General features: G+C 39.0%; 41 protein-coding genes and 2 pseudogenes. 29 read left to right on the plus strand and 14 right to left on the minus strand.

The features are described from left to right. A partial coding sequence (locus tag VB797_RS26495) for a restriction endonuclease (RefSeq protein WP_323240754.1) occupies window positions 1-1,056 on the minus strand: 1,056 nt, incomplete at its 3' end. A gap of 75 nt (window positions 1,057-1,131) precedes the next feature. On the opposite strand from VB797_RS26495, the gene VB797_RS26500 reads away from it, so the two are divergent. Together VB797_RS26500 and VB797_RS26505 are read left to right on the plus strand one after the other, a co-directional pair. Continuing rightward, window positions 1,132-1,734 carry a CDP-alcohol phosphatidyltransferase family protein gene (locus VB797_RS26500; protein WP_323240755.1) on the plus strand — a complete coding sequence of 201 codons (603 nt, stop codon included), beginning with the start codon at window positions 1,132-1,134 and terminating at the stop codon, window positions 1,732-1,734. A gap of 4 nt (window positions 1,735-1,738) precedes the next feature. Then, window positions 1,739-2,395, plus strand: coding sequence for a TVP38/TMEM64 family protein (locus VB797_RS26505; protein ID WP_323240756.1), 657 nt, complete (start codon window positions 1,739-1,741; stop codon window positions 2,393-2,395). A 122-nt stretch (window positions 2,396-2,517) separates the two neighbouring features. Here VB797_RS26505 and VB797_RS26510 read toward each other — a convergent pair whose 3' ends face one another. Next, window positions 2,518-3,417 carry a DUF1186 domain-containing protein gene (locus VB797_RS26510; RefSeq protein WP_323240757.1) on the minus strand — a complete coding sequence of 300 codons (900 nt, stop codon included), beginning with the start codon at window positions 3,415-3,417 and terminating at the stop codon, window positions 2,518-2,520. Between the two features lie 69 nt (window positions 3,418-3,486). Between VB797_RS26510 and VB797_RS26515 the strand changes: the two genes are divergently transcribed. Beyond that, window positions 3,487-3,816 (plus strand): hypothetical protein, encoded by a 330-nt coding sequence (locus VB797_RS26515; RefSeq protein WP_323240758.1) that lies wholly within the window; start codon window positions 3,487-3,489, stop codon window positions 3,814-3,816. Window positions 3,817-3,836: 20 nt separating this feature from the next. On the opposite strand, the pseudogene VB797_RS26520 reads toward VB797_RS26515, so the two are convergent. From VB797_RS26520 to VB797_RS26525, 3 genes and pseudogenes are all read right to left on the minus strand, one after another. Further along, window positions 3,837-4,044 (minus strand): annotated as a pseudogene (locus VB797_RS26520) (zinc ribbon domain-containing protein); the annotation flags it as partial. Window positions 4,045-4,060: 16 nt separating this feature from the next. Further along, on the minus strand, window positions 4,061-5,026 hold the full coding sequence (locus VB797_RS35070) for a hypothetical protein (protein WP_416350937.1): 966 nt from the start codon (window positions 5,024-5,026) through the stop codon (window positions 4,061-4,063). Window positions 5,027-5,109: 83 nt separating this feature from the next. Next, a pseudogene (locus tag VB797_RS26525) lies at window positions 5,110-5,312 on the minus strand (glycine radical domain-containing protein); the annotation flags it as partial. A 245-nt stretch (window positions 5,313-5,557) separates the two neighbouring features. Between VB797_RS26525 and VB797_RS26530 the strand changes: the two are divergent. The 8 genes from VB797_RS26530 (at window position 5,558) to VB797_RS26565 (ending at window position 14,196) form a co-directional block, all read left to right on the plus strand. Next, window positions 5,558-7,126, plus strand: coding sequence for a pyruvate kinase (locus VB797_RS26530; RefSeq protein WP_323240759.1), 1,569 nt, complete (start codon window positions 5,558-5,560; stop codon window positions 7,124-7,126). A gap of 148 nt (window positions 7,127-7,274) precedes the next feature. Next, entirely contained in the window at window positions 7,275-7,937 is a 663-nt protein-coding gene (locus tag VB797_RS26535; protein ID WP_323240760.1) for a hypothetical protein, read from the plus strand. Between the two features lie 22 nt (window positions 7,938-7,959). Continuing rightward, on the plus strand, window positions 7,960-8,586 hold the full coding sequence (locus VB797_RS26540; protein WP_323240761.1) for a CP12 domain-containing protein: 627 nt from the start codon (window positions 7,960-7,962) through the stop codon (window positions 8,584-8,586). A gap of 128 nt (window positions 8,587-8,714) precedes the next feature. After that, window positions 8,715-11,198 carry a M20/M25/M40 family metallo-hydrolase gene (locus tag VB797_RS26545; RefSeq protein WP_323240762.1) on the plus strand — a complete coding sequence of 828 codons (2,484 nt, stop codon included), beginning with the start codon at window positions 8,715-8,717 and terminating at the stop codon, window positions 11,196-11,198. A 173-nt stretch (window positions 11,199-11,371) separates the two neighbouring features. Then, window positions 11,372-12,253, plus strand: coding sequence for a polymer-forming cytoskeletal protein (locus tag VB797_RS26550; protein ID WP_323240763.1), 882 nt, complete (start codon window positions 11,372-11,374; stop codon window positions 12,251-12,253). Between the two features lie 108 nt (window positions 12,254-12,361). Continuing rightward, window positions 12,362-12,553, plus strand: coding sequence for a hypothetical protein (locus VB797_RS26555; protein ID WP_323240764.1), 192 nt, complete (start codon window positions 12,362-12,364; stop codon window positions 12,551-12,553). A 63-nt stretch (window positions 12,554-12,616) separates the two neighbouring features. Next, window positions 12,617-13,447, plus strand: coding sequence for a DUF6920 family protein (locus tag VB797_RS26560; RefSeq protein ID WP_323240765.1), 831 nt, complete (start codon window positions 12,617-12,619; stop codon window positions 13,445-13,447). A gap of 440 nt (window positions 13,448-13,887) precedes the next feature. Next, the gene (locus tag VB797_RS26565) at window positions 13,888-14,196 is read left to right on the plus strand and encodes a hypothetical protein (protein ID WP_323240766.1); all 309 of its coding nucleotides are present in this window, start codon (window positions 13,888-13,890) and stop codon (window positions 14,194-14,196) included. Between the two features lie 55 nt (window positions 14,197-14,251). On the opposite strand, the gene VB797_RS26570 is transcribed toward VB797_RS26565, so the two are convergent. Genes VB797_RS26570 through VB797_RS26580 form a run of 3 tightly spaced genes read right to left on the minus strand, consistent with a single transcriptional unit; the run spans window position 14,252 to window position 16,649 of the window. After that, the gene (locus VB797_RS26570; protein ID WP_323240793.1) at window positions 14,252-14,761 is read right to left on the minus strand and encodes a CPBP family intramembrane glutamic endopeptidase; all 510 of its coding nucleotides are present in this window, start codon (window positions 14,759-14,761) and stop codon (window positions 14,252-14,254) included. A 6-nt stretch (window positions 14,762-14,767) separates the two neighbouring features. Continuing rightward, complete coding sequence (locus VB797_RS26575; protein ID WP_323240767.1) at window positions 14,768-16,318, minus strand: NAD(P)/FAD-dependent oxidoreductase; 1,551 nt, start codon at window positions 16,316-16,318, stop codon at window positions 14,768-14,770. A 40-nt stretch (window positions 16,319-16,358) separates the two neighbouring features. After that, window positions 16,359-16,649 carry a hypothetical protein gene (locus VB797_RS26580; RefSeq protein ID WP_323240768.1) on the minus strand — a complete coding sequence of 97 codons (291 nt, stop codon included), beginning with the start codon at window positions 16,647-16,649 and terminating at the stop codon, window positions 16,359-16,361. A 534-nt stretch (window positions 16,650-17,183) separates the two neighbouring features. Between VB797_RS26580 and VB797_RS26585 the strand changes: the two genes are divergently transcribed. Then, window positions 17,184-19,925, plus strand: coding sequence for a cation-transporting P-type ATPase (locus tag VB797_RS26585; protein ID WP_323240769.1), 2,742 nt, complete (start codon window positions 17,184-17,186; stop codon window positions 19,923-19,925). A gap of 317 nt (window positions 19,926-20,242) precedes the next feature. Here VB797_RS26585 and metK read toward each other — a convergent pair whose 3' ends face one another. Genes metK through VB797_RS26600 form a run of 3 tightly spaced genes read right to left on the minus strand, consistent with a single transcriptional unit; the run spans window position 20,243 to window position 25,062 of the window. After that, window positions 20,243-21,427, minus strand: a complete 1,185-nt coding sequence (gene metK / locus VB797_RS26590; RefSeq protein ID WP_323240770.1) for a methionine adenosyltransferase — start codon at window positions 21,425-21,427, stop codon at window positions 20,243-20,245. A 22-nt stretch (window positions 21,428-21,449) separates the two neighbouring features. Continuing rightward, on the minus strand, window positions 21,450-24,404 hold the full coding sequence (locus VB797_RS26595) for an HAD-IC family P-type ATPase (RefSeq protein WP_323240771.1): 2,955 nt from the start codon (window positions 24,402-24,404) through the stop codon (window positions 21,450-21,452). 34 nt (window positions 24,405-24,438) lie between these two features. Next, complete coding sequence (locus VB797_RS26600; RefSeq protein WP_323240772.1) at window positions 24,439-25,062, minus strand: DUF5132 domain-containing protein; 624 nt, start codon at window positions 25,060-25,062, stop codon at window positions 24,439-24,441. Between the two features lie 419 nt (window positions 25,063-25,481). On the opposite strand from VB797_RS26600, the gene psbU reads away from it, so the two are divergent. The 4 genes from psbU to VB797_RS26620 all read left to right on the plus strand — a co-directional run bounded on the left by psbU (window position 25,482) and on the right by VB797_RS26620 (window position 28,841). After that, a complete protein-coding gene (gene psbU, locus VB797_RS26605; RefSeq protein ID WP_323240773.1) occupies window positions 25,482-25,880 on the plus strand; it encodes a photosystem II complex extrinsic protein PsbU in 399 nt (132 codons plus the stop codon). Window positions 25,881-26,174: 294 nt separating this feature from the next. Further along, entirely contained in the window at window positions 26,175-27,437 is a 1,263-nt protein-coding gene (locus tag VB797_RS26610; RefSeq protein WP_323240774.1) for an MgtC/SapB family protein, read from the plus strand. A gap of 340 nt (window positions 27,438-27,777) precedes the next feature. Continuing rightward, window positions 27,778-28,299 (plus strand): host attachment protein, encoded by a 522-nt coding sequence (locus VB797_RS26615; RefSeq protein ID WP_323240775.1) that lies wholly within the window; start codon window positions 27,778-27,780, stop codon window positions 28,297-28,299. A 143-nt stretch (window positions 28,300-28,442) separates the two neighbouring features. Continuing rightward, window positions 28,443-28,841, plus strand: coding sequence for an ATP-binding cassette domain-containing protein (locus tag VB797_RS26620; protein WP_323240776.1), 399 nt, complete (start codon window positions 28,443-28,445; stop codon window positions 28,839-28,841). Window positions 28,842-29,109: 268 nt separating this feature from the next. Here VB797_RS26620 and VB797_RS26625 read toward each other — a convergent pair whose 3' ends face one another. Then, entirely contained in the window at window positions 29,110-29,715 is a 606-nt protein-coding gene (locus tag VB797_RS26625; RefSeq protein WP_323240777.1) for a DUF4360 domain-containing protein, read from the minus strand. A gap of 539 nt (window positions 29,716-30,254) precedes the next feature. On the opposite strand from VB797_RS26625, the gene VB797_RS26630 reads away from it, so the two are divergent. The 5 genes from VB797_RS26630 (at window position 30,255) to VB797_RS26650 (ending at window position 34,556) form a co-directional block, all read left to right on the plus strand. Further along, complete coding sequence (locus VB797_RS26630) at window positions 30,255-30,398, plus strand: hypothetical protein (protein WP_323240778.1); 144 nt, start codon at window positions 30,255-30,257, stop codon at window positions 30,396-30,398. After that, complete coding sequence (locus tag VB797_RS26635) at window positions 30,399-31,526, plus strand: 4Fe-4S dicluster domain-containing protein (RefSeq protein ID WP_323240779.1); 1,128 nt, start codon at window positions 30,399-30,401, stop codon at window positions 31,524-31,526. A 214-nt stretch (window positions 31,527-31,740) separates the two neighbouring features. Continuing rightward, a complete protein-coding gene (locus VB797_RS26640; protein WP_323240780.1) occupies window positions 31,741-32,220 on the plus strand; it encodes a cyclic nucleotide-binding domain-containing protein in 480 nt (159 codons plus the stop codon). Then, complete coding sequence (locus tag VB797_RS26645; RefSeq protein ID WP_323240781.1) at window positions 32,217-33,101, plus strand: FAD/NAD(P)-binding protein; 885 nt, start codon at window positions 32,217-32,219, stop codon at window positions 33,099-33,101. Before VB797_RS26640 ends, VB797_RS26645 begins: the two co-directional genes overlap by 4 nt. A gap of 312 nt (window positions 33,102-33,413) precedes the next feature. After that, the gene (locus tag VB797_RS26650) at window positions 33,414-34,556 is read left to right on the plus strand and encodes a GNAT family N-acetyltransferase (RefSeq protein ID WP_323240782.1); all 1,143 of its coding nucleotides are present in this window, start codon (window positions 33,414-33,416) and stop codon (window positions 34,554-34,556) included. Between the two features lie 181 nt (window positions 34,557-34,737). Here VB797_RS26650 and VB797_RS26655 read toward each other — a convergent pair whose 3' ends face one another. After that, entirely contained in the window at window positions 34,738-35,739 is a 1,002-nt protein-coding gene (locus VB797_RS26655) for an L-lactate dehydrogenase (protein WP_323240783.1), read from the minus strand. A 469-nt stretch (window positions 35,740-36,208) separates the two neighbouring features. Here VB797_RS26655 and VB797_RS26660 point away from each other — a divergent pair, with 469 nt between their 5' ends. The 7 genes from VB797_RS26660 (at window position 36,209) to VB797_RS26690 (ending at window position 44,057) form a co-directional block, all read left to right on the plus strand. Further along, on the plus strand, window positions 36,209-36,991 hold the full coding sequence (locus VB797_RS26660) for a hypothetical protein (RefSeq protein ID WP_323240784.1): 783 nt from the start codon (window positions 36,209-36,211) through the stop codon (window positions 36,989-36,991). Beyond that, entirely contained in the window at window positions 36,972-37,835 is an 864-nt protein-coding gene (locus VB797_RS26665) for a 2-oxo acid dehydrogenase subunit E2 (RefSeq protein ID WP_323240785.1), read from the plus strand. Before VB797_RS26660 ends, VB797_RS26665 begins: the two co-directional genes overlap by 20 nt. A gap of 74 nt (window positions 37,836-37,909) precedes the next feature. Next, the gene (locus VB797_RS26670) at window positions 37,910-39,202 is read left to right on the plus strand and encodes a Ni/Fe hydrogenase subunit alpha (RefSeq protein ID WP_323240786.1); all 1,293 of its coding nucleotides are present in this window, start codon (window positions 37,910-37,912) and stop codon (window positions 39,200-39,202) included. Beyond that, a complete protein-coding gene (locus tag VB797_RS26675; protein ID WP_323240787.1) occupies window positions 39,183-39,662 on the plus strand; it encodes a hydrogenase maturation protease in 480 nt (159 codons plus the stop codon). Before VB797_RS26670 ends, VB797_RS26675 begins: the two co-directional genes overlap by 20 nt. Window positions 39,663-40,547: 885 nt before the next feature. Next, entirely contained in the window at window positions 40,548-41,114 is a 567-nt protein-coding gene (locus VB797_RS26680) for a hypothetical protein (protein WP_323240788.1), read from the plus strand. Window positions 41,115-41,260: 146 nt separating this feature from the next. After that, window positions 41,261-42,805 (plus strand): NAD(P)/FAD-dependent oxidoreductase, encoded by a 1,545-nt coding sequence (locus tag VB797_RS26685; RefSeq protein ID WP_323240789.1) that lies wholly within the window; start codon window positions 41,261-41,263, stop codon window positions 42,803-42,805. Between the two features lie 37 nt (window positions 42,806-42,842). Then, window positions 42,843-44,057 carry an FAD-dependent oxidoreductase gene (locus VB797_RS26690; RefSeq protein WP_323240790.1) on the plus strand — a complete coding sequence of 405 codons (1,215 nt, stop codon included), beginning with the start codon at window positions 42,843-42,845 and terminating at the stop codon, window positions 44,055-44,057. 955 nt (window positions 44,058-45,012) lie between these two features. Here VB797_RS26690 and VB797_RS26695 read toward each other — a convergent pair. After that, the gene (locus VB797_RS26695) at window positions 45,013-48,252 is read right to left on the minus strand and encodes a PAS domain S-box protein (protein ID WP_323240791.1); all 3,240 of its coding nucleotides are present in this window, start codon (window positions 48,250-48,252) and stop codon (window positions 45,013-45,015) included. 498 nt (window positions 48,253-48,750) lie between these two features. Between VB797_RS26695 and VB797_RS26700 the strand changes: the two genes are divergently transcribed. Beyond that, on the plus strand, window positions 48,751-49,210 hold a 460-nt coding region (locus VB797_RS26700; protein ID WP_323240792.1), incomplete at its 3' end, for a hypothetical protein.

Genomic DNA, 49,210 nt, shown 5'->3' on the forward strand with positions numbered 1-49,210 from the left:
GGGACGTTTGCTAACTGGGTCTAATTCTTCTTTAGTACAAGCCAAAGGTACGTAATTTTTATCAATACCTTTTCGTTTAACTTCTGCTTCTAACCAATCGAGATAACTGCTAAAATCCGCATCAATTGCTACAAGTTCATCAAAGGTAAAACACTCCAGGTGGTCATTCTCTTGCTTCTCAATTTCATCTCGTGCAATCTTACTAATGCGTCTATCAGTTACCAACCAACCTTCATCTGTTTTCTGCTCCGACACCTTGGAATCTAATGCTTGCACATCTTTAAGCCCAACTTCCCCAGTCATTCCACGTACTAAAACGCGGTCATATCGATTACGTCTGACCGGAATATTAAGAATCCACTCAAAATAATTGTCTTGCCAAACTTCATATTTTTCAAACCGATAACCCAAAGTTTCAAACCAACCGCGCATTTCTTGAGCTAGTGCAATTGAAGTCGGAATCGGAGATTTGGCGAGAATATTCCCCCCCTCTCCCCCTCTCCCACTCCCCTTGTCCTCTTCACCTGCTGCTAACCGTGCCATTTCGGTTCTAATTCCTTCCAGCGTCGGTAATCTATCTAATTGTTCTTGGATAACAACGACACTTTGATGTAAAGAAGTTATTTGATTAGAAGTTAAAACCGATTCAGGAGTGCGAGTACGCTTGGTAACTTCAATAAATATTGTCGCGAATGCTGCTACCTCTCGCATTACATCTAATTGCAGTGCTTTGATTTCGTCCCCCAAAGCATAAGCATCAAGAAAAGCTTCTACTTCACTAAGTAGAATCGAAGAATTATAATGGTCAAAGGCTTTGCGAAAAGCTTTTTTAATATCCTCTTGTCGAAAAAATTCTAATAAACATTTTGGTTTACCAACACCGTATTCAACTAAAGTATAGGCGTAAACACCACTAAAATCTTCTGGGGGATGCTCTGGTGTTAAATTATATTGCTTTAATATTTTGATTACAGTTTCATTACGCTCTAACTTGTCTTTAATTGGACTAGCAATGCTAGTTAATATACTAAATAATAAATCTAGATTGTTGAGCATTATAGAGGTAAATATTTTTTATGTAATACTTTACAACACTCTTGTAGTTATTTGTAAGTAAAATCCCATACATAGATGATAAAACTATCATATCTTCCGAGTCTTTTAATCGGAATGCGCTTTACCATTGCTCCTTTACTGGTTTTTGATGCTTTAGACCATAAAACCAGTTATTGGTTCATAATCGGTTACATTATTGCCGTACTTTCAGATATTTTTGATGGTATTATTGCCCGTCGTTTAAAAGTTAGTACTACGCAACTTCGTCAAGCAGATAGCTGGGCTGATATTTGTTTATACTTGGGTGTGGCTATTAGCACTTGGTTAGTGTATCCCCAAATAATCATTGATTTTCGATTACCTTTATTATCTGCAATTACGATCCAATTAATATTGTTCGCGGTTAGTTTAATTAAGTTCCAAAAATTCCCCAGTTTCCATACCTACACTGCTAAAGCATGGGGATTAGCATTACTTGCAGCGACAGTGGGGTTATTTGGTTTTGGTTACGCGAATACCCTTTGGGTTGCGATCGCGCTTTGTTGGCTCAATAGTTTAGAAGAAATCGCCATGACGCTATTGTTACCAACTTGGCAATGTGATGTTTTAAGTATCTTTCATGCATTGGAGTTACGTAAAACATTGAGACTAGAAGCAACTAGTCAGGACGGAGTTTAACTGCGTGAGATTAAAAAAACAATTCCGCAAAAATTTCCAAATTTTACTACTGCTGGGTGTAATATTTCTCTTTTTCGCAACTCCCTTGCGGAATTTACTCAATCAAGAGATTCTCTCATCATGGTTGCAAAGATTAGGTATTTGGGCTGTTCCCTTATTTATCTTCACTTATGTATTGGTTACTGTTTTAGGTTTGCCGATAACAATTCATACATTAACTGGAGGTGTAGTTTTTGGTTTGGGATGGGGAATTGTTTGGTCTACATTGGCCGCAACATTAGGAGCAGTAGGAGCCTTCTGTTTGACTCGGTACCTATTTCTAGATTGGGCTATGGCAAAATTTGGTCAACATAAACTGTTGAGAAAATGGCATCAAGCACTCGATCGCAATCCCTTTTTCTTAGTTCTATCTCTACGCTTTGCCCCGATCGCTCCATTTAATATGATTAACTTTTTATTGGCACTAACCCCAATCGATCTAAAGATTTACACCTTGGCAACCTTAATTGGAGTAATTCCAGGGACAATTGCTTATACCTGGTTGGGTACTTCTGGAAAAACTGCTTTACAAGGAAGCGATGCATCCTCGTTTATACTCGCGTCAGTTTTTTTAGTGTTGTTATCGGTATCACCATTGTTATTTAAGCGTTTGTGGAAGTAGTACCGGAAATTCCATTCATTTTTGGAGTAACCGATCGGTCAATCTTTGAATATTTGTAAGCTTTTGATCGCAATACTTTTGAATTGCAGCGTTGCACAAAAGGGTTTAGTAAAACAAATAAATTATTTTTTCTTAATTCTATTTTTTCGACGAGATTCTTTCTGCATTTTCTTCTTCTTTTTCGCTTTACTTTTGGTTTTTTTCGATGAGGTAGAAAATCCCTCTGGCTCCATGAGAATACTTGGCTTATTTATCTCAAAACAAGCCCAATATTTCATTTCAGATATCGCATCTTCAATCAAAGAATAATGCGGATTATCGCGAAGTTCATTCAAATTTGCTTCTGAACCATTTTGAAGATAATCATCAAAATCATCCCGTGCAAAAAAGAACGGCTCGATTAAATCTTCATCAAAAGTTCGCTCAATGTATTCCTGAAGTTCTTCAGGAGCAAGTATAGAGCCGTTAATCGCTAATTCAGTCAAAATATAATCTGGTTCTTCTTCAACTTGAGTTGTAGAAGATTTATTTGCAAAGAGAAGTGAAAAAAGTTCTTTAAAATATTGAACTACTTGCTCTCTAGAAACAATTCCTTGAACTACTAAAATAATTAAAGATTGGAGAGCAGCCCCTTTGATATATTCATTGACTTCTTGATTTTCTATCAGTTGCTTGATGGGGTCAATATTTCCATGACTTACGGAAGCGAGTATTCTACTTAAATCCTCAGTAACTAGATCTCCTGTTACATTCATCGGCATATCCCCAGGAACTGAGAAAAATTCGATGATAAAAGGATAAGCTAATGGTTCCTTAAATTGTGCTAACAAAAATAAAGCATAAAGATGTAAAAGATAATCAGGCTTATTAAATAAATCCTCCAGATTATCTTTAGATTCCGATAAACTAGTTAGTAGAAAAGGAGTAATTGCTTCTTTTTCTTCGATAGCTCTTTCTAAAGCTTGAAGAGGAAACTTCCCGGTATTAAGTTCTAATTCTGATAAAATCTCTTCCAATTGCATACTCAAAAATTTTCTTTGATAAAAAATAAAAATACTAAACAAATTTTAATCATAGATTTGATTCCATTTATGCTAAGTTTCGTTAATTTTGGGACTACCATATCCCTTGTGGAAAAATCGGGCTTTGTAGTTTTACCGAAAGGCTCTCGAATAGTAGCTACTCTTAACAACGTTAACGAAGCAGGGTTTGTTGAACTTCAAGCCACACAAGTTTTAACTCACTCCCAAGAATACAATATTCCGTCAAATGCGATACGCGGAGCGTCGCCCTTTCGGGCTATCGCAATTCGTGGTGATGGAGGAAAACCTTTAATTGCATCTCGTTTGAACAGTAATAAGGGAGAAATTGCACGAAGAGATGCACAAATATTTGCTGTATTGACATCCTCCCCGGCGTAAACGCACGTGGATTCCAAGAATCACTTCTTAGACTTCCTATGCACACGAGTTGACTTGCTTGAAGGAGTTACCTCACCCAAGTATTGGTCAGTCTCTCCAGAGGCGTTAGTTCCGACGTGACCCGCCGTACTTAGACCTTTTTCGGTGGATGTTCCGCGCAGCATTCCAATCACGGTCTTGTGTATGCCCGCAGTGAGGACAAGAATGAGTTCTAGTACTAAGAGATTTGTAATTTGTTAAGCTATTATCCTAGAATTTCCCCCGACATCTCAACCTCTTCCTTCATCACGTGCCAACCCGTATGAGAACCCATCTTACCTGCTTTCACAAACAGCCAACAGCCGCGTTGATAAGAATTTTTACCCGTTTCACATCTAGGTTTTACCCCAATTAATTCCTCTACTTCTTCAGTAGTTAGTATCCAACCATTAGCTTGAGCGCGTTCCAGTACATCCATATACCAAATTGGATTTGACGGTTGCAATCTTGAAAAAACAATGTCTTCAAGGTTTCTCAATGACTGCGATATTTCTGCAAGACTTTCATCAATCCATTGCTTGGTCGAATCATTTACTTGTGGCTGGGATGGTGTAGTAGTTTGTTTCGGTATACCATTCTCTGGCTGTTTTTGAGCAATTCCCAAAGGCTCGGTGAATCTTTCAAAGTTTACAACGCGATTGTTTTTATCAAAACTAGCCGACGAAGCATCTTTTTGTAAATTGGCTTTATAGTTATCAACTGGTACTAAGTTACGACCAATTTCCGTAGCCAGATTACTTAAAAAACTAGCCGCTTCTGCTTCATCGCGGGTAGCCATTTGAGCTGCTACTTGTTTCATCATCCGCACTAAACTACCATCTATTAACTGTTCGTTCGCTGCCAGGATATCTACTTCCGAACCACTAGGACAATCTAATAACGCTTGAATTAGCTTTAGATAAGTTTGGGATTTTTCGTCACTACTTTCATGATGAACCGCGACTTCAAATAAGTGATTTATTTGTTTCGCCCAATGGTGTAAATACTTAGCGGCATCTGCTTTCCCTTCTCCTGCCATTTGTACTGCAAGTTGTTCGAGTACTTGTACCAACTCAGGAGTAACTAATTGTTCGTTGCGTTCTAATAATGTCCATTCTTCACCGTGAGGACAACTTAGCAGTTGTTCAACTAATTGGAGATAAGCTTGGAGGTTTTGTTGTTTAATTTTCATAGTGAGTTTTAATTATGTTTGGGTAAATAACTAGTTTTTGAAGACGTAGCAGTGTTACGTCTCTACATAACGTGTGCGTTTGTTTACATTCGGTCGTGGAATGTCCGTTTTATAACGTCAAGCTGCTGTTCTCTGGTTAATTTGATGAAATTCACTGCATAACCCTAATAGTTAACTGCGGATATTCTTCGGGATGTTCCATTGCATCTAACAATATTTCCCGATTAAGGACTTTAACGTTGATATGATGTCTCCCGTCGTGGAAGTATTCGTCGAGCATTCCGACAGTAGATAAAAATGTGCAGTCTCGTACATGAGAAAAAAGGACGATTAATCAACAAAAAGGTTTTTATAACTCCCCCTCACTCGGACGCTTACGAATTAAATACTCCAGCATTCTTCTACAATTCCGTTGTAAATTAAAAAAATGAGGAACTTGTGAGCATATAATAATAGCTGTGACGACCTCACAAGTTTCTCAAACTTATTCTCTATAAATAAAAAGAATAAAAGTATTGGGAGATAGTAGAAATGTTGAGCGTCCAAAATCATAATGTTGAAACTCAATCTAGAGATTTAGATGACCCTCAAGTATTGCTTGCGACTCTTCAAGACATTCGTCAATCAGTATTTCAAGAGGGACAACAAATCTTTTCTCAATGGGAACCCCATATTCAACGGCATTATTTTATCAAAAGTGCTAAAAATCTAGCGTATTATTTGGCTTTAAGGCATCACGATTTACGTACTTTACAAGCAGCCTTAACTCCTTGGGGATTGTCATCTCTCGGTAGAATAGAAGCAAGAGTATTACCTAATTTAGATGCAGTAATTTCTACTTTGGGTGCTATTTGCTCTTCAGAACCGAAGTCTCTCCCCAGCCGTCCTTCAATACATTCTTTTTTAGAAGGAGAATATCTTCTCAGAAATCATACAGAAGATGTTTTAGGTAAAATTTACAATCAACGGTGGGTGAGAATTATGGCAACTTTACCCTCAACTGCTGCCAATAATTACAAAAATATTCAAGATTTGCTGCATAAAGGCACAAACTGCGTGCGAATTAACTGCGCTCATGACTCACAACAAACCTGGGAAGCAGTAATTTCTCATGTCCGTCGAGCAGAAGCCCAAACCGGACAGCGTTGTAAAATTATGATGGATTTGGCAGGACCAAAACCTCGGATTGAGCGTGTTATTGCTCCTTATGGTTATAAACACATATTTCCTGGAGATTCTTTGCTTTTACGACGTGAATTACCCGATTTAGCGTCGCAAGATAACTCTAATTCGTTAACCTCTGGATCTTGGCAAGCAACTTGTACTATTCCATCCATCATTGATAAGTTGCAAATAGGAGCTACTGTTTGGATTGATGATGGACGCATTGGTGGCTACGTTGAATGTTTGATGCCATTCGGAGTAGTAATAAAAATTACTCATGCTAGGGACAAAGGAGAAAAAATTTCTGCCGGTAAAGGACTAAACTTTCCAGATACCGCGCTAAAACTGAGTCCGCTTACGGATAAGGACAAAGAGGATTTAGACTTTATTGTTACCCGTGCGGATATCGTCGGCTACTCATTTGTAGAAGAAGTTGCAGATATTGAACTTTTACAGCAAGAGTTACAGGCTCGTCAACATAAAAATTCGCATCCTTTGGCATTAGTAGCAAAAATTGAAACTCCCCAAGCGATCAAAAATCTTCCAGAACTAATTATCCATGCTGCGGGTAAACAACCTTTCGGGGTGATGATTGCTCGCGGCGATTTAGCGGTAGAAATTGGCTATCAGCGGTTAGCAGAAATGCAAGAAGAAATACTTTGGCTATGTGAAGCCGCTCATGTTCCAGTAATTTGGGCTACACAAGTCTTAGAACAATTGGTGAAAAAAGGAGTTACGAATCGCGCTGAAATGACCGATGCAGCAATGGCTGAAAGGGCGGAATGCGTAATGTTAAATAAAGGACGTTATCAAGCCCAAGCCGTTAGCATATTAGATGATGTGCTTAAAAGAATGCAGGAGCATCAATCGAAAAAGACATCTCAATTACGCGCTCTACATTCGTGGGAATTTGACGGAATAATTAGTGATTCCTAAATTGCCCGACTCCGACGCTCACAAGTTCCTCAAATTATTCATATATAACAAAAACATCGCAATTCGGAGGTTAAAACTCGTAAGTTAAACCCATAAAAGTTTAATTTCCACTCCCCAGCTATAACATACTAAGTGGATCAAAAGTATCATGCACAAGCAGCATTATCAACTCAAAGAAAACAACAGCTTGAAGTTATGGGAAAGATGGGTACTAGCTAGTACCATTGCTCAAATTCTAGGCTGGATTGTAATTGCCTATTTTAGTCAAGCAACCAATGAGTTCAATAATGAAAATACATATAAAGTATTGCTGTTAGTAGGGACTGTAGAAGGATTTTTGTTGGGGTTTGCTCAATGGTTGGTTTTACGATCCTATATCCGACGCGCAAGTTTCTGGATTTTCTTAACAATAGTAGGAGCGCTTTTATCGTGGTTTATGGGACTAACGGTAAGCGTTGTGATCGGGCTTTTTTATTTAGCCAATCTCCATCAGACGATTACAACATTAGTAAAAGAAATAGCTTTACTAGGTGCTGCGATAGGAACTGTAATCGGATATGCTCAATGGCTAATTCTAAAAATAGCAAACAAAAAAGCTATTTGGTGGGTGGGGGCTAATGCTTTTGCTTGGTCGTTAGGTCTTGTAGTGGCTTTCATCGGCGCAGGAATTAATAAATCGTCCGGATTTCAGATTCACCCAACCTTAGTTACAGTCGCGACAGGTGCAGTAATGGGGATTATCATTAGCTCGATTACAGGTCTTGTTTTGGTTTGGCTGTTACAACCGCGTCTTAGACATCATCATGATTAAAAAAATACCACGGAGGTGAATTATGTTGAGAGCAGCAGACATTATGACTACAGATGTTGCCACTATTCGCAGTTCCGCAACTGTGGCAGAAGCAGTTAAATTAATGAAAGCTAGAGGTTGGCATGCATTAATTGTAGAACGTCGTCACGACCAAGATGCTTACGGTATTATTACCGAAACAGATATAGTTTACAAAGTAATTGCCTTTGGTAAAGATCCAGCTAAAGTGCGGGTGTATGAAATTATGAGTAAACCCTGCATAGTAGTCAATCCCGATTTGGGTGTGGAATATGTAGCGCGGTTATTTGCCGAACATCGCTTACTCAGGGCACCCGTGATTCAAGGAGAATTGATGGGTATCATTTCGCTTGTCGATATCATTAATGAAAGTAAGTTTCTTGAATTACCTCGGGCAGTAGTATTAAAACAAGAACTTGAAGATGCAATTAAAAAAGCCCGCCTTACTTGCAGAGAAACCTCTCCTCGTTCGGAAGAGTGTGCTATCGCTTGGGATATTGTTGATGAACTGCAAGCAGAGTTAGCACATCAAGAAGCTAAAAGAGTTTCTAAAACTGCATTTGAAGAATACTGCGAAGAATTTCCAGAAGCTATGGAAACTCGGATGTTTGATACTTGGTGTAGTGGGTAATTGGGCATGGGGAATGGGGCATTGAGAATAGTTAGGAATTAGGAGTGAGGAGTAGTGAGTAAAGAATTAATTGATATTTCCCCATCTTCCCATCCTTTTATTAGGTATTTATAGGAATAAATAATGTGATGAAATCGAGCTTGTCGGGGTCGATATGGCAAGCTAGCCTGAGTAAAAGCTTGTTTTTGCTGCTGATACTTTTGTTGAGTGTCGTTATTGCTTTATGGCAGTTGATTCCACCTGCTGTTATTCCAGCGAGTGCGCCGCTTACTGAGTTTTCTGCTCAAAGAGCGATGCAAGATTTAGCAGTAATTGCCCAAAAACCCCGCCCTATGGGTTCTGCGGGTAATATTGCAGCGCGGGAATATTTGGTTGAAGAATTAACTGCAATGGGATTGCAGCCAACTGTACAAAAAACTGCTGTTGTGCAGCGCTTTCCGGGTTCTCAGGTTTTCGAGTCTGGTACTGTATATAACGTTGTTGCACGACTTCAAGGGGGCGATCGCACGGGCGCGTTAGCCGAAGGCGGCTCCTCTGGGAGCATCGCACTCGATGCACACTACGATTCTGGTGCAACTGGTCCGGGTGCTAGTGATTGCGGTTCCTGTGTCGTCACTTTACTCGAAACAGCGCGGATACTAAAAAATGAACCGTCCCTAAAGAATGATGTCATTTTTGTATTTACCGATGGTGAAGAAAACGGCGATTTAGGGGCAAGGGGATTTGTTAAGGAGCATCCTTGGGCAAAGGATATCCGTTTAGCAATTAACTTTGAGGCAATGGGCAGTGGTGGTCCGAGCTTGTTATATAAGACTAGCCCAAATAACAATACGCTAATCAAAGAGTTTATCCAAGCTGTACCGCATCCGTTTGTTTCATCCTTATTTTCGTCATTCCTCAATTTGTTTTCCGCACAGCGTCTTGGTTGCGATTTAGAAGAGTATATGGACTACGGTAGCGCTGGACTTGGTTTTTTCTATGGTGCAGATACGCCAGCTTATCATACTGCTCGCGACAGCATAGAGGTGATAGACCCGCGCAGCATTCAGCATCAAGGCTCTTATGCTTTAGGATTAGTACGTCATTTTGGCAACTTAGATTTAAGTAATATTACTGCCGATATAAATGCGGTGTATTTTAATATTCTGCCGGGAGTTGTTATTTACTATTCGCAAGCTTGGGTAATTCCTCAAATGGTAATTACAGGTTTGCTTCTAATTGCAGTTGTCATTATTGCTATTCAACGGAAGCAATTAACGCTCAAAGGAATCAGTCTATCAGCAGTTGCTTTTATTTTAAGTATTGTAGGCGCTGTTGTTGTTGTAAATTTGGTGTGGTGGTTTGTCAAAGTCTTAAATTCTAACTTACAAATATTCATCATCGGCTACTACCAAAGCAATATTTACCAAGCTGCTTTGATTGCCCTGACTATTGCGGTTATGAGTGCATTTTATACTTGGCTGTTAACTAGATTTCATTTGCATGACCTTTTTCTGGGTACGATATTTGTATGGGCTGCTTTGATGGTGCTAACTAGTTTATTAATGCCCGGTGCTAGCTATTTATTTACGCTACCATTATTTTTCAGTCTTCTTGGATTGGGCTGGATATTTCTTAAGTACAAGCAAATTGATAATTCTTGGCAGCAGGTGATTATCCTTTCAGTAACTGCCATACCGGGAATTATTTTGCTTATCCCCGACCAAGTTTACCACTTTGCCTCTTTAATGAGTCGGTTTGAATCACTAACAAATATACCGTTTACTACTTTTCCAATGGTATTTTTTGCTCTGCTATTCGGTTTAATGCTGCCACATTTCGTTTTACTTAGAAGCGGGTTTTCTCAAAATAAAATTAGGAGACGCTGGCTAATACCGGGAATTGCAGGATTTTTGAGTGTTTTGCTGATTGGAGTAGCAACTGTTAACTCCGGCTTTGATGCAAAATATCCTAAAACCAATAGCATTGCTTACGTGTTAGATGCTGATAGCGATAAATCTTTTTGGATGAGTAGCGATCGCAATCTTGATGAGTGGACATCGCAATTTTTTACAGATAATACAGCCAAAAGTCAAGTTGAAATATCTCCTTTCTGGTCAACTTCAAGTTGGAAAGCACCAGCACCTAAAGTATCTCTAGAACCACCAAATATTACCATTGATCGCGATATAGCAAAAGGTAGCAGCAGAAAATTACAGCTAAAACTGAATTCTCCCAGACAGGCAAATATTATTCAAGCTCAAGTCAAGGTACCGGGAATTCTCACTGCAAGCATTAACGGTAAACTCCTGGATTTAAGTGAATTTACACAGAGTCAGCGCTCCTCTTTGAATTTTGTTTACCACAATTTGCCATCAAATGGAATATCTTTAACTCTATCTGTGAAATCAATAAAACCGATTGAGATAACGCTCAAGGACTATTCTAATGGTTTGCCTCCGCAGCTAAAAACGAACATTAAAAAGCGAACAGATACCATGATGAGCGCTCCAATGGCAATGAAAGATCCGACTATTGTTAGCAGGAAATTTGTGTTTCCACTGAGCCAATCTAAAATTTACAGTGGTTTTCCGCAAAGACGTAACGAAGCAAAGTTTCAATTTGTAGCGTGATTTTACAAGTTTAAAAACATTCAACTAAGTAAGTTGGCGCAAAAAAATAACACTATATAAAGGAATGTTTTTCAAGCTCAAACTCTTTCCCCCTTTGCCCCTTGCCCTTTGCCCCTTGCCCTGCCCTAACGATAATTTTTCGTACCTAGCTACTTAATAATAAGCAATCAGTCATGAAATATTTAAGAAGAAAATGGTTAACTTTAGCATTAATATCAATTTTAAGTGCAATATTATTTTCAACAATGGCGATCGCACAAACTGATATTGATATTAACAACGATAATATAATCCGAGTTGGGGGTGATGTCACAGTTGCAGCAAATAAAGTTGTGGAAAATGCCCAAGCTATCGGGGGAGATGTAACAATTGAAGAAGGTGCGAGAGTCAGACAAACAGCGATCGCGATCGACGGAGATGTAATTTTACAAAAAAATGCCCGTGTAGATGGAGATGCTTATGCAGTGGGAGGTAAAGTTATTACCGAACAAGGAGCAATTATAGCTGGTTCCTCCGGTACGCTGAGCGGATGGGGAGTTTATGGTGCTAAAAGAAGAGGAATTAACAGCTTTTTAGTTCGCTATTTCTTTGGTAGTGCGTTTCATATTTTTAAAATCATTGTAGGTGCTATTGTTGGTATTTTAATTATCAAATGGCGACCCAATTTTCTACCTAATTTAGCAAATACTCTTAATCAATATCCCTTGCAAAGTGGGTTATGGGGTTTGGGCGGTTTAATATCGATAATAGTAGTAATAATTTTGCTTACAGTTACCTTAATTGGAATTCCTTTATTACCATTGGTTGGTTTGATGACTTACGTTGCAGTCATACTCGGAACCTTGGGAGTAGCTCTGTGGCTGGGAGAAAAAAGCATGAAAGAAAGAGAAAAATCGCCCACACAACAATTCATTGCAGGAATGTTAATTTTAGCTTTAATCGGCTTAATTCCGTTATTGGGCGGATTAATGATGTCGGTAGTGAATATTTTTGGTTTTGGTGCATTGCTGTTCTGGTTATTAGATAATCATCGCGATACAAGAGTGCTTGGCTAAATCTTGCTTTTCGTCAAACGGTAATAGACTGAACTTTTTAACAACAGTAAAGTAGGTGCTTTCGGGAAAGCTGCGGTAGATTTGATTGCTAAGGGAGAAACTGGAAAAATGGTCGCTTGGCAAAATGGAGAAGTTGTAGCAGTACCTTTAAAAAAGGTTATAGCTCACTGTCCATCGCGGGTAAAACCCGATAATTTTTTAATAGAAACGGCGCAATCTTTAGGTATTTATGTGGGAAATACCGAGCATCTTTCTAGATTAGAAGATTCTCTAGGTTCTTTACCTTTAAGTTATAGCTAAGAATTAGCAATCATTCTAAACGATGATAATTTGATTGATTTAAATTGAGTTAGGGAGGGTCAAATGATTATGCAATTTTTACTAATTATTGCTGCACTAATTGCTTTCTTATTCATCACTCTTTATCTAAAATTCTTAAGAGAGGTTAAAGAAACAAATAAAATTTGGCATTTGTTAGAAACAAGTCCAAATAATACTACTTTCACCACAGAAATGGTCGCAGAATTACCGCAACCCGTACAGCGTTACTTTCTCCACGCAATTCAACCGGGAACTCCTTTAGCTAATTCCGTCAAATTAAAAATGAATGGTAGTTTTAGGTTATCACCAGATAAACCTTGGCTACCCATGCAAGCCGAACAAATTATCCGTGCATTAAAAGAATTTGTCTGGAAAGCCACAATTGGTAGCGGTTTAATGAAATTTATCGGTAGTGATTATTGCTTTAACAATTTTGGTCGAATGCGGTTTTCTATATGGGGAATTATCCCAGTTATAAATGCTCAGAATCAAGATATCACTCGTTCTGGTATTGGTAGATTTGTAGGAGAATCTTTCTGGCTTCCTTCGGCTTTATTGCCACAAAATAGCGTAATTTGGCAAGCAATTGATGATAATACTATTGTATCTTGCATGAAAGTTGATGGGGAATCTGTCACCCTAACATTTGTTATAGACTCAACCGGAAAAATATTAAAAATGTCTTTACCGCGTTGGGGAGACAAAACAGAAGATGGTAGCCATACTTATATTCCTTTTGGTGGAGAATGTTTGTCAGAACGGACATTTGGAGGCTTTACGATTCCCGATCAAATAAATGCAGGTTGGTGGTTTGGTACTGACAAATACTTTGATTTTTTCCGTGCAAATATTGAACAAGCTGAATTCTGTTAAATCCTTGAATTTATAATTTGCTCACAACTTTCTCATTATTGTGTCTTAAGGTTGAAATATAGATAAGTCTTGGCTAAAACATTTTTTCAAATGGGACTTATATATTTCTTAGTCAATCAGCTATTGTCACGGAGGTATACATATGATGAGTATATTGATTTTTATTCTAAAAAATAAGGGCAGGAAAAATTTGCCTTCAAAAGAAGATTTACCTTTATCTTCCAGACTAATTAGGGATGGTGTTTTGGTACCCGTGACGGTGAATTCTTCTTGATGACTTAAAAATGATGTTTATCAAGGGTTGCATAATTTAATTCATACTTAGATTATGCAACCCTTTGTTCAAATACTTTCAAAATAAGGAGGTGTTTGAGGTGAGATTTTTATCAACAATAAAAACAAAACTTTTTCCACTTGCAATATCTATTTTAGGGTTTTCGTTGCTCATAAGTTTAACTACAAGCTGTTCGTCAACTACTCCCTCAGACGAAATTCCTCCTGTAGCTAAAGATATTAAATTTATCAGCCGAACTTCCAGAGAAATTTGGGGTAACAGTAGGGAACGTTATCTCAAAACGGTAGAAACAAATCTTTATGAAGAAGGAGGTATTACTGATAGAGTTATCGAGTCTCTTAAAACAAATAATCGTATAATGACGATAGATAAGGAAATTTTTCTCATTCAATCCTGTCAACATGGGAATACAGAAGCTTGTGCGTTTATTACATCTCAATCAACCCGATTTTAGACGTACTTAAAAATCAGACTTTCTACATTTTCCAAAAGAAAGAGTATTGGAAATATTAAAAAATATGCGAATAATGGACAGTTTTTTCAATCGCATTTGTTCGATTTTCTAATTTTTTCCATTTACTCTTCCCAAGTAATGTCGCTCCAATAATAGTCAATAATAGCATTTGCCATATTTGAACCAGAGGACCAAAACCTACAGAATTTTCCATTGTGTCTCGTACCTCATCAAATGCTGCATGATAAATTGTTACGACAAGCAAACTTGAAGATGTAGACCAAAAATAAGAGAAGATGACTGCATGCATCATTGAAGGTATTATACTTATTGCTAAAATAATTATGATAGAAAAAAGAATGTTTTCCTTAATTATTGGAGTATTAATACCTGCAAAAACCAAAACTGGTAAATGCCATATCCACCAGATAAATGCTTGTATGATAAGTGCTTTTTTTATGGAATGTTTCACAAGTAAACGAGGTAACAAATAACCTCTCCAGCCAAATTCTTCCCCAAAAGCAGGAATAAGTGTAATAACATACGATTTAGCGAAAGTTGGAATTTTTGATCAAAAAACAGCAGTTCCAGGAATATTTACCTCAAACACTTTTTTATCTTCGTGACAAATTTGCTGAATAATATTACGTCCCGACATAGCTACTACTGGCACGCTTCCACCCGGTTCTACCCACTGCCCAACCATATAAAAACTATCTAATTTTGGTAGAGTTTTGGGTATACCAGAAATCATCATTCCCATTGTTTCTTTAGTTAACAACCAGCCACAACTAGAACCTTGCCAGTTTCCCGTATAGCGCTCGTAACTCATTGGTGTGGCAACATCAACATATTCAATATCCGCTTTAATACCGGGATAAAACTCTTCCAATAAATCGATCAAAATACCCGATTCTTGAATTTGCTCGGCATCATAAATTTTTCGCCCGTAAATTCGCTGCCAATAATCGTATGGTGTTCTCAACATCACAATTAACACTGACTTCCCAGGTGGAGCTAACGAGGGGTCAATGCAGTAATGTTTTACACTAATTTCGCTGCATTCCTCACCAGCAATTACTACTGGTTGATTTAATAAATAAGTTACCCAATGGGGTTGCTCCGACAAATCGCGGTTAACACCCAGAGATACTTGAAGTTGCGAGTGTACGGGGAAATAACCGTCGTAAAGCATCTCCATTTCTTCATCTACGTATTGACCGCGAAGTAAATTAAACAATGTACCGCGACCATCACAAGCAGAAATCACCCGTAAGCGAAGCTTTCCGAAGGAATCGCCATAATATTCTTTGTTGTTATATAGCCGCACGCCAATTGCCCTATTGTTTTCCACTAACACCCTTTCTACTTGGGAATCATAGTAAATTTGACCGCCTAATTCTAAATAGCGCTTCTCGATGGCACGGGCAAACTCCAGGGATGCACCTACAGGAAAACCAGCATTTTTATTGTGCATATATGCTAATAAGGACATTCCCACCATCACCGGAATATCTTTCCATGAGAACATTTGCGGGATAGCTCGACGCAGGAAGGGGTCTTGAAAACGTCGTGCAAACTCCTCAGCAGAGATTCTACCCCATTTGACTAAACTTCCCACAAACGGAAGCATTTCCCGACCTAGACCCCACAAATCAGCAGTATTCATCAAAGCTTTGGGTTTTCGTTGAAGTAACGATAAATCGAAGCGTGTCAAAACCCGAACACCTTTACAAAAGCTGGCGATTAATTGACTATCAACGGGTGAAAGTTGTTTAAGATGTGATTCTAATTTGTCGGGGTTACTGTAAACAATTAGCGTTTTACCTCCGGGTTCGCTAACGCGCATTAATTCATCATGATGAACAAATTGCCGACCTTGAACTGCTCCCAGTTCTTCCCACATACTATAAAACGGTTGTCCTTTCCCCGAACCAAATAAGTAGTGAATGCAGCCGTCAAAAACATATCCGTTACGGTTCCATGCAGTACATAAACCACCAGGTAGATTGTGCATCTCGAATATCTGGGTATGATAACCATTCATTTGAGCATAGCAACCTGCTGCTAACCCTGAGATACCAGCACCGATAATTATGATGTTAGTAGAAGAGTTTTTCATGACCGAATATTGAAATATACACTTCGTAATTTAGTTTGGTTTAAAGAAAACTCATTACCAATAGATAAAAGGTAAGTAAGATGACAAGTATATAATTTCCCCAAAGTTTTTCTTTATCTTCTACTGATTCAGCTTCAGAATCATCATTACGATCCAAAAACTCTTGAAAATGATTTTTTAGTTGGTTCGGTTCAACATTATCAACATTTTGTTTTATCCCTCCTATTTCACAGTCTATTTCTGAAAGTTGTTTTTGTAAATCTTGAATCTCGCGTTTAATATGTTGTATTTGATATAGCTTAGTGGGTAAATATTGAGATTGTGTTTTCATATTATGCTCCTCAAGGATTATAGGTTGAAAAGTCTCAGTTTGAGATGAAACCTTTTGGGCAAATTTGGAATTTTCTATAACTCAATATGTGGTTTTTCATTTTGTATAAGCACAACAAAGCTTATGATTTGAGAATAACCGTTAAATGTGAGATTCTTGTGAGGATATACTTTCATATTGATTAAATACCCGAATAAGTAGGTTGGCGTTGAAAATTGTAATGCCGGATAAGGCAGTAGGCAGTGGGCAGCTTTGCTGTAGGGGTAAGGATTTAAAGCTAATTTACCCAACCGTTACATAGTTCTTTTTATTTCTGCCAACTTACTTACTTGATTTCAAATTGCTGTAAAAAGACTTTCAGTTGCCATTACAATCTGCTTACATTATTTTTTTAATTAATTTTTTATGTGTAGAAATCTACCGCTCACATATACACATATCTATGACCTCAATGCGTACATTCTATGAATGCAAGATGCGGTATGATAATATCAATTTACAGGGGTAGAAAACCCTAATGGTTTATTAGAAGATATGTTGCAAGATCAATTGGAATCTCCTTATCATGAACTGTCTGTTCTGTCGGTTATTGAAAAATTCAATAGCAATTTAGAAGCAGGTTTAACGGCAGAGGAAGTTGCTATTCGCTACGAAACATATGGGTGGAATCAACTACCCATAAAACCTGGAAAACCTGCTTGGCTAAGATTTTTATTACAGTTTAATCAACCGCTCCTCTATATTTTATTAGTTGCAGGCGCTGTCAAAGCATTTTTGGGTTCTTGGACTAATGCAGCCGTAATTTGGGGGGTGACAGTGATCAATGCAACAATCGGCTACGTGCAGGAAGCTAAAGCAGAAGGTGCGATCGCCTCTCTTGCAAAAGCCGTGACCACAGAAACCACGGTTCTGCGAGAAGGTCAAACGCTACGGATCGCGTCACAGGATTTAGTACCGGGAGATGTGGTACTGCTGGCATCGGGAGATAAAGTTCCAGCGGACTTGAGACTGCTAAAAACTCGCGATTTACAGGTTGATGAATCTGCTTTAACGGGGGAATCATTGCCAGTGGAAAAATCCGTTCAACCTTTACCAAAGGATACCCCCCTCGCAGAGCGGATTAATATGTCCTACGCGGGGACTTTTGTCACCTTTGGGCAGGGTACGGGGATTGTTATCGCTACGGCAGATGCTACAGAAGTTGGGCAGATTTCTCAATCAATGGAGCGACGAGTTAGCCTCAGCACCCCGCTAACCCGTAAGTTTGAGAAGTTCAGTCGCACCCTGCTTTACGTAATCTTAACTCTGGCAACCCTGACTTTCGCTATCGGATTGGGACAGGGTGAATCCTGGATTTATATGTTTGAAGCTGCTGTTGCTTTGGCAGTCAGTGCGATTCCAGAGGGATTGCCAGCAGTAGTTACCATCACCTTAGCGATTGGTGTCAACCGCATGGCTCGTCGTAATTCGATTATTCGTAAACTTCCAGCAGTTGAAACCCTCGGTAGTGCTACCGTAATTTGTTCTGACAAAACCGGAACACTGACGGAAAACCAAATGACGGTACAGGCTATTTGCGCTGGGGGACAGCATTATCTGGTTAGCGGAAGTGGTTATAGTCCCAAAGGTGATATTGGTATAGCTCGCAACGGCAAACTAGAAAGTCCGCTTGAGGATGGTTTACCTTCTGTTCTACAGGAATGCTTGATAGCCGGGGTACTTTGCAATGATTCCCAATTAAAGCAAACCGGAGAAAATTGGTCGGTCGTGGGCGATCCTACCGAAGGGGCATTAATCGCGGCTGCGGCTAAAGCCGATTTGAGCCAGTCTGGGCTAGCAGCTTCAAAACCACGATTAGATTCGATACCTTTTGAATCTCAGTATCAATACATGGCGACTTTGCATGATGTTCATCCCCGAACAATTTACGTTAAGGGGTCGGTTGAAGCATTGTTAAGCCGTTGTTCTAGCATGATGGATCTACAAGGTCAGTCTATTGCTTTGGAGCAGTCAGAAATTGAGCAAGCGGTGGAAGCGATAACGGAGGGAGGATTGCGAGTACTAGCTTTTGCTCGAAAAATAGTCGGTTCTCATCAGCATTCGATAGATCATGAGGATATTGCAACGGGGTTAGTATTTTTGGGATTACAAGGCATGATTGACCCGCCCCGTCCAGAGGCGATCGCTGCCGTCCACGCCTGTCAATCTGCCGGAATTAATGTAAAAATGATTACCGGAGACCACATAGCGACCGCTCGGGCAATTGCTCAACGCATGGGTATCCAAAAGACAGAGCAAGTACTGGCATTTGAAGGACGACAGTTAGCAAAGATGGAAAATTCCCAACTTGCTCAAACTGTTGAAGATGGAGACGTATTTGCTAGAGTAGCTCCGGCTCAAAAGCTGCAATTAGTAGCAGCATTGCAGTCAAAAGGAGAAGTCGTTGCTATGACCGGAGATGGAGTGAATGATGCTCCAGCCTTAAAACAAGCCGATATTGGTATTGCAATGGGGAAAGGTGGAACTGAAGTAGCGCGAGAAGCAGCTGATATGCTGCTCACCGATGATAACTTTGCCTCGATTGAAGCAGCAGTGGAAGAAGGACGCACCGTTTATCAAAACCTGAGAAAAGCAATTGCGTTTCTTTTGCCAGTCAATGGTGGTGAATCTATGACCATTTTAATTAGCGCTTTGTTAGCAAGAGATTTACCGATTCTTTCGCTACAAGTACTTTGGTTAAACATGATTAATTCCCTCACCATGACTGTTCCCCTAGCCTTTGAACCCAAATCAAACGGTTTAATGCAGGAGCCTCCACGCAATCCGAAAGAACCCTTAATTACGGGTAAATTATTACGCCGAATTTTAATAGTTTCACTATTTAATTGGATTTTGATTTTTGGCATATTTGAATGGGCAAAATCCACATATGGAGATATTACAGTTGCTCGCACGATGGCAATTCAAGCCCTCGTTGCTGCTCGTATCATTTATCTTCTGAGCATCAGTCAATTGGGGATTAGCTTGCTCAAATATATAGGTAGAAAATCAACATCCGTTACAAATGCACCAATTTTGATTGTGGGTATCCTTGGTGCTGTTATTTTACAAATCATATTTAGCCAGTGGAACGTTATGAACCTGCTGTTTCAAACAGCACCACTAAACCTGAATCAATGGCTAATTTGCTTGCTACCAATGTTACCGATGGTACCGTTGGCAATATTTATCAACTTTATCAACCGACCTCAAACAAAATCCGTCAATCATCGCTGACCATTTTTGAATTCAAAAAGCTATGATTCCAAACGGTAAACCAGATAATTGCAAAACGGAATTACTGCCTTCCCTGCATAAGATTACCGACAAAAAACTGGCTCTATATGCTCTTAGCATAAAGGAAAGAGATAAGGTTAAAAGTACTGTCTTGGAGACCTACAGCATATGTTTTTGTCAAAGGTAGTACTGCAATACTATCAGAGATTGCTAACCGCTTCCTTAACGGGTATATGTGGCTTGTTATGGATTTTATCTTGTGATTTCTTGTATGAACAAAAGGCTGTAAGTCAAAGCCTAAAATTGTACAAAATAATTTAAAAAATAGATATTTTATCAGTTTTTTCCCAAGGCAATTCTAAGTCCATTCTGCCCATATGTCCGTATGTAGCTAGCTGTTGATAAAATTTACCTTGATTGAGAGACGGTAATAATCTTAGATTAAACTGACGAATAATTCCTGCTAAACGAAAATCAAAATGCTGTTGAAGTTGCTCAATTATTTTTTCTTCAGCAACTTTACCCGTATCAAAAGTTTCTACTTCAATACTTACTGGTCTAGCTTGCCCAATGGTATAACTAAGCTGTACTTCACATTCATCTGCTAAATTGGCTGCTACTATATTTTTGGCTGCGTAACGGGCAGCATATGCAGCTACTCGATCGATTCGGAGTGGATCTTTACCGCTAAGGGCTGCACCACTGTGTTTAGCATATTCCCCATAAGTATCGATCGCATTTTTTCTCCCAGTTAAACCGGAATGGCTTGCTGGACCACCAGGAGAATCGATACCATCGGGGTTAATAAAAATACGGGTGTCGCTATCGGGTTGAATATTCTCTTGGGTAAAAGCAGGCTTGATGACAGTTTCATAAATATCCTTTTCAAGTTGTTTGAGATCGGGTATTGATGGATCGTCTTGGCTGGCAACAATCGTAATACTATGGATTCGATAGGGACGGCGATCGCAATATTCTACTCCTACCTGAGTTTTACCATCTGGAGCAAGGTAAGGTAATATTTTTTTCTGTCTTACTTTATCCAACTGTCTTGCTAGTTTGTGTGCCAGCCAAATTGGTAAGGGTATTAAACCCTCGGTTTGATTGCAAGCAAAACCAAACAAGGTGACTTGGTTTTTAACGGTAATTAGCTCGATTTGTGAATCTGAAAGTTGTTGTTCGTCAAATTTTTTTTCTTTACTTGCTGGTAATTCTTCTAAACTGGTTAAAATGCTACAGGTTTTATTATTAAATGACGCTTGATTATAACCTACATCTTCAATGACTCGGCGGGCAACATTGGTAAAATCAACATTGGCATTTGGTTCAAAACGAGCGGAAAGAAAGACAATACCCGTTGATACAGCACATTCAGTAATAATACGTGAATAGGGGTCTTGTTCCAGCAGACGGTCTACAATGGCATCGCTAATGCGATCGCACAGCTTATCTGGATGTCCTTGAGTAACTGATTCCGAGGTGAACATGAAATTTTTTTTCATGGTTGTTATTAATGGGTAGGGGCTATTTGTCTCTACTACTTTTTATAGTTTCGTTGATTACTAAAGGTAGACCTGTGCTGCTGGCAATTACTAACCAATCAAAGGGGTCAAGAGGTGCGAGTTGCAATAGATTGCCTAATCCTGGAATAAACACGGGTAAAAGCTGCAAGGCTGCGGAACCGACTACTGCACCATCCACATAGGGATTATCGGGTAGTTTTTCGCGGTCGAAGATGCTATGGGTTTCCGAACGACAGCTAACCGTATGCAACACTTGTGCCAAAGTTAGGCTCATAAACAAGATTGTGTTTGCTTGGGGTTTTTGTCCATACTTGAGTAAACCGTAACTATAAGCACTCAGCGCACTAGCGGAAATTACTCCCGATTCTACGGCAATACGTTCAAAGTCAGACCGTTTGATAATCGGTTCGTCGGGGTCACGGGGAGGGCGGTTTAAGACTTCTGGTTCTGGTGGTTCCATTGCTAAACCCAGTCCTGGAAAAATATCCGAGACTAAATTCAGCCACAGCAATTGCATGGTATTGAAGGGTTCTCCCAGTCCTAAAGCAGTGGTGGCTGTTGTGACTATAATTTCGCTGAGATTAGTAGAAAGTAAGAAATGCACGGACTTTCTGATGTTACTATAAATGGTTCTCCCCCGACTAACGGCATTAATCATCGTTTCGAGTCGGTCATCTTCAATAACTACATCAGCAACTTCCCTAACTACATCGGCTTTACCCGAACCCATTGCTATTCCCACGTTAGCTGCTTTTAAAGCGGGAGTATCGTTAATACCATCCCCAGTCATCGCAACGATTTTACCTTTTGCCTGTAATGCTTGGACGATTTGCAGTTTGTCGGCAGGACTAACACGAGCAAAGACATCTACCTTTTCGCAAAGAGCCTGTAACTTTTCTGACCCAAGTTGGGCGAGATCGGAAGAATCGAGAATTTCTAATTGGCGATCACGATTGAGATGTAATTCTTTGGCGATCGCATAAGCTGTAGGACTTTGATCTCCGGTAATCATTACTGTATCGATTCCTGCCTGATGGAATTGTTCCATTAGCTCGGCTACCCCTTCGCGGATTGGGTCTGCCATTCCAGTTAAACCAAGCCAAATTAGGTCGCGTTCGGGGTTTTCATCGAGATTATCGACGTAAGCATAAGCAACTCCTAACACCCGCAGTGCTTTACCCGCCATGCGTTCGTTTTCTAAACCTAAAGCTTGTTTATCTTCTTCTGTTATACTTGCGACCTCACCATTTTTACTTACACAGGTGCAGATTTTTAATACTTCTTCGGGACTGCCTTTAACCGCTACTAACATTTGTTCCCCTTCGGTTTTATGAACCGTGGTCATAATATTGCGGCTTTCGGTGCGGGGATAAGTTTTAATTAAAGGATGTTTGGCTTTGAAATCTGGAATATCCATTTCCGCAGCCATTGCCATGTAAATTAAGGCATTTTCAGTAGCAGAACCTTTTACCTCGTATTTTCCATCTTCCCCCGTAATTACCTCGGATTCGCTACAAAGAACTACTACCTGTAGCAGTTTGGATAAAGCTTTAGATTCCGATGGATTAAATTCTGTATCATCTTTGATGAAGCGATTGCCAGATAATTTAATCACGCCAATACCAATATGCACCTCGGCAACCATCATTTGATTTTGGGTAATCGTTCCCGTTTTATCCAAACAAATAGTTTGAACCGAACCCAGTGCTTCTACCGCATTTAAACCACGAATGAGAATATGACGCTTTCTCATGTCGCGCATTCCCAAGGCTAGAGTAGTAGTAGCAATGGTAGGTAAACCTTCGGGTACTGAAGCCACAGCTAAGGAAATAGCAGTTTTCAGCATCGGTAAAAAACTATAGCCCCGCAGTAAACCAAGAGCAAAAGTAAATCCGCAGACTCCGCTACAGAGCAAAACCAACTGGGAGCCAACTTCGTCTAATTGTTTTTGCAGGGGAGTAAGGCTTGCTTCTGCTTCACTAACCATCCCCTGGATTTTTCCCATTTCGGTAAATTTGCCCGTCGCGATTACTACAGCTTTTCCTTTGCCTCCCGTGACAAAGGTTCCTTTGTAAACCATATTGGTACGTTCTCCCAAAGGAATTTTCTCACCTTTAAGAGTTTCCGTGTTTTTACTAACGGCAATACTTTCTCCTGTTAAAGCTGATTCATCTACACTTAAATTATTAGTTTCGATGAGGCGGGCATCGGCAGCGACATAACTGTTATTCTCGATCTGGAGAATGTCTCCAACAACGATTGTTTCTATTTCTATTTGCTGCTGTTTGCCATCTCTAATAACTAAAGCTGATGGTTTTTCATCGCTTTGTAGGGAATTAATAATTTTTTCTGACTGGCTTTCAGTGGTATAGCCAATCACAGAATTGATCGATACTACTCCTGCGATCGCCACTGCATCGACGAATCCCCCAGTAACTAGCGAAATTACCGAAGCTACGCCTAGTAAAGCTACGGGAAGAGATTCAAACTGGGCGACAAATATGCTCCAGTCAGAACGTGTTTTTGATTTAATAAGGGCATTTCTACCGTATCGTTCTAGATTTTGACTAACAGTATCGTTATCTAATCCAAAATCTTTAGAAGTTGAGAATTTTTCTAAAACTAAATCTAAATCTAGTAAATGCCAATTTTCTGTAGCTTGTTCTTCTCTTTCAATGGCTTTTTGGTTTGCTTTTCCTTGAGAACGCGATTCCTGCCCAAGTTGTTGGTAGGTAGAAATGCTTCTTTCAATTAGAGTCGCAATTTCCACAAAAGATTTATCGGGTTTAAATTTAACCAATAAATTGCCCGTCAAAGAGCTAGCCGTGACCTTGATTATTTCTGCTTTTTGGGAAAGCGATCGCTCTAAATATTTTTGCAGAGATGCTGAACGATACAGTTCTCGAACATGATATCTCGCCCTTCCTTTAATAGCAGTATGTATTGCTTGTACCACAATTTCTACTTTACGTTTATGCTACAACAAACTACTAATCGTTATCGTTAGTAATTTCATTTTTATTTGACAACTCGACTGGAGTTAAAGCAGGTCTTTCTTCGCCAAGCGATTGCGACTTGGATTCTGGATGATTGAGCTTGTTAAAGCTATCAAAGGCATACCAAGCTAAATTGTACCAGGGAATTTTATCTAGTTGCGGTCCTTGAGTTATCAGTTGACCTAAAGCTAGAGTTCCCAAACCCAAAGGCATCAATAACCGTAAATCCACATAGCCATTAGTAAGCGAGCCAACTTGGTAATTCAAGTCTGACACAGCATCAAGCATTTCCCCCGCCACTTCTGATGTTCCTTCAGAGACATGAGCGCAATATCTCGAAGAACGCGGACGAAGAGGTTCTGAATCTGACTCTAACTGTTGCTCTTGGTCTAATTCTGCCTGTGCTTCTGCAAAAACATCTTCAAATCGCTCTTTCGCATCGGCTACTGCTTCTTTACACCTTTGGGAAAAAGCGATCGCTTCTTTAATAGTCTTTTTAGCTAATGGCTGATTAATTCCTATAGCGAGGGGCAGCACCACTGGTGCAAGCATAACTGCGGTTAGCCCTTCAATGATTTCTGATACTTCTATCTCATCCCAATTAAATTCTGCTGTCATTTTTTTTGCTGCCGATAGTCGCTTCTATAGATTAACTCTTTGTATACAAATTATTCTTCTTTCTTTAGACAGGTACAAGTAAAAACAATCAAGCCCCAATATATAAAAATAGATAAAATTCTATGGATTAATTAAGAAAGGGGTTAAACACCTCGTCCTCAAACAAAACAATCACTTAGTTGAAAACGATACTTTAGTAATATCGCAGTTTTAGTAGAGTATAAAACAAATATGAGATTGTTGTGAGGATATACTTTCATATTTTCTCAAAACCCGAATGCTGAATCTAAAATTTTTGCACTCGGTACTTAAAGCTTCCTCACAATTTACTCACATTATTTTTTTACATTAAGAGCAAAGCTAATTGAACTCCGAAATTAATTTGTTGAAATGAGTCAGATAAAGACTGGGAGATAATTATGAAAAACTTAATTCGCGGCTTAGCATTACTTAGTTTAATGCTCATTATAAGCTTGATAATCCTTGCTATCCCTCAACCAGTATCGGGTATACAAGCACTAGCATCTGAATTACCCGAAGTTGGTTTACAAAAATCATGTGCTGAATTTGGTGCCAAAATTGATTTAAATAATGCTAATATTATTGCCTTTCAAGATTGCAAAGGTTTTTATCCAAATCTGGCAAAAATGATTGTTCAGCACAGTCCTTATGAAAAAGTTGAAGATGTTTTAGAAATCCCAGAATTGAGCGAACGTCAAAAAGAACTACTGAAGTCCGAATTAGTGAATTTTGAAGTAAAACCGCCAGTGATGAGGACAGAAATGAGAATGCCTCCTAGACCTGCTCTGCGAAAATGATGATACTACTCGGATCTTTCTACAGGTAAACAGCAAAGAAATGTTACTTTTCGCTTTGTAAAGCCGTACTTGTAGGAGACAATAAAGATATAGGCAGCTATTAGTTATAAAAACTTCAAATCTTACTACAAAGCTGCTATGGAGGTGAAACCATGTTTGACATTTCTGTAATTGATGTCATTAAATACACGACCCTAAGACTTAGCATACTAATTGTATTGGTATTGCTAGCATTGGCTTTAACTACTATCCCAGCGTTTTGAAAAATCACCGGGGCTTGATTCATGACGACTCATGAATATTACAACAACTACATTTAGATTGGCGATCGCCCTTGCAGTAGGTTTAATTATCGGCATGGAACGCGGTTGGCAAAGTCGAGACACTCCCCAAGGTTCTCGGACTGCGGGAGTGAGAAGCTTTGCTTTCGTCGGGCTTTTTGGTGGGTTGTCGGCACTCGCTTCGGATAAGCTTGGCGCAATTATTTTAGCAGTAACGTTTTTGGGGCTGGTATTGATAGTGGCTTTTTCCTATCGAATCAGCGCCAAAGGTTCTCAAGATTTCGGCATCACCACAGAACTATCTTTGCTGATTACCTTTATTTTAGGAGCATTGACGGGGATTGGGCTGGAAGGGGAAGCAGTTGCCAGTGCTGTAGTTGTAGCTGCATTATTAGGATATAAGCAGGAAATCCACTCTATTCTCAATCAACTAGAAAGGCGGGAATTGATTGCTACACTGCAACTATTGATAGTGGCAGCTGTAGCGCTTCCTCTACTCCCAAACCGTAATATTGGTCCTTGGGAAGCACTCAATCCCAGAACAATTGGCTGGATGGTACTGTTAATTGCAGGTATTTCCTATATTGGCTACTTTGCAATGCGAATTGTTGGTAGTCGCGTTGGTTTGTTAGCAACTGCGGTAATTGGCGGATTAGTTTCATCAACTGCGGTGACGCTCGCTTATGCAAAAATAGCGCGGAAAGAACAGGATAACTTGGCTTTACTGGGTGCGGGAATTTCCCTTGCAGCGGGTATTATGGCTGTAAGGTTGTTGATTGAAGTAGGAATTGTTAATCCTGCTTTGGTACCCTTACTAATAATTCCAGTTGGATTGCTGGCAATTGTTCCTCTGGTTGCAGCAGTAATAATCGCAATTAGAACGACTCAAAATATATCGTCAGCAGAAGTGAAGTTGAAAAATCCTGTTGAGTTAGGAGCGGCTTTTGGTTTCGCTGCGGTTTTGAGCGTTTTGTTTGTGCTTGTACGTGCTGCTCAAAGCTTCTTGGGAGATACTGGCATCTATATACTTTCTGCAATATCTGGAATTGCGGATGTAGACACGGTGAGTTTATCTTTAGCACAAGCGACTCGGGAAAACTTATCGCTTGAGATTGCTGCAACAGGAATTTTAATTGCTGCAATGGTAAATACCTTATTCAAAGCCATACTGGCAACATTTATTGGTGGATGGTTGCTGGGTAGGTGGTGTGCAACGATTCTATTGAGCGCTTTGAGCTTGAGTTTAATTGCGGCATTTTTCATTCATTATCAGTAAAGAGGGGTGGAAGGTTGCAAATAACTACATAATAAATGTATTTACAGTTTTTTCCGGCATCGCTTTATTAAGCGGTTCTATCCCCTTTAAACAAAGCAAGAATTAAGCGGTAAGTAAGTCGGCGTTAAAAAAATCAAGGTATGTCATTGCGAGTGGAACGTTCACTGAAAGTTTTCCCGTTCACCGCAAGGTGTCCCGTAGGGAAGGGTAGTGAAACGAAGCATATGCCCTATCGGGCAAGCTGCGCTAACGCAAGGGTTTGATTGTTCTTTACATTCTGTTACACAGTTAGGTTTATTCGAGCTAACCTACTTATTGTTTCATAGAAGATGTATGTAAAATGAACGTTAGCAAATCGCTCGGAAACAAAACAATTATTGTTGCAGTGATTGATGGTACAAAGGCACGGTTTTTAACTTTGGAATTAGAAGAATTACCCGATGATGATTTCGGTCTAAATTTGATTGAACGCGAAGCTTTGTCTAATCCGGCTAAGAAACTTGCTGGTCAAGAACTTTGGGCAAATATTAAGACAGGACGCAATCGGGGTGCAGGTCATCAAGCACACTCCTGTGACGACCACCGTCAAAACCACATAGTTGAATTTGAACGACGCTTTGCCCAAAATATCTCGGATCGCATTGTTAGCTTAATTCGGGTTTATCAAACTAGGCATTTACTTTTGATTGCCGAACCCCAAATTTTAGGCTTGATCCGAGAAGCCCTGATACCTATACTGCCTAAAAATTTAGAATTAACTGAATTGGCGAAAGACTTGTGCCAATTTAAAGCAAAAGAACTTCATGAGTATCTTGCCGATAAGGAATTATTGCCAGTACGCAAAAATTTCTCTCCAAGATAGTAGGCATCTCCAGAAAAGATTTAGAAACCACACATTATTTAAACGTAAACGTGAGTCCCCCTTTCCCGGAACAAGGAACTGGGGAAAGGGGGTTTTAAAGTCTCTGGGCTGGGGCTGAAAATAAATTAGATTTTGCTTTCATTATGATTACAAATGCACCACCAAAAGTTATTTTTAAAATCCAAGAAATTACTAAAGTTTACCGTATGGGTGAGGTGGAAGTAACAGCGCTAAACTCTGTTAACTTAAGTCTTTACGAAGGGGAATTAGTCGTTTTATTAGGTCCTTCCGGAAGTGGTAAGTCAACTTTACTCAATATTATCGGTGGCTTAGATATACCTTCGAGCGGTCATGTTTTCTTTCATCAACGAGATTTAACTCACGCTAACTATAATGTACTGACTCGCTTTCGTCGCGAATGCGTCGGGTTTATTTTCCAATTTTATAATCTCACAAGATTTGTTTATGCAATTCGCGGTACGGGGGATATTTTTCCCGATGACCAACGTTTTGGCGTATTGTGGATGGGACGGGAAGTTTAGGCTACCTAAATTTAGAGGCAGTAATGAGTTAATCAGTTTGATTTGAGTAAGCATATTATTACCTAGTAGTCTGTCACATTAACTTTGCAGGTTGGGTGAGGGAGTAGGTTTGGGAGGAGTAGTGGAAATAAAATTACCCTGCAAACTTCCCTTGGTCAAGTACTAGATATGCGGCGGTGTCGCCGAATTTCGACGACACCGATGACAGGACATTTTATTTTGCGTGACTGTTCAGTCTGTGAGACTCATCAGAAATCTAACGAGTCTATCATTTATTACAACTACGATACTTGATGTGATAAATTAAACCACCACGACGTGCAAGGTCAAAGGAGTCAACACTTGCCATTCCTCGTCCACTAGCAGTCATAGAACTATTCACGCGCATATTCAAGCTATCACCGCAACGTGACCAGCTAGATGCCATTAATTGATCTCGAACACTGTATTCTTGTTCACCACGGAGACTTCTATTAAAAACAGGTCCCCGTCCACCAGCAAAGAAGTACTCTGCTCTGAGTCTTCCAGTTGTGCTAGGAGCGACATAGCCTCGATAATCAGCATCGAAGAGAGAAACTTGATAGCCTGAAGGCACTTTAATCGGAATTGTTAAGTTACAGGTTTTACGTCTTTCTCTTGTGTTATTTGCGAAGGCTGTATACTTGTCAAATAGAATACTTAGCTCTTGACCATCGGGACTAACAACCACGCTAGCAGACCGATCGGGACAACCGCTACCACCGTAACCGGCACCTACTATTTCAACTTTTGGTGCTGCAAGAGCAGGTGCAATCGAAGCAGCTATTATTGTCGCTGTAGCCGCAAAAGCTGCGGCAAAATTAATTGATGTTTTATGACCATTTTTAGTTTTCATATGTTACCTCCTAAAAAAGATAAGGCAGGAGGCAGATATTCAAAGGGATATTGAATGAGATAAATAATTTTTTTCATTCATCGCGGGAGCTTTTCCACGCCTAGCAGGACGCTCTCAACTAGCAAATTTTATACGCAACCTTTTGATTGATGTAGAATCTTCATCGAATCGGAGCGTAGCGAGCTTACCCCTATTTTCTGTTCTTATCTTACTTCCTCCCTATGTAAACTCTTGTTTACTCTTAATTTCTAACTTTTATTCTATAGTAACGATCAAATTTGAAGAACTTGTGAGGAAATCTACGCTGTTCGCAAAAAACAGGATTTTTTTGATAATTATCGCTTATATTGTCTCTGTTTTAAGTAGAACCGTACTAATAATATCAACCACTTCCTCACAAGTTCCTCAAGTTTTCCTTTTAATCTCAAGATTGTTGCAGAATCTTTCTAATAGTTTTCTACTCCAGCCCGCATTGAAATGAAAATGCAATATTCTCCCAAAATGGAAGGATTTGGTAAATATGGAAGGATTTGGTAAATATGGATGCAAAAACAACAGAAGTAAAGCAAATTGCGGCTCAATTATCGGCTGTTATGATTGCTAATCCCCATCTTTGTCCGACCTTCAGTGACAAAATGGCAAGAGGGCAAAAAGAACAAGAGACTGAGGAGAACTTGGATTAAATGACAAATTCTCTACAAATTAATCAAAAAGTAATTGTTGCTAGACAAGATTTGCAAAAATTACTGGATGTATTGGCTCAACAAGAGTATCAATTAATTAGTCCCACTATAAAAGAAGCCGCAATTGTCTACGATGAAGTGTCTAAAGTAGAAGACTTACCCATCGGATGGACTGATAAGCAAGATGGTGGAACTTACCGCTTAGAGCAACGAGATGATAAAGCCGTTTTTGGTTATTCTGTAGGACCTCATTCTTGGAAGAAATATTTATTTCCTCCTCGGGTGCGTTTGTGGTCAGCACAACGTCAAGGTCAGGATATTCAAGTTACCCCAGAAACTCCCGAATCAACAAAAAGGGCTTTGATTGGAGTTCGTGCTTGTGAGTTGAGTGCGATCGCAATTCAAGATAAGGTGTTTATTGATGGCGAAGCTGTTGAACCCCATTACCAAGCAAGTCGGGATAATGTCTTTATAATTGCTGTTAACTGCGCTCAAGCTGGGGGGACGTGTTTTTGTGTATCAATGCAAACGGGACCAAAGGCAACTCAGGGATTTGATTTAGCTTTAACAGAGGTTTTAGAACCCGAAAGTCACTATTTTGTAGTCGAAGTTGGTACTGAGGCAGGCGCAAAAGTACTTAGTCAAGTATCCCATACAGCAGCTACTAATGAAGAACAGGTAACGGCAGATGAAATTATTGCCCAGACTGCACAAAGTATGGGACGACAACTAGATACAGCAGGTATCAAGGAACTGCTTTACGAAAATCTAGAACATCCCCAGTGGGATGATGTTGCCTCACGCTGTCTTACCTGCGGCAACTGTACCTTAGTTTGCCCTACCTGCTTTTGCTCCACCGTAGAAGATGTGACTGATTTAACCGGCGACCATGCAGAACGATGGCGAGAGTGGGACTCTTGTTTCACTATCGATTTTTCCTATCTGCGGGGGGGAAGCGTAAGAAACAGTGTTAAATCCCGCTATCGTCAGTGGATGACCCACAAATTAGCGAGTTGGATTGACCAATTCGGGACTTCAGGATGCGTTGGTTGCGGACGTTGTATTACTTGGTGTCCCGTAGCAATTGATATTACACAAGAAGTGAAGGCAATTAAAGAAGGTAGTTAATTAGATTTATATCAAAAAAGGAATGTGGATAAAATAAAATACATTCACTAAGGTGCTGTTAGCCTTCTTCGTAATGCACCATTCCCAGCTAAATCAAAATAGCAAGTGATTAAATTTGCGTTTCTAAATATTAAACTGGAATATCAACCACTTCCTCACAAGTTACTCAAATTTTTCAAACTTCAAAAGAAGTAGAAACTGTTGGAGAAGATAAATGCCACTATCAACTTTAGAACCATTATTAAAAGAACATGGTTTCTTTCAAGGATTAAAACCAGAATACATCCAGCTTTTGGTTGAATGTGCGTCAAACACCAGGTTTGAAGCAGGAGAGATGATTTTCCAACGCGGTGAGGAAGCAAATCGATTTTACCTAATTAGAAATGGTAGAGTCTCCATAGAAATTAGTTCTCCTGGAAAGCAAGCAATAACTATTAAAACCCTCGCAGACCATGATGTGCTGGGATGGTCTTGGCTTTACCCACCTTACGAATGGCAATTTGATTCACGAGCGCTAGAATTAACGCGGGCGATCGCACTAGATGGGCGCTGTTTGCGTGGTAAATGCGACAATGACCCAGAACTGGGTTACGAAATGATGAAACGCTTTTCCTTCATCATGTTAGAAAGTCTCCAAGCCACCCGGTTACAACTTTTAGACCTCTACGGTTTACCAGAAGGGAAGTTGTTATGACCACCTTTAGAAGTAAAGACAACAAGGTAGAATTAACTTCTCCCTCTCCTCCTGCCATCAACCCAATGGTACCGAAAATTTACCGAGTCAAGCGGACGCATAAAGAAACCCATGATACTTTCACTTTAGATTTAGAACCAGCACAAAATAAAGAACCATTTATCTTTGTACCCGGTCAATTTAATATGCTCTACGCTTTTGGTACCGGAGAATGTGCTATTTCGATCAGCGGTAATCCCGAAGAACCGGATAAATTACAACATACAACCCGCATTGTGGGAACCGTTACCACTGCCTTAAGTAGACTTAGACCCGGTGACACAATGGGGATACGGGGACCTTTTGGTAGTTGCTGGCCGCTACAGGTAGCTGAGGGTAATGATGTGGTATTGGTAGCTGGGGGAATTGGCTTAGCACCGCTACGACCGGCGATATATCATATACTTACAAATCGGCAAAAATACGGTAAAGTCGTCCTACTTTTTGGAACTCGTACCCCTGAAGATATACCCTTTCACCGTGAATTGAAAGCATGGAAATCTCGTCTTGATATGGAAGTATTGGTCACAGTTGACCGCGCTCAAGCAGGTTGGCAGGGAAATGTAGGGGTTGTAACGCATTTGATACGTAGAGCGCCCTTTGACCGACTTAATACCACAGCAATCATGTGCGGACCGGAAGTGATGATGCAGTTTACGATTGCAGAGTTATTAAAACGCGGTGTCAGCCCAGAAAGTATTTATATTTCAATGGAACGGAATATGAAGTGTGCTGTTGGGTTTTGCGGACATTGCCAACTTGGACCTACTTTTATTTGCAAAGATGGCCCCGTTTTTAGGTACGACAAAATGAAGTTTTGGTTTGAACAAAGGGAGTTTTAAGAATTGTGAATTTAAGACTGTAATCTTTAATAGTTCTATATAACTAGAACGTAGCAATTTTAGGTAACTTAAATAGTCTTTAGTTAGTATTTCTTGGCAATATGCATGGTAAATATCACCATGAATATTGGTTGACTTGTGCTATTTCATATTTTTGCAGTTGCTATCCAAAGATTCAAAAACTACGGATAATTCAAGCTCATAAACAGACTTTTACAAAAATCTCTTTAAACAGCTATTTGAAAAAAAATTAGCCTTCAAATTAGTCAATATTCTGTAATAATAGTTACAGTTTATCCTAAATATAAATTAATGATGCTTACACAGCAAAATTTATTTAAGAAAGAAAAATTGCAAATAAAGGCGATTCAAAATTTTCAGGAACTTGAATTACATATAGATGGTTGGAATCAATTGGCTTTTGCAGCACCTCAACAGTTACCAATGTCTTCTTATGCTTGGGTTTCATCCTATTTTGAACACTATTTATCAGATGATGAATCCTGGGTTTGTTTATTTGCTTACGATCAAAATGAACTTGTGGGTGTGATGCCGTTGGTTGTGAAGTCACGCCGTTTATTTGGATTCAATTTTGCTTTATTAGGTATCCGTAAGTCTACACAAACTTGTTCGATTGATGTATTAGCTAAACAAGGTGAGGAAAATACAGTTATTCCAGCGATGATTGATGCGGCGATCGCAAATTATCCTCATCAAATAGGTTTTATTTTTGACAGATTACCAGAAAATTCACCAACAATTGATGTTTTAGAAAATTTATCGGGTTTTACTCTTATTAAAGAATTTGATAGTGTGGGAGCTTTTTTAAAAATTGCCGATAATTTTGGAGAATATCGAGCCAGTTTGGGCGGTAATTTTAGAAGCAATCTGAATAAAGCCTCTAAAAAACTGCATAAATTATCAAACGTGAAAATTAGTTTTCTGAATGGACAAGCAACAGATGAATACTTAACTCAATTGATGGAAGTAGAAGCAAAAAGTTGGAAAAAAGATGAAGGTACAGCGATCAGCGATAGTCCAACAGATGTGAAATTCTTTCAAAATCTTACCCAGCGACTATCAGCAGCAGGTTTTTTAGAATGGCAAATACTAGAAGCTGAGGGTAAAACAATTGCCATTAACTTCGCAGTTCGCTTGAAACGTTTAATTTTAATTTGGAAGCTAAGTTACGATCCGAGCTACTCGAAATGTTCTCCCGGTAGTATCCTGTTGGAGCAAGCGGTGAAATTAGCATATGAGTCTGAGGATATTGACGAAATTAATTTAATGACTGACCATTCCTGGTATGACAGTTGGAAAATGGAAAAACGCCGGTATTATAATCTCAAACTATATCAAAACAAGCCAATTCCCTTTTTGCTTGGATATTTGACTACATCTATACGGCAAAAATTACGCTCATATAAACATAACCTTCTAAATAAGTCCCGTTAATTAAGTACGTCATAAAATTGCTAGGTTTAAGATGGGGAGCATAGTCCTTTTCTTGTAGGGTGCTGTGACACTTTGACTGATTTTTAACGTGGTAATAAGGTTTTCGTGTCACGCACCAACCAGAATATTGTGACAATCGCGGCTATTCCTGGCTTCAAAACTTTAATATTAATTAATAGCATCAAAGTTTTAGTTGCGAAATGGCATTGTGCAAAACTTCGCTGGATTTTTTTAATTGTTTTAACTCGGTTTCTGTAAGGGTCAAATTCAGCTTTCTATCAACACCACGACGATTGATAACTGTGGGAAGACTCAAACAAACATCTTTAATACCATAAAAATCTTCTACCAAACTGCTAACAGTGAATATGCGATTTTGGTCGCGCAAAATAGCTTTGACAATATCGGTTACTCCCAAACCAATTGCATAGGAAGTTGCACCTTTACGTTTAATGATTTCCTGACCTGCTTTTTTGACTTGTTCAAAGATTTGATCTAAAAATTCTTGTTGTGCGGTTGTACTTTTTTCTAAACCTCCCTCACACAGATGCATCCCAGAAATATTTACTTTACTCCATACAGGAACCTCACTATCACCATGTTCGCCGATAATGTATGCATGAAGATTACGTGAATCTAACTGTAATTTTTCTGCTAATAAGTAGCGAAAACGAGCAGTGTCTAAAACTGTTCCCGAACCAATAACTGAGGTATTAGGTAAGCCAGACAACTGTAATGAAATATAAGTCATTACATCTACTGGATTGGTAACAATCAGTAGAATTGCATCAGGACAATGCTTTACCACCTCTGGAATTAAGTTTTTAAATAATTCTGAATTGCGCTGCATCAAGTCTAAACGAGTTTCGCCAGTCAGCCGTTTTGAACCAGCTGTGATAATTACAACATCAGCATTATCGGCAATACCGTCAGCTAATGAACCGGCTTTGATTACAGTTGGTTCAAGAAACGGCGAACCATGCAACAAATCCATAACTTCACCTTCCAACTTTTTCTGGTTAATATCAACCAGTACTAATTCATCTAAAGTATTTTGAATTAGCAGGGAATAGGCACAAGCTAATCCTACTTGACCTGCACCAATAATTACACCCTTACGCGGACGAAGTTTTGAAATGGTTTTTTCTGTAGCATCTGATGGAAATGTGAAAAATTGTTGCATTATCTAGAAATTTGGTTTGGTTTATGAATCAGTTATATTTAATGGCTTTTTTCACTAATTACAAGCAATAATTTATCTAATATCACAGGTTAGGGAAATATGTTGAGGAACTTGTGAAGACGCGGTAGACTAATTTTTAACGAAATAATCAGTTTTTGTGTCACACACTAACCAGGGTATTGTGGCAATCGCGTAAGTCCTGAATAAGCTGTTACGCACTTAGTTTGTATAATACTAGCGAGCAAGATGCATCTCCTTACGGACACGCTGCGCTACCGCACTACAATGCTTTCATTTTTTCGCATTATATAATTTAGCTGCACATCAGCTTATAATTCATTGCTTAATTCAGTAATAATAAAAAATCTAATAGTAGCCCGATATTTCTGAAAATTACTACAGGGAATGTTCTTCACAAAATCCTCATATTCTTTCTCTATAAACGTAGATGCCGCAACCAAGAGTTTTTATGAACAAAAAACCTAAGTTAGCAGTATGGAAATTTGCTTCTTGTGATGGTTGTCAATTAAGTTTGCTTGACTGTGAAGATGAATTACTGACATTGGCAGGGGAAGTTGAAATTGCCAATTTTCTCGAAGCTTCCAGCGCTGTTGTCAAAGGACCTTACAATTTATCTTTAGTAGAAGGTTCGATTACTACACCCCACGATGAGGAACGCATTCACCAAGTACGAAGAGTATCAAAACATCTCGTCACCATTGGTGCTTGTGCAACATCTGGGGGTATTCAGGCATTGCGTAATTTTAAGAATGTTAAAGAATTCACTTCTATTGTTTACGCATCCCCAGAATATATTGAAACATTAAATAAATCTACTGCGATCGCCGACCATGTGTTTGTTGATTTTGAGTTACGGGGTTGTCCGATTAACAAGTACCAATTATTAGAGGTAATTAGCGCGTTTTTACATCACCGCAAACCCAATGTTCCACAATACAGCGTCTGCATGGAGTGTAAGCGTCGAGGTACTGTCTGCGTCATGGTTGCCCAAGGTATACCCTGCCTCGGACCTGTAACCCAAGCTGGTTGCGGGGCAATTTGTCCAGCATATAACCGGGGTTGTTATGGTTGTTATGGGCCTGCTGAAACTCCTAATACTGCATCCTTGAGTAGCTGGTGGAAGCGCTTAGGTGTAAGTGAAGCCGATTTAGTACGCAGTTACCGCACTTACAACGCTTACGCAGAAGCTTTTCGTAAAGAAAGTGAGTCTCATGATTCACCGTTGGCTTAAATCAAATATCAATATGGAAGAAATTGGCACCTATGAGGAGCGAAGATTCCCTGAATTTCGCAATCCAACACTTGACACGCTGGACTTTGGGCAAACAAAACACCATATCCCCCTCTTGTTTGAAGTTGACGTAACCAAAACTCGCGAGTCTATCCGTGAGTTTAAAGCGAGAACTGGCGAAGGACTGTCCTTTACAGGTTACGTTATTAAGTGCATTGCTCAGGCAGTCAGCGAACACAAATATATTCACGCGATGCGAAAGGGAAAAAAGCAACTCATTCTTTTTGATGATGTGGATATTTCCCTTGTGATCGAAAGGCGTTTAGTTGATCGTCGTGATGACTTGGAAACCCTACCAATGCCCTATATAATTAGGCAAGCGAACAAGAAAACGGTTAAAGAAATTCATACGGAAATCCGCACAGCCCAAAAAGAATTGCTGACATCAGGACAAGTCCAACTAGGGGCGCATCAAAATATCAATCTAACTAAGATTTTCACGTTAATGCCAAGGTTTATGAGAAACTTGCTGGTTTGGCGGCGATTGGCTACAGATCCCTTTTTTGCCAAGAAAACTATGGGAACGGTCGCTGTAACATCAATAGGCAGCGCTGCCAAATATAGCGGCTATGGGTGGGGGATTCCGATCGGCATCCATCCTTTAATTTTTGCCTTGGGCAGCATTGCTAGAAAACCAGGGGTGATTGGCGACGCGATCGCAATCCGAGAATATTTGAGCATGACGATTCTATTCGATCATGATGTGACTGATGGTGCGCCTGCATTTCGCTTTTCTCAGCAGTTAATTAAATTGATTGAGGAGGGCTATGGTCTTGATGAATAAGGCAAAATACTTACTACCACTGCTTGATTAACGATTAATGAACACTTTAAATCATGTCGCACGATCTTTGAGTCATGACAACTAAAACAATCAAAGTCAATTATCTGGCTCGCGTCGAAGGTGAAGGCGCGATGTATGTGAAAATCAAAAACGGTAAAGTTAAAGAAGTTAAACTAAAAATCTTTGAACCACCCCGATTTTTTGAAGCATTTTTACGGGGGCGCAAGTATAGCGAAGCACCAGATATTACTGCTCGCATCTGCGGTATTTGCCCAATTGCCTATATGATGAGTGCCACTCATGCGATGGAAGATTGTTTTGGAGTTGAAGTTACTGGTGCAATTCGGGCAATGCGACGGCTGATTTATTGTGGTGAGTGGATGGAGAGCCATAGTTTACATATCTTCATGTTACACGCTCCCGATTTTCTCGGTTACGACAGCGCTGTTGAGATGGCTCATGTTTACCCGGATATTGTTAAACGAGGATTGCGATTAAAAAAAATTGGCAATCATATTATGTCTTTGGTTGGGGGTAGGGAAGTTCATCCTATTAACGTTCGCGTAGGTGGATTTTACAAAATGCCTACACCACAGGAGTTACAGTCCCTAGTCCCGGAATTGCAGTGGGCAATTGACGCTGCCGAATTAACAGCACGTTGGGTGGCTGGGTTTACTTTTCCCGAATTTGAACCGGACTACGAATTTGTCGCGCTGCAACATCCTGATGAATATCCGATGAATGAAGGGCGTTTGGTTTCTAACAAAGGTTTGAATATTCCTATTAGTGAATTTTACAATCGGATTGCAGAAATACATAAACCTCATTCTACGGCGCTACATTCAACTATTAAAGAACGAGAAAACTACTTTGTCGGACCCCTAGCACGCTACAATTTGAACTTTGATAAATTAACACCCCGCATTCAAGCGATTGCCCGCGATATTGGTTTAGAATCATTTTGCGGCAATCCCTTTCAAAGTATTATTATTCGTAGTTTAGAAGTATTATATGCTGTTCAAGAAGCACTGCGTATTATTGAAACCGAGGAAATATTAAGCCAACCCGTGATTGAATATACAGTTAAACCGGGAACCGGACACGGTTGCACCGAAGCCCCTCGCGGCATTTGCTATCATCGCTATCAACTTGACGAGCAAGGAGATATTCTTGATGCCAAGATTGTACCTCCTACATCTCAAAACCAGTCAACTATTGAAAAAGACCTCTGGAAGTTCGTCGAAGAGCATATAGATCTACCAGAAGAACAATTGCGGCAACAATCGGAACAGGTAATTCGTAATTACGATCCTTGTATATCTTGTTCAACTCATTTCCTTAAACTTGATGTCGAAAGAGAACCATAACCAGAAAATATTACTGATTGGCATTGGTAATAAATTTCGCCAGGATGATGCCGTGGGGTTGGCGATCGCCGATAAATTTCGTATCCAACTACCCCCACAAATTAAAATTATTGAAGCATCGGGGGAAGGGGTTGCATTGATGGAATTATGGCAAGATGCAACAACAGTTTATCTATTTGATGCAGTTATATCTGGGGCTGAAGTAGGTAAAATTCATCGCATCGATGCCCAAATACAAACAGTACCCGCGAAATTTTTCAACTATTCTACCCATGCTTTTAGTGTTGCTGAAGCAGTTGAACTGGCAAGAACTTTAGATCAACTCCCCCCCAAGTTAATTATTTACGGTGTAGAAGGAAAAAATTTTGCTCATGGAATTGGACTTTCTCCAGAAGTTGAACGAGCGACAGAAGATGTAGTCCAACAAGTGTTAGTAGAATTATGCATAAAGCCAGTTTGATTGATTAATTGGCATTGCTGAATTAAGCTATGAATCAAGTTTTCGTTAATTAATCGATTCGCGATCGCACTAGTGAGTAAGGTGGCGATCAATATAGATTTTTTGAAAAGTAGTGAAGACTTGAATCATATTTTTTTCGTAATTAATTTGATTTTAACCTGAGTTCTGGCTAAACAGATGGGAGTAAAAGCCACTCTAGATTCCTCCATGATTTAATAGATTTTTGTGCCACCGAACCTCAAAAGTTTTGCATAAATCATCTACATCACTTAAACGTTGCATTTAAACTAAACAAAGGACAGGTTGCTGATTTGATGTTACTTTCAGCTTACTACCTGTCCTTTCCCTTATCCCGAACTCAGTTTTATTAGCTAAGAATCCTGATGTTCTTAATCATCTTTTTATACTCTATTAAAATAATAAGAAAAGAGATAATTTTAAAAAAATGCGTGAAACTTTTTAGCAGTAAAGGATTAATACATTTCTCTGAAGAGATAAATAGAGCAAAAGGTTAGTATTAAATTTTACTAATACTTTTATACCTTCACAAGTTCCTCACATTTGCGTTGTAATTTTGAAATTAAATACAGCGAATCAGTTGAAAAAAGCTGTAGTTAAGTTTTACGGCATACTATAACGGTTTTCACGCTGATTCAAATATGTCGGAACCTTATCCTAATGATTAAGGCTAAGATCGATCAAATAGCAGTCGTATACTCCTACACCTACCTAACAGATGTGTGGGAGTATGCGATTAAACTCCCACCCAAGTTAATTATTTACGGTGTAGAAGGAAAAAAATTTTGCTTAAACGGCTGGCAAACTCACAAGTTCGCCAAGTTGTTCCAATAGGATAAAAATTGAAAGCAGTTAAAGAAATATAAGATGTTTAACTGGTATAATTCTATTGGTTTGATAGGCTTAGTTAGCTGGCTGCTATTTCCCAACGTAGCAACGTTAGCCACATCATTGGAAAAAGAAGGAAAGGCTGATATTTCGCCAATGGCAAAGACTTCACTGGCTAATCTTCCAGATGGAGCCTATCAGTTGTGTACTGAACCATTACCTCAAGATTGGCGCGATGGAGCAGGTGTATGCTTCAATTACGCGAAGAAAGGTACGACTATCGATGGTTACTATGGCTATCCCCACAGCGATGCCTTTGTATGCCTGCGGGGAAATCTTTCCAAGGATTGGCTATATGGTGAGGGAATGATAATTCCCTGGGGTGAAGGTACCAGGCTTGAAATTCCTCAAAAAGAGTTCACTTGGGACAAAGAAGGGCGATTATCTCTCTCGCAGGGAGATTTGGCGCACAGCGATGGGATAGGCGAAGATCGGGTTGACTGGATTATTTTTAAACAGGCGAGTTTGAACACGCAGGGGTTGTATCTTTATCCCAATCCCCGCATGAAGTCACCAACCCAACTGTGCGACTGGTCGTTTAAATGATAAGAGTTAATGGGACAGACCACTAGGCTCCCCATTTACTATTAAGAAAAATTTCCCTTATCCTCACAAGTTTCTCAAATTTATATTCTAAATTGAATTGTATGCTCGATGCGAGCATAAATATAGTTATTTAATAAAACTGCGGCATGAAAACTGATTACCTGATTTTAGGAAGCGGTTTATCCGGCTTGGTGTTTGGCGCATTGATGGCAAAATCTGGAAAACGGGTGCAAGTTTTAGAAGCCCATGAGTATCCTGGTGGATTTGGTCACACTTTTACTATGGCTAAAAAATATCGCTTCAATGCACAACTTCACTACGTTTGGGATTGCGGTGAAGGTAAACCTGTGAATCGGGTGCTGAAAAAACTTAATTTAGACCAAGATATCACTTTTGAAAGGTACGATCCCAAAGGGTTTGACCATATGCGAATGCCAAATTATGCTTTGGATATTCCTTCAGATTCTCAAGAGTTGATTCGACGACTTGCAGATTTGTTTCCTGAAGATGCTGACAAAATCAGTAAGTTCGTTTTTGAGGTAAAAAAGATTAGAGAAGGATTGAAAATATTATCTCCTCCTGTGAATCCTGGGCAATTATTTATGCATTTCGGTGAAGTCAGCAGCACCGTTGGATATCTGCACAGCACGCTACAAGATGTTTTTAATAAATTCAAGTTACCTCAAGCCGCGCAAACGCTTTTAGCTTCGCAATGGCAAGACTTTTTACTACCACCAAATCAACTTTCTTTTTATGCTTGGGTAATTTTATTTACAGGATATCAAGAAGGTGCTTATTATCCTACCCATCATTTTGAAGCTGTGATTGATGGGTTAGTAAAAACGATTCTTGATAACGGTGGTGAAGTTATTTTCAATACTGAAGTTGTCAATTTTATGCTTTCGGGTAAGACAGTTACAGGTGTTGAAGCTATGGATTTGATTACCCATCAGACTACTAAGTTTAGTGCTGATACCGTCATTTGCAATATAGATCCGAAGAAAGCCGCCAAAATGATTGGATATGAAAAGTTTTCTGGGACGGTACGGAAAAAACTTAACTACGAATATTCTCCCTCAAACTATATGGCATACTGTGTAGTCAAAGATATTGACCTGCGAGATTATGGATTTGGTAAATGGAATACTTTTCATACAGGTCATCAAGATTTGAATGAAGCATTTTATCAAATGTACGTTTCTCATGATTACTCAAATCCCAGCTTTGCAATTACTACACCTACTTTATTAACTACTGAGGAGCGTGACTGTCCAGAAGACTGTCAAATTATCGAGTTTTTGACTGTGGCTGACTACAGCTATTTCCAGGAACTTAAAACGCGAGATGAAAAGGCTTATCGGCAAAAGAAAGATGAAATTCTAAACTCTATTTTGGATGTTGTCGAAAAGCACTATATTCCAAATATTCGACAACACTTAGTCTTTAAAATTACGGGAAGTCCTACAACTAACGAACGGTTTTGTCATTGTCCTCATGGTAATTCCTATGGTTCTAATCTTACTCCTAAAAACATGGGGATTGGTCGATTAAATCATCAAACCTCTTTGAATAACTTTTATTTTTGCAATGCTTCATCGGGGTATCCAGGATTTGCACCGACATTTTGGACGGGAGCGCTTTTATATCAAAGGTTATCGGGAGACAAGATTTTATCAGACAGCGAGCAGTGAACAGCGGTCAAAAAGCAATCAATATAGGAGTTGAGTGATGAGAATAGCTATTATTGGCGGGGGAGCTAGCGGTTTAGTCACAGCTTATCTTCTCGATAAACAAGGTCATCATGTCACAGTGTTTGAAAAGCAGCCTATTCTGGGGGGACATATTCGTACTCTTAATAAGAATGTGAAACCCGATCGCTGTGAATGTGACGAGTTTTTAGAAGGTGGAGTACTGGAATTTCCCGGTAATTTTCATAACTTTCTCAACTTGATGAAAGAATTGGAAGTTGACTTAGAACCTGTAGATTTAGCTTCTACGATGTTTTTCAAAAACGGTCGTCATATACATTCTGCCTCCTCTATCCGAAAAAATTTCACTGGTATACAGCGACTAATCGAATTTCTCAAGCTTGACGGTTTATATGCTCGTTCGGTTGGTTTTTGGTTAAAAACTCATTTTGCTCAAATACCGTCCGTCTATAATCGATCTTTATCCTACTATTTGAAGACTCAATGCATTAGAGATATCTGGATCAAATTGCTGACGATGTATAGTTATTCGATGCACTTTGAACTGATTGATAATTTTCCTGCGGAACTAGGAATTCTCTCTCTGCGAGATTATGTTTTTATCGATTGGTTTAGAATCAAAGGTGGGGTATATTCCTATATTGAAAAGATTTTAAAGCGTTTCAAAGGTGAAATTCTGCTAAATATCAACGTCGCGGATGTTTCTAGAATGGCTGATGGTGTGAAAATTGAACTATCAGATGGTGCAACCTACAGATTTGATAAAGTTGTGTTTGCAACTCCACCAGATAGGGTACTAAAGCTATTGTTAGATCCAACGACTGCTGAAATTAGACGCTTTGGTGCTTGGGAAAACAATCAAATAGTCACGCTGATTCATGCCGATACTTCGATGTACGATAGATACGGTATTAAACAACCCTCGGAGTTTGATTTTTTCGAGACAGCAAAAGGATGGGGATATAATGCTTATCTCAATCAATTGTGTGGTGTCTCATCTGAAGTTAAATATAACTTGGCGTTTAATCTCGAATCTTTAATTAATCAAGATAAAATTATTCAGCGTTTGGAACATGATACGCCATTATATACCGTTGAATCCTTCCGATACCGAGATGAAGTAGTTGATACTAATGGAGAAAATCACAGCTATCATGCAGGTGCTTACTTAGGAGATGGCTTACATGAAGGTGCCATTACATCTGCAATCCGAGTAGCTCAATTAATCGGATAGATATGCTCGTCACGCAAAAATCTCCCATCTACAATGACGGGAGATTTTCAATGATGGCTAAAACATTTATAAATCGCCAAGTTTAATATGCTCGGTGAGAAGTTTCTTCAATTCCTTTATGTTGTCTTTCTCTTGGCTTATTTTTGATTTTAGCCTGACCATGAAAAAGTAAAGATTCATTTCAAAATCATCTACCTTTAACTAATAATTGCTATATTGAAGATGAAGCTAATTAAAGCTTCCCTGGCAGATATAACAGCCCGGTATGTACGGGTTAAATTAGTGAAGAGGTGAAAAAAAGCTGTTTCATAATCTGTCTCGTCAACTAACAACAATACCCAACTCGAACACTTATATTTCCTCGTTTTGAGAATCAGGGGGCAACGTAACTAATAATCTGTGAAGCAATAATTGTGGAGCAATTGATTAGTACAACCCTATAGAGCGAACTAATAAGAGGAAATCGCCAAGTTAGTAGATGCTTGGGTATTGTTGTTTTTAAGCATATTATTTTGTAAAAAATATTGAGTTTACTTTATCCGACACCTATCGTGCTATTTTAAAAAGTAAGTAATTTGTTTTAAAATAAAAATTTTTCTGTAGATATATATTCATAGGTACTAATTCTAAAGAAAAATAGTTTTATATCTGTAGGTTAAAGGTGATGCCTAATAAATATAAAACTATCTTTGTAGACAATAATCTGATTGGTAATCTGATTATTGGCAAGTTCAATATACACAGTAAAATAAAAATGTGAGGAACTTGTGAGGAAAAATATTTATTACCTTGACATCAACTTTTGATAATTAATAAACCTAATTTGCAGTAGAAATCGGCTTTTTCAAAATCATGAGTTATTAAAAGTATATCTAATTAGATTGATGTCTTGTCCAAAATTAAACATTGAATGTTGAAAAATTATGAATTTTGACTAAGAATATAGATTCCTGTATCATTCAACATTAATAACTTGATGCAGCTTTCTCAACAATTCTTCGCTGGTATAAGGTTTTGATAAAAATAATTTAGCACCATTGCTCATTGCTGCATTTACCTTATCGCTGGTAGCTAATCCGCTGATGGCAATTATCTTAACTTGAGGATTCATTCTTTGCAGCGTGCGGATAGTTGTTACACCATCCATTTCCGGCATCATCATATCTATTAATACAGCGTTGATTTCGTTTTTATATTGAGCATAAAGCGCAATTGCTTCAATTCCATCGCTAGCGGTAAGTACTTGATAATTATAGTTTTCCAAAGATGTTTTAGTAATATCCCTAATACTCATCTCATCATCAGCTAAAAGGATTAATTCTCCTTTTCCTTCGAGAATTTCTAATTTTTCATCTTTTATAACTTCTGCTGTTTGGATGGCTGGTAAATAAACTTGGAATTTTGTTCCTTCACCAACTTCGCTATAAACATCAATAAAACCACCGTGACTTTTAATAATACCAATTGTAGTTGAAAGTCCTAATCCCGTACCTTTACCTTGTTCTTTAGTAGTAAAAAATGGGTCAAAAATTCGCATCTTAGTTTCTGGAGGAATACCCGTACCCGTATCTGCAACTGTAATTACAATATAATTTCCTACGATCGCATCAAGATTCATTTTGACATAGTTTTGATCAATATCAATGTTTTCAGCTTTTATACTTAGCCTACCGCCCTTTGGCATTGCATCGCGAGCATTGACGCAAAGATTCATTAATACCTGATGAATTTGTGTTGCATCGGCGCTAATTAAGCGTAAATCATCGGGTAAACCCACTTGAATTTCAATAGATTTGGGAAAAGTATTGCGAGCAAATTCCTGAATTTCCGAAATGATATGCTTAACTTGAAGCGGAGTGCGATCGCCTTGAACTCCTCGCGCAAAAGATAACACTTGCTTAACTAAAGTTGCTCCCCGTTTGGCGCTATTTTCCAGTACATCGAATAGATGCTGGGTTTGTTCGTCTACTTTCGGAAGTTTTAACGGTAAGAGTTGAGAAATTGCCAAAATCGGGGTGAGAATGTTGTTTAAATCGTGAGCAATTCCACCGGATAATGTACCGATACTTTCCAAACGTTGAGCGCGGAGAAACTGAGCTTCTAATTGTTTTTTTTCGGTAATATCGGTATTAACAATCAATGTTGATTTGGGATTCCCTTGCTCGTCGCGTACTAAGTTCCAAGTACTAAAAACAACAATGTCATTGCCAGCTTTAGTAATTTGATGTATTTCCCCTTTCCAATAATCCTCCTCAAAAAGTACTTGATAGATTTCTTCTAATTGTGGTAAATACTCACGATAAAGCAATTCATTAGCATTTTTTCCCAAGGCTTCCACTGAAGTAAAACCATATAAACGTTCCGCACCTTGATTCCAAAATAAGATTTGGTTTTCCAAGTTCCTAACCAAGATCGCATCCGTTGCAACATCTAGTAAAGCAGCTTGTTCGTGGATTTTTTCTTGTGTCTGCTTGCGTTCGGTTATATCTCGTCCTACAGCATAAAGTAGTTGTTCGTAAGGAGTCGCATTCCACTGTATCCACTTGTAAGAACCATTTTTACAGCGATAGCGGTTTTCAAAGGCAATAGTTTTGACTCCTTGCGAAAGTTTATCCATTTCCGCTAAAGTCGCTGCTACATCATCTGGGTGAATAAAACTTAAAAAGGGCTGTGCAAATAATTCTGCTTTGGTATACCCTAAAATTTCTTCAAAAGCTGGGTTAATCTGTTTAAAATACCCATCCAATCCAGCTACGCAAAACATATCGAGAGAAAGCGAGAAAAAGCGATTTAAATCTTCCTGTATTTGCTTTTTCTCAGTAATATCAATTCCAGTTGCAATAATATATTTGACCGAACCATCATCATCAATCAAACAAGTATTTGACCAAGCAATCAGACGACGACTTCCATCTTTTGCTACCCAGTGGTTTTGATGTTGATTGGGAAATTCACCTCTTTTTAGTTGCTCAAAAACTTCTGTAGTTGCTTTTATTTCTTCTGGGGTAATTAAATTCCATACCTGCCTATTTTCAACTTCTTCAAAACTATAACCAGTGGTTCTTTCACAGGATTGGTTAAAGCTAACAATTTTTCCTTGTTTATCCAGAACAACAATTAAAGCCCCAGCTACATCTAAAATAGCAGATGTTAAGTTTCTTTCCTCTCGCAGTGTTTTTTCTATTTGTTTGCGTTCTTCGAGTGCCGTTTGTACTTGCTGATAAAGTTGAGATTGCTCAGTGTAGCATTGTGATAATTCACTTCTTTCTACTTCCAAGCGTTCGACTTTTTGCTGCAATAGGTCTAAAACCCCATACATTTCAGTCGGATCTAGCGCTTGCAACAAGCTAGTTTCCGTAATTATGCCTCGTAATTCTCCCGCTTGACCAGCAATCACCAACCGTCGTACTCGATACTGATGCATTTTCTGGTGTACAGTCCACAATGACTCCTCCGCATTTACCAAAGATAGCGGCGAACTCATGACGGTTTGTACCTGCGTGCGTTCTAAATTTAACTCCAACTTCTGAAATTGAATTATGTCGCGTTCGGTAATAATTCCAACAGGGATGAGCGGAGAAGATGGGGAATTCATATCCTCTTCCACAATCACCACACAGCTAGTATGATGTTCAACCATTAATTTGATTGCATCTAGCACCGATACTGTTGGAGGTGCGTGAAGAACTTGGGTATTCATCACTTCAGAAACCCGACGAAATCTCAGCCATTCAGTAGGATGAAGCGCTCGTCGCATTCCTTCGGGGGTGATTATCCCCAGAAGTTGGTTTTGCTCATCAACAATTGGTAGATGACGAATATTGCGATCGCAAGTTAAACTCAAGACTGTAAAAACATCTTCAATTTCGGAAGCTTTGAGCGTCACCACTTCCTGGCTCATCACTTCTGCAATAGTTGTCTCTTGTACTATTCTGCCAGCAGCAAGCAACTGCATCATATCGCGCTCAGTAAAAATACCAATTACCTGCGAATCCTGTACCACTAATGCGTAGCTGCTATGTACTGACACCACCTGATTTTCATCTGAAGAGAAATGATTTTGAACGAGATGGCAACTTCTTACCCACCCCTGACTCATTAGCTGAATAACTTCAACTAATGGTGTGTCGGGGGTGACAATCAAAGGATTGCGTTCTATCGCTTGTTCCAGTGCAAATCGCTGGTTCTGCTGCATAGTGTAAGTGCGATCGGTAATTTCAAGAAAGCATTTTTATCTTCAATCTTTACAATAGAACAAATTTAGGGTTTGCGTAACCTTGGATATCTGAAATTTTCTTTACTTGTATATTGAGCGCAAATCTTGTAAAAGAAGCAAACGGACATGAAGCTTTGTTTCCTCGCTTCTAAATAAATAAGATTTATCAAAGCCTATTTTATGGAAGATTTGGGCTTAAGTATCTTATAATACATTATTGAAGCTGACAATAATCATATTCGCAGAATAGCAACACATCAAAAACTTACTATAGATGCCTTTGATATAAATATACTAAAAAAAGTATGAGGAAAACACCATTACTATTTTTTACGACTAGCTAGATATCCTCACAAAATACTCACATTATTCTCCTAATTTTGAAATCGTAGACAATAAACCACTCAAAAAGAAGGAGAAAAAGTTATTTTCCTTCTTGGTTTAATAGTTCATCATATGTTGGGTTGATAGGTGATTATGAATAACAATAAGTTCAAAATTGTGTTCAAGTACACAACGTTTTTTGCTTTGATTGCTGTATTAAGCTTGTTTGGAATTGGAATAAATTCTCAAGTTTGGGGGCAGACTATTGAGGAGCAGAAAGAAGAAATAGAAAAATTGCAAAATGAAAATAAAATTGAGGAGGAAAGGAGAAAACTTGAAGAGAATAAGAAAGCTCGGATAGAGGCTCAAAGAGCCGCAGCAGAAGCATTATTGCCAAAGATTGATTCGTCTAAAGCACCATTAGGTACAATTTCAGCCGATGATAAGGTAACATTTGAAAATACAGTTTTAGCCTATCAATCCATGAACCGAATCATGGAAGCAGTGACCGAAGAAATCAAAACTGAGATACTTGATAAAGTAGGTTCTAAAGTTTCTCTAATTGTTTTTGATGGAAAAGCAGTACCATTTGCACTTATAAAATTGGATTATG

Source organism: Rivularia sp. UHCC 0363, assembly GCF_034931125.1.
Classification (GTDB): domain Bacteria; phylum Cyanobacteriota; class Cyanobacteriia; order Cyanobacteriales; family Nostocaceae; genus Rivularia.

Excerpts from the sequence above, each read along its gene's own strand:
- VB797_RS26500 (WP_323240755.1), top strand. The coding sequence starts at position 1,132 with ATGATAAAACTATCATATCTTCCGAGTCTTTTAATCGGAATGCGCTTT.
- VB797_RS26580 (WP_323240768.1), bottom strand. The coding sequence starts at position 16,649 with ATGAAAACACAATCTCAATATTTACCCACTAAGCTATATCAAATACAA.
- psbU (WP_323240773.1), top strand. The coding sequence starts at position 25,482 with ATGAAAAACTTAATTCGCGGCTTAGCATTACTTAGTTTAATGCTCATT.
- VB797_RS26640 (WP_323240780.1), top strand. The coding sequence starts at position 31,741 with ATGCCACTATCAACTTTAGAACCATTATTAAAAGAACATGGTTTCTTT.
- VB797_RS26615 (WP_323240775.1), top strand. The coding sequence starts at position 27,778 with ATGAACGTTAGCAAATCGCTCGGAAACAAAACAATTATTGTTGCAGTG.
- VB797_RS26560 (WP_323240765.1), top strand. The coding sequence starts at position 12,617 with ATGATTATGCAATTTTTACTAATTATTGCTGCACTAATTGCTTTCTTA.
- VB797_RS26620 (WP_323240776.1), top strand. The coding sequence starts at position 28,443 with ATGATTACAAATGCACCACCAAAAGTTATTTTTAAAATCCAAGAAATT.
- VB797_RS26665 (WP_323240785.1), top strand. The coding sequence starts at position 36,972 with ATGATTCACCGTTGGCTTAAATCAAATATCAATATGGAAGAAATTGGC.
- VB797_RS26540 (WP_323240761.1), top strand. The coding sequence starts at position 7,960 with ATGTTGAGAGCAGCAGACATTATGACTACAGATGTTGCCACTATTCGC.
- VB797_RS26530 (WP_323240759.1), top strand. The coding sequence starts at position 5,558 with ATGTTGAGCGTCCAAAATCATAATGTTGAAACTCAATCTAGAGATTTA.
- VB797_RS26630 (WP_323240778.1), top strand. The coding sequence starts at position 30,255 with ATGGATGCAAAAACAACAGAAGTAAAGCAAATTGCGGCTCAATTATCG.
- VB797_RS26510 (WP_323240757.1), bottom strand. The coding sequence starts at position 3,417 with ATGCAATTGGAAGAGATTTTATCAGAATTAGAACTTAATACCGGGAAG.
- VB797_RS26550 (WP_323240763.1), top strand. The coding sequence starts at position 11,372 with ATGAAATATTTAAGAAGAAAATGGTTAACTTTAGCATTAATATCAATT.
- VB797_RS26695 (WP_323240791.1), bottom strand. The coding sequence starts at position 48,252 with ATGCAGCAGAACCAGCGATTTGCACTGGAACAAGCGATAGAACGCAAT.
- VB797_RS26655 (WP_323240783.1), bottom strand. The coding sequence starts at position 35,739 with ATGCAACAATTTTTCACATTTCCATCAGATGCTACAGAAAAAACCATT.
- VB797_RS26650 (WP_323240782.1), top strand. The coding sequence starts at position 33,414 with ATGATGCTTACACAGCAAAATTTATTTAAGAAAGAAAAATTGCAAATA.
- VB797_RS26545 (WP_323240762.1), top strand. The coding sequence starts at position 8,715 with ATGAAATCGAGCTTGTCGGGGTCGATATGGCAAGCTAGCCTGAGTAAA.
- VB797_RS26635 (WP_323240779.1), top strand. The coding sequence starts at position 30,399 with ATGACAAATTCTCTACAAATTAATCAAAAAGTAATTGTTGCTAGACAA.
- VB797_RS26555 (WP_323240764.1), top strand. The coding sequence starts at position 12,362 with ATGGTCGCTTGGCAAAATGGAGAAGTTGTAGCAGTACCTTTAAAAAAG.
- VB797_RS35070 (WP_416350937.1), bottom strand. The coding sequence starts at position 5,026 with ATGAAAATTAAACAACAAAACCTCCAAGCTTATCTCCAATTAGTTGAA.
- VB797_RS26535 (WP_323240760.1), top strand. The coding sequence starts at position 7,275 with ATGCACAAGCAGCATTATCAACTCAAAGAAAACAACAGCTTGAAGTTA.
- VB797_RS26660 (WP_323240784.1), top strand. The coding sequence starts at position 36,209 with ATGAACAAAAAACCTAAGTTAGCAGTATGGAAATTTGCTTCTTGTGAT.
- VB797_RS26670 (WP_323240786.1), top strand. The coding sequence starts at position 37,910 with ATGACAACTAAAACAATCAAAGTCAATTATCTGGCTCGCGTCGAAGGT.
- VB797_RS26585 (WP_323240769.1), top strand. The coding sequence starts at position 17,184 with ATGTTGCAAGATCAATTGGAATCTCCTTATCATGAACTGTCTGTTCTG.
- VB797_RS26675 (WP_323240787.1), top strand. The coding sequence starts at position 39,183 with ATGTCGAAAGAGAACCATAACCAGAAAATATTACTGATTGGCATTGGT.
- VB797_RS26685 (WP_323240789.1), top strand. The coding sequence starts at position 41,261 with ATGAAAACTGATTACCTGATTTTAGGAAGCGGTTTATCCGGCTTGGTG.
- VB797_RS26690 (WP_323240790.1), top strand. The coding sequence starts at position 42,843 with ATGAGAATAGCTATTATTGGCGGGGGAGCTAGCGGTTTAGTCACAGCT.
- VB797_RS26625 (WP_323240777.1), bottom strand. The coding sequence starts at position 29,715 with ATGAAAACTAAAAATGGTCATAAAACATCAATTAATTTTGCCGCAGCT.
- metK (WP_323240770.1), bottom strand. The coding sequence starts at position 21,427 with ATGAAAAAAAATTTCATGTTCACCTCGGAATCAGTTACTCAAGGACAT.
- VB797_RS26680 (WP_323240788.1), top strand. The coding sequence starts at position 40,548 with ATGTTTAACTGGTATAATTCTATTGGTTTGATAGGCTTAGTTAGCTGG.
- VB797_RS26600 (WP_323240772.1), bottom strand. The coding sequence starts at position 25,062 with ATGACAGCAGAATTTAATTGGGATGAGATAGAAGTATCAGAAATCATT.
- VB797_RS26610 (WP_323240774.1), top strand. The coding sequence starts at position 26,175 with ATGAATATTACAACAACTACATTTAGATTGGCGATCGCCCTTGCAGTA.
- VB797_RS26575 (WP_323240767.1), bottom strand. The coding sequence starts at position 16,318 with ATGAAAAACTCTTCTACTAACATCATAATTATCGGTGCTGGTATCTCA.
- VB797_RS26515 (WP_323240758.1), top strand. The coding sequence starts at position 3,487 with ATGCTAAGTTTCGTTAATTTTGGGACTACCATATCCCTTGTGGAAAAA.
- VB797_RS26645 (WP_323240781.1), top strand. The coding sequence starts at position 32,217 with ATGACCACCTTTAGAAGTAAAGACAACAAGGTAGAATTAACTTCTCCC.